At 67.5% G+C, this 55,240-nt stretch carries 58 protein-coding genes and 1 pseudogene (2 of these 59 running past the window's edge); 13 read left to right on the forward strand and 46 right to left on the reverse strand.

Annotation, left to right across the window (positions count from 1 at the left end):
• Window positions 1-1,356, forward strand: partial view of a TonB-dependent receptor gene (locus WFQ05_RS12995; protein ID WP_337054160.1) — the 3' portion only. The gene continues 951 nt to the left of window position 1, outside the view; only the last 1,356 of its 2,307 coding nucleotides appear in the window; its start codon lies off the left edge, out of view; it ends in the stop codon at window positions 1,354-1,356.
• 97 nt (window positions 1,357-1,453) lie between these two features.
• Entirely contained in the window at window positions 1,454-2,488 is a 1,035-nt protein-coding gene (gene tdh, locus WFQ05_RS13000; RefSeq protein ID WP_165394567.1) for an L-threonine 3-dehydrogenase, read from the forward strand.
• 148 nt (window positions 2,489-2,636) lie between these two features.
• Here tdh and WFQ05_RS13005 read toward each other — a convergent pair whose 3' ends face one another.
• From WFQ05_RS13005 to WFQ05_RS13020, 4 genes and pseudogenes are all read right to left on the reverse strand, one after another.
• Window positions 2,637-3,680 (reverse strand): sulfate/molybdate ABC transporter ATP-binding protein, encoded by a 1,044-nt coding sequence (locus WFQ05_RS13005; RefSeq protein ID WP_337054161.1) that lies wholly within the window; start codon window positions 3,678-3,680, stop codon window positions 2,637-2,639.
• Between the two features lie 20 nt (window positions 3,681-3,700).
• A pseudogene (gene cysW / locus WFQ05_RS13010) lies at window positions 3,701-4,576 on the reverse strand (sulfate ABC transporter permease subunit CysW); the annotation flags it as partial.
• 41 nt (window positions 4,577-4,617) lie between these two features.
• Complete coding sequence (gene cysT / locus WFQ05_RS13015; RefSeq protein WP_337054162.1) at window positions 4,618-5,478, reverse strand: sulfate ABC transporter permease subunit CysT; 861 nt, start codon at window positions 5,476-5,478, stop codon at window positions 4,618-4,620.
• Window positions 5,475-6,515, reverse strand: a complete 1,041-nt coding sequence (locus WFQ05_RS13020; protein WP_337054163.1) for a sulfate ABC transporter substrate-binding protein — start codon at window positions 6,513-6,515, stop codon at window positions 5,475-5,477. Before WFQ05_RS13020 ends, cysT begins: the two co-directional genes overlap by 4 nt.
• A gap of 198 nt (window positions 6,516-6,713) precedes the next feature.
• On the opposite strand from WFQ05_RS13020, the gene kbl reads away from it, so the two are divergent.
• On the forward strand, window positions 6,714-7,922 hold the full coding sequence (gene kbl, locus WFQ05_RS13025) for a glycine C-acetyltransferase (RefSeq protein ID WP_337054164.1): 1,209 nt from the start codon (window positions 6,714-6,716) through the stop codon (window positions 7,920-7,922).
• 142 nt (window positions 7,923-8,064) lie between these two features.
• Here kbl and WFQ05_RS13030 read toward each other — a convergent pair whose 3' ends face one another.
• From WFQ05_RS13030 to WFQ05_RS13040, 3 genes are all read right to left on the reverse strand, one after another.
• The gene (locus WFQ05_RS13030) at window positions 8,065-8,853 is read right to left on the reverse strand and encodes a pseudouridine synthase (protein WP_337054165.1); all 789 of its coding nucleotides are present in this window, start codon (window positions 8,851-8,853) and stop codon (window positions 8,065-8,067) included.
• 48 nt (window positions 8,854-8,901) lie between these two features.
• Complete coding sequence (locus tag WFQ05_RS13035; RefSeq protein ID WP_337054166.1) at window positions 8,902-9,435, reverse strand: hypothetical protein; 534 nt, start codon at window positions 9,433-9,435, stop codon at window positions 8,902-8,904.
• Between the two features lie 751 nt (window positions 9,436-10,186).
• Window positions 10,187-11,275: an OmpA family protein gene (locus WFQ05_RS13040; RefSeq protein WP_130523433.1), complete on the reverse strand. Its 1,089-nt coding sequence runs from the start codon at window positions 11,273-11,275 to the stop codon at window positions 10,187-10,189.
• A 372-nt stretch (window positions 11,276-11,647) separates the two neighbouring features.
• On the opposite strand from WFQ05_RS13040, the gene WFQ05_RS13045 reads away from it, so the two are divergent.
• Window positions 11,648-13,705 (forward strand): NADPH-dependent 2,4-dienoyl-CoA reductase, encoded by a 2,058-nt coding sequence (locus tag WFQ05_RS13045; protein ID WP_337054167.1) that lies wholly within the window; start codon window positions 11,648-11,650, stop codon window positions 13,703-13,705.
• 326 nt (window positions 13,706-14,031) lie between these two features.
• Entirely contained in the window at window positions 14,032-14,490 is a 459-nt protein-coding gene (locus WFQ05_RS13050; protein ID WP_130516048.1) for a cell wall hydrolase, read from the forward strand.
• A 105-nt stretch (window positions 14,491-14,595) separates the two neighbouring features.
• Here WFQ05_RS13050 and prpC read toward each other — a convergent pair whose 3' ends face one another.
• The 3 genes from prpC to prpB are packed head-to-tail and all read right to left on the reverse strand — an operon-like array spanning window position 14,596 to window position 17,314.
• The gene (gene prpC / locus WFQ05_RS13055; protein WP_337054168.1) at window positions 14,596-15,750 is read right to left on the reverse strand and encodes a 2-methylcitrate synthase; all 1,155 of its coding nucleotides are present in this window, start codon (window positions 15,748-15,750) and stop codon (window positions 14,596-14,598) included.
• Window positions 15,751-15,787: 37 nt separating this feature from the next.
• Window positions 15,788-16,393 carry a DUF1003 domain-containing protein gene (locus WFQ05_RS13060; RefSeq protein WP_130523431.1) on the reverse strand — a complete coding sequence of 202 codons (606 nt, stop codon included), beginning with the start codon at window positions 16,391-16,393 and terminating at the stop codon, window positions 15,788-15,790.
• A 33-nt stretch (window positions 16,394-16,426) separates the two neighbouring features.
• A complete protein-coding gene (gene prpB / locus WFQ05_RS13065; protein WP_337054169.1) occupies window positions 16,427-17,314 on the reverse strand; it encodes a methylisocitrate lyase in 888 nt (295 codons plus the stop codon).
• A gap of 118 nt (window positions 17,315-17,432) precedes the next feature.
• On the opposite strand from prpB, the gene WFQ05_RS13070 reads away from it, so the two are divergent.
• Window positions 17,433-18,662, forward strand: coding sequence for a citrate synthase family protein (locus WFQ05_RS13070; RefSeq protein WP_337054170.1), 1,230 nt, complete (start codon window positions 17,433-17,435; stop codon window positions 18,660-18,662).
• A 42-nt stretch (window positions 18,663-18,704) separates the two neighbouring features.
• Here the strand turns inward: WFQ05_RS13070 and prpE are convergent, their stop codons facing one another.
• The 3 genes from prpE to WFQ05_RS13085 all read right to left on the reverse strand — a co-directional run bounded on the left by prpE (window position 18,705) and on the right by WFQ05_RS13085 (window position 23,207).
• Window positions 18,705-20,609, reverse strand: coding sequence for a propionate--CoA ligase (prpE, locus tag WFQ05_RS13075; RefSeq protein WP_337054171.1), 1,905 nt, complete (start codon window positions 20,607-20,609; stop codon window positions 18,705-18,707).
• Between the two features lie 131 nt (window positions 20,610-20,740).
• The gene (locus tag WFQ05_RS13080; RefSeq protein WP_337054172.1) at window positions 20,741-21,532 is read right to left on the reverse strand and encodes a hypothetical protein; all 792 of its coding nucleotides are present in this window, start codon (window positions 21,530-21,532) and stop codon (window positions 20,741-20,743) included.
• A gap of 49 nt (window positions 21,533-21,581) precedes the next feature.
• Window positions 21,582-23,207, reverse strand: coding sequence for an acyl-CoA synthetase (locus WFQ05_RS13085; protein WP_337054173.1), 1,626 nt, complete (start codon window positions 23,205-23,207; stop codon window positions 21,582-21,584).
• A 365-nt stretch (window positions 23,208-23,572) separates the two neighbouring features.
• On the opposite strand from WFQ05_RS13085, the gene WFQ05_RS13090 reads away from it, so the two are divergent.
• The 3 genes from WFQ05_RS13090 (at window position 23,573) to WFQ05_RS13100 (ending at window position 28,215) form a co-directional block, all read left to right on the forward strand.
• On the forward strand, window positions 23,573-26,401 hold the full coding sequence (locus tag WFQ05_RS13090; protein ID WP_337054174.1) for a TonB-dependent receptor: 2,829 nt from the start codon (window positions 23,573-23,575) through the stop codon (window positions 26,399-26,401).
• Window positions 26,402-26,505: 104 nt separating this feature from the next.
• Window positions 26,506-26,910: a cytochrome c gene (locus WFQ05_RS13095; RefSeq protein ID WP_165422671.1), complete on the forward strand. Its 405-nt coding sequence runs from the start codon at window positions 26,506-26,508 to the stop codon at window positions 26,908-26,910.
• A 69-nt stretch (window positions 26,911-26,979) separates the two neighbouring features.
• Complete coding sequence (locus WFQ05_RS13100; RefSeq protein ID WP_337054175.1) at window positions 26,980-28,215, forward strand: FAD-dependent oxidoreductase; 1,236 nt, start codon at window positions 26,980-26,982, stop codon at window positions 28,213-28,215.
• Between the two features lie 185 nt (window positions 28,216-28,400).
• Here WFQ05_RS13100 and WFQ05_RS13105 read toward each other — a convergent pair whose 3' ends face one another.
• The 3 genes from WFQ05_RS13105 to WFQ05_RS13115 all read right to left on the reverse strand — a co-directional run bounded on the left by WFQ05_RS13105 (window position 28,401) and on the right by WFQ05_RS13115 (window position 31,081).
• On the reverse strand, window positions 28,401-29,150 hold the full coding sequence (locus tag WFQ05_RS13105; protein WP_337054176.1) for a hypothetical protein: 750 nt from the start codon (window positions 29,148-29,150) through the stop codon (window positions 28,401-28,403).
• A 183-nt stretch (window positions 29,151-29,333) separates the two neighbouring features.
• Window positions 29,334-30,320 carry a malate dehydrogenase gene (locus WFQ05_RS13110; RefSeq protein ID WP_337054177.1) on the reverse strand — a complete coding sequence of 329 codons (987 nt, stop codon included), beginning with the start codon at window positions 30,318-30,320 and terminating at the stop codon, window positions 29,334-29,336.
• A 266-nt stretch (window positions 30,321-30,586) separates the two neighbouring features.
• Complete coding sequence (locus WFQ05_RS13115; protein ID WP_131658408.1) at window positions 30,587-31,081, reverse strand: peptidylprolyl isomerase; 495 nt, start codon at window positions 31,079-31,081, stop codon at window positions 30,587-30,589.
• 101 nt (window positions 31,082-31,182) lie between these two features.
• Between WFQ05_RS13115 and typA the strand changes: the two genes are divergently transcribed.
• The 3 genes from typA (at window position 31,183) to WFQ05_RS13130 (ending at window position 35,230) form a co-directional block, all read left to right on the forward strand.
• Window positions 31,183-33,012, forward strand: coding sequence for a translational GTPase TypA (typA, locus tag WFQ05_RS13120; protein ID WP_130516021.1), 1,830 nt, complete (start codon window positions 31,183-31,185; stop codon window positions 33,010-33,012).
• 78 nt (window positions 33,013-33,090) lie between these two features.
• Window positions 33,091-33,567, forward strand: coding sequence for a DUF2127 domain-containing protein (locus tag WFQ05_RS13125; protein WP_130516019.1), 477 nt, complete (start codon window positions 33,091-33,093; stop codon window positions 33,565-33,567).
• A gap of 64 nt (window positions 33,568-33,631) precedes the next feature.
• Window positions 33,632-35,230: an amidase gene (locus WFQ05_RS13130; protein WP_337054178.1), complete on the forward strand. Its 1,599-nt coding sequence runs from the start codon at window positions 33,632-33,634 to the stop codon at window positions 35,228-35,230.
• A 19-nt stretch (window positions 35,231-35,249) separates the two neighbouring features.
• Here the strand turns inward: WFQ05_RS13130 and WFQ05_RS13135 are convergent, their stop codons facing one another.
• Together WFQ05_RS13135 and WFQ05_RS13140 are read right to left on the reverse strand one after the other, a co-directional pair.
• Window positions 35,250-36,413: a mechanosensitive ion channel family protein gene (locus tag WFQ05_RS13135; protein WP_130523419.1), complete on the reverse strand. Its 1,164-nt coding sequence runs from the start codon at window positions 36,411-36,413 to the stop codon at window positions 35,250-35,252.
• A gap of 258 nt (window positions 36,414-36,671) precedes the next feature.
• Window positions 36,672-38,063, reverse strand: a complete 1,392-nt coding sequence (locus tag WFQ05_RS13140; protein WP_130533648.1) for a 3-deoxy-7-phosphoheptulonate synthase class II — start codon at window positions 38,061-38,063, stop codon at window positions 36,672-36,674.
• Window positions 38,064-38,261: 198 nt separating this feature from the next.
• On the opposite strand from WFQ05_RS13140, the gene WFQ05_RS13145 reads away from it, so the two are divergent.
• Entirely contained in the window at window positions 38,262-40,385 is a 2,124-nt protein-coding gene (locus WFQ05_RS13145; protein ID WP_337054179.1) for a TonB-dependent receptor, read from the forward strand.
• A 67-nt stretch (window positions 40,386-40,452) separates the two neighbouring features.
• Here the strand turns inward: WFQ05_RS13145 and WFQ05_RS13150 are convergent, their stop codons facing one another.
• From WFQ05_RS13150 to rpsJ, 28 genes are all read right to left on the reverse strand, one after another.
• Window positions 40,453-40,986, reverse strand: coding sequence for a disulfide bond formation protein B (locus WFQ05_RS13150; protein WP_337054181.1), 534 nt, complete (start codon window positions 40,984-40,986; stop codon window positions 40,453-40,455).
• 145 nt (window positions 40,987-41,131) lie between these two features.
• Entirely contained in the window at window positions 41,132-41,503 is a 372-nt protein-coding gene (gene rplQ / locus WFQ05_RS13155; protein ID WP_130516007.1) for a 50S ribosomal protein L17, read from the reverse strand.
• 271 nt (window positions 41,504-41,774) lie between these two features.
• Window positions 41,775-42,773: a DNA-directed RNA polymerase subunit alpha gene (rpoA, locus tag WFQ05_RS13160; protein WP_130516005.1), complete on the reverse strand. Its 999-nt coding sequence runs from the start codon at window positions 42,771-42,773 to the stop codon at window positions 41,775-41,777.
• A 49-nt stretch (window positions 42,774-42,822) separates the two neighbouring features.
• A complete protein-coding gene (rpsD, locus tag WFQ05_RS13165; RefSeq protein ID WP_014161359.1) occupies window positions 42,823-43,452 on the reverse strand; it encodes a 30S ribosomal protein S4 in 630 nt (209 codons plus the stop codon).
• A gap of 15 nt (window positions 43,453-43,467) precedes the next feature.
• Window positions 43,468-43,863, reverse strand: coding sequence for a 30S ribosomal protein S11 (gene rpsK / locus WFQ05_RS13170; protein WP_130516003.1), 396 nt, complete (start codon window positions 43,861-43,863; stop codon window positions 43,468-43,470).
• 12 nt (window positions 43,864-43,875) lie between these two features.
• The gene (gene rpsM, locus WFQ05_RS13175) at window positions 43,876-44,232 is read right to left on the reverse strand and encodes a 30S ribosomal protein S13 (RefSeq protein ID WP_130516001.1); all 357 of its coding nucleotides are present in this window, start codon (window positions 44,230-44,232) and stop codon (window positions 43,876-43,878) included.
• 354 nt (window positions 44,233-44,586) lie between these two features.
• Window positions 44,587-45,930 (reverse strand): preprotein translocase subunit SecY, encoded by a 1,344-nt coding sequence (gene secY / locus WFQ05_RS13180; protein WP_130516000.1) that lies wholly within the window; start codon window positions 45,928-45,930, stop codon window positions 44,587-44,589.
• A gap of 7 nt (window positions 45,931-45,937) precedes the next feature.
• On the reverse strand, window positions 45,938-46,381 hold the full coding sequence (rplO, locus tag WFQ05_RS13185) for a 50S ribosomal protein L15 (RefSeq protein ID WP_165394587.1): 444 nt from the start codon (window positions 46,379-46,381) through the stop codon (window positions 45,938-45,940).
• On the reverse strand, window positions 46,381-46,572 hold the full coding sequence (gene rpmD / locus WFQ05_RS13190) for a 50S ribosomal protein L30 (RefSeq protein WP_014161364.1): 192 nt from the start codon (window positions 46,570-46,572) through the stop codon (window positions 46,381-46,383). The genes rplO and rpmD overlap by 1 nt, the downstream gene beginning before the upstream one ends.
• Window positions 46,565-47,101, reverse strand: a complete 537-nt coding sequence (gene rpsE / locus WFQ05_RS13195; protein ID WP_130515996.1) for a 30S ribosomal protein S5 — start codon at window positions 47,099-47,101, stop codon at window positions 46,565-46,567. The genes rpmD and rpsE overlap by 8 nt, the downstream gene beginning before the upstream one ends.
• A gap of 155 nt (window positions 47,102-47,256) precedes the next feature.
• On the reverse strand, window positions 47,257-47,613 hold the full coding sequence (rplR, locus tag WFQ05_RS13200; RefSeq protein WP_130515994.1) for a 50S ribosomal protein L18: 357 nt from the start codon (window positions 47,611-47,613) through the stop codon (window positions 47,257-47,259).
• 80 nt (window positions 47,614-47,693) lie between these two features.
• Window positions 47,694-48,221 (reverse strand): 50S ribosomal protein L6, encoded by a 528-nt coding sequence (gene rplF, locus WFQ05_RS13205; RefSeq protein WP_130515992.1) that lies wholly within the window; start codon window positions 48,219-48,221, stop codon window positions 47,694-47,696.
• A gap of 16 nt (window positions 48,222-48,237) precedes the next feature.
• A complete protein-coding gene (rpsH, locus tag WFQ05_RS13210; RefSeq protein ID WP_130533646.1) occupies window positions 48,238-48,636 on the reverse strand; it encodes a 30S ribosomal protein S8 in 399 nt (132 codons plus the stop codon).
• Between the two features lie 186 nt (window positions 48,637-48,822).
• Complete coding sequence (gene rpsN / locus WFQ05_RS13215; protein WP_130515988.1) at window positions 48,823-49,128, reverse strand: 30S ribosomal protein S14; 306 nt, start codon at window positions 49,126-49,128, stop codon at window positions 48,823-48,825.
• A 15-nt stretch (window positions 49,129-49,143) separates the two neighbouring features.
• Window positions 49,144-49,686: a 50S ribosomal protein L5 gene (rplE, locus tag WFQ05_RS13220; protein ID WP_130515986.1), complete on the reverse strand. Its 543-nt coding sequence runs from the start codon at window positions 49,684-49,686 to the stop codon at window positions 49,144-49,146.
• Between the two features lie 11 nt (window positions 49,687-49,697).
• Window positions 49,698-50,015: a 50S ribosomal protein L24 gene (gene rplX / locus WFQ05_RS13225; protein ID WP_130515984.1), complete on the reverse strand. Its 318-nt coding sequence runs from the start codon at window positions 50,013-50,015 to the stop codon at window positions 49,698-49,700.
• A 15-nt stretch (window positions 50,016-50,030) separates the two neighbouring features.
• Window positions 50,031-50,399 carry a 50S ribosomal protein L14 gene (gene rplN / locus WFQ05_RS13230; RefSeq protein ID WP_014161372.1) on the reverse strand — a complete coding sequence of 123 codons (369 nt, stop codon included), beginning with the start codon at window positions 50,397-50,399 and terminating at the stop codon, window positions 50,031-50,033.
• Between the two features lie 15 nt (window positions 50,400-50,414).
• Window positions 50,415-50,681, reverse strand: a complete 267-nt coding sequence (gene rpsQ / locus WFQ05_RS13235; protein ID WP_130515982.1) for a 30S ribosomal protein S17 — start codon at window positions 50,679-50,681, stop codon at window positions 50,415-50,417.
• Between the two features lie 11 nt (window positions 50,682-50,692).
• A complete protein-coding gene (gene rpmC / locus WFQ05_RS13240; protein WP_093135061.1) occupies window positions 50,693-50,878 on the reverse strand; it encodes a 50S ribosomal protein L29 in 186 nt (61 codons plus the stop codon).
• Entirely contained in the window at window positions 50,878-51,291 is a 414-nt protein-coding gene (gene rplP, locus WFQ05_RS13245; RefSeq protein WP_130515980.1) for a 50S ribosomal protein L16, read from the reverse strand. The genes rpmC and rplP overlap by 1 nt, the downstream gene beginning before the upstream one ends.
• Before the next feature lie 5 nt (window positions 51,292-51,296).
• Window positions 51,297-52,016: a 30S ribosomal protein S3 gene (rpsC, locus tag WFQ05_RS13250; RefSeq protein WP_130515977.1), complete on the reverse strand. Its 720-nt coding sequence runs from the start codon at window positions 52,014-52,016 to the stop codon at window positions 51,297-51,299.
• Window positions 52,017-52,020: 4 nt separating this feature from the next.
• Window positions 52,021-52,362, reverse strand: a complete 342-nt coding sequence (gene rplV, locus WFQ05_RS13255) for a 50S ribosomal protein L22 (RefSeq protein ID WP_130515975.1) — start codon at window positions 52,360-52,362, stop codon at window positions 52,021-52,023.
• 12 nt (window positions 52,363-52,374) lie between these two features.
• The gene (gene rpsS, locus WFQ05_RS13260; protein ID WP_130515973.1) at window positions 52,375-52,650 is read right to left on the reverse strand and encodes a 30S ribosomal protein S19; all 276 of its coding nucleotides are present in this window, start codon (window positions 52,648-52,650) and stop codon (window positions 52,375-52,377) included.
• 6 nt (window positions 52,651-52,656) lie between these two features.
• Window positions 52,657-53,484, reverse strand: a complete 828-nt coding sequence (rplB, locus tag WFQ05_RS13265) for a 50S ribosomal protein L2 (RefSeq protein WP_130515971.1) — start codon at window positions 53,482-53,484, stop codon at window positions 52,657-52,659.
• Between the two features lie 11 nt (window positions 53,485-53,495).
• Complete coding sequence (gene rplW, locus WFQ05_RS13270) at window positions 53,496-53,795, reverse strand: 50S ribosomal protein L23 (RefSeq protein WP_130515969.1); 300 nt, start codon at window positions 53,793-53,795, stop codon at window positions 53,496-53,498.
• On the reverse strand, window positions 53,792-54,397 hold the full coding sequence (rplD, locus tag WFQ05_RS13275) for a 50S ribosomal protein L4 (protein WP_130523414.1): 606 nt from the start codon (window positions 54,395-54,397) through the stop codon (window positions 53,792-53,794). The genes rplW and rplD overlap by 4 nt, the downstream gene beginning before the upstream one ends.
• 11 nt (window positions 54,398-54,408) lie before the next feature.
• Window positions 54,409-55,062: a 50S ribosomal protein L3 gene (rplC, locus tag WFQ05_RS13280; RefSeq protein WP_130523413.1), complete on the reverse strand. Its 654-nt coding sequence runs from the start codon at window positions 55,060-55,062 to the stop codon at window positions 54,409-54,411.
• 11 nt (window positions 55,063-55,073) lie between these two features.
• A protein-coding gene (gene rpsJ / locus WFQ05_RS13285) for a 30S ribosomal protein S10 (protein WP_014161383.1) crosses the window boundary here: on the reverse strand, window positions 55,074-55,240 show its 3' portion. It continues 145 nt past the right edge of the window; the window shows 167 of its 312 coding nt (coding positions 146-312); its start codon lies off the right edge, out of view; its stop codon occupies window positions 55,074-55,076.

Here is a 55,240-nt window from a genome sequence, read left to right on the forward strand (position 1 = left end):
TGGCTGGACGCCACCTACTACTGGGGCGCCGGTCTGCGCGACGACACCCTGGCCGCGCTGGCCGGCAGCTTCGTCTTCAGTCCCGCCGTCTCGCTGGACGTGACCGGCTACTACCACGGCGACCGCGGCGAGGGGCAATGGGTCACGCCCTACGTGCCGACCTCGGCCAGCGTGCCGCTGTCCATGCGCACCACCGACTACGGCCTGGACCGCTTCGGCGGCACCGCCGCGCTGAAGTTCAACATCGGCATCAACGAGATCGAGCTGGGCGGATGGGCCGAGAACGCGCAGAACACCCAGGAGCGTAATTACTTCCAGCTGGGTGGGCCGTTCACTTCCATGTTCAACTTCTACGAGGCCGGCGACCCGTTCTACCGCCAGTTCCTGCAGAAGTATCAGATCCGCACGCGCATGGCCTATGCGCAGGACACCCTGCACCTGCTCGACGACCGGCTGAGCCTCAACTTCGGCGCAAAAGCGGTGAGCACGCAGATCCAGGCGCGCTCGCTGGTGCCCAGCAGCAGCTATGCGCAGGGCACGATCAAGGCCGACGACCACTTCCTGCCTCAGGTCGGCATCAGCTACAAGCTCGACGAGGCGCAGGACGTCTACGCCTCCTACAGCAAGAACATCGCCGCCTTCGGCTACAGCCCGTTCGCCACCAACCAGGCCACGTTCAACCAGCTCAAGAACACCCTGGACCCGGAGCAGTCGCAGACCGTGCAGGCCGGCTGGCGTACCCATGGCGAGCGCTACGAGGCCTCGGTCGGCGCCTACTACACGCGCTTCTCCAACCGCCTGCTGACCATCTCCCCGTGCAGCGCCATCCAGACCTGCTCGGCGATCCTGAGCAACGTCGGCGAGGTGGACAGCAGCGGCGTCGACCTGGCCCTGGTGTGGAAGCCGATCGACGGACTGAGCTGGCTCAACACCCTGTCCTGGAACCGCTCCAAGTACCAGGACGACTACCTCAACAACGGCGTGGTGGCGACCAAGGGCAAGCAGGTCGTCGGCCTGCCGGAATGGATGTTCTCCTCCAGCCTGTCCTGGCGGCAGGACGGCTGGCACGCCTCGATCGACGGCAAGTACACCGACAAGCGCTACCTCACCTACCTCAACGACTCCAGCGTGCCCAGCTACTGGCTGTTCAACGCCGGCGGCGGCTACGACTTCGGCCGGGTCGGCGCGCTCTCCCGCCTGGACGTCTCGGTCAACGTGACCAACCTGACCGACAAGCGCTACTTCGCCACCACCGGCACCAACGGCTATGTCGCCTCCGATCCGGACGGCTACAACCAGACCCTGATGGCCGGCGCCCCGCGCCAGGTGTTCTTCACGGTCGACGCGCGCTTCTGATCGCGCAAGCGGGGACGGCGGCCCGGCGTGGATGAAAGGTCCACGCCGGGCCGCGGCTTATAATTGGTCTCCTCTTTGTCTTTGGTTGCAACGCACCATGGCGGACACGATGAAAGCGCTGGTCAAGCGCGAGGCGGGCAAGGGCATCTGGATGGAACAGGTCGCCAAGCCCGTGCCCGGCCCCAACGAGGTGCTGGTCAAGCTGGAGAAGACCGCCATCTGCGGCACCGACCTGCACATCTACCTGTGGGACGAGTGGAGCCAGCGCACCATCAAGCCGGGCCTGACCATCGGCCATGAGTTCGTCGGCCGTATTGCGCAGTTGGGCTCGGCGGTGACCGGCTACCAGGTCGGCCAGCGCGTCTCGGCCGAGGGCCACATCGTCTGCGGGCACTGCCGCAACTGCCGCGGCGGACGTCCGCACCTGTGCCCTAACACGGTCGGCATCGGCGTCAACGTCAACGGCGCCTTCGCCGAGTACATGGTGATGCCGGCCTCCAACCTGTGGCCGATCCCCGACCAGATCCCCTCCGAGCTGGCCGCGTTCTTCGACCCCTACGGCAACGCGGCGCATTGCGCGCTGGAGTTCGACGTGATCGGCGAGGACGTGCTGATCACCGGCGCCGGCCCGATCGGCATCATCGCCGCCGGCATCTGCAAGCACATCGGCGCGCGTAACGTGGTGGTCACCGACGTCAACGACTTCCGCCTCAAGCTGGCCGCCGACATGGGCGCCACGCGCGTGGTCAACGTCGCCAACACCTCGCTCAAGGACGTGATGGCCGACCTGCACATGGAAGGCTTCGACGTCGGCCTGGAGATGAGCGGCAACCCGCGCGCCTTCAACGACATGCTCGACTGCATGTACCACGGCGGCAAGATCGCCATGCTCGGCATCATGCCGCGCGGCGCCGGCGCGGACTGGGACAAGATCATCTTCAAGGGCCTGACCGTGCAGGGCATCTACGGCCGCAAGATGTACGAGACCTGGTACAAGATGACCCAGCTGGTGCTGAGCGGCTTCCCGCTGGGCAAGGTGCTGACCCACCAGCTGCCGATCGACGACTTCCAGAAGGGCTTCGACCTGATGGAGGAAGGCAAGGCCGGCAAGGTCGTGCTGAGCTGGAACTGAGGTCCTCCTCGGGTCATCACGCGAAAGGCGCCGCAAGGCGCCTTTTTCGTTCCATGTCCGTCCGGCGAGAACGCCGTGAGTTGGTGATCCGCTGGCCAGGCAGCAACTGTCACTCGACCGCAAGCTGCCGGCGCATCGGCAAGCCCGGCTAGCGCTCGGCGAAGGCGCCCCAGCGCGCCGGGACCAGGCCGACCCGCGCGCCCACCTGCACGCTTTCGGTCGCGGCCGGCAGCTCCAGCTCCAACGGCGTGCCATCGTCGAGACGGGCATGGATGCGCTGGCGCGGACCGCTGCGCTGCACGCTCTCCACCTGCGCCTGCCAGCCGCCCTGCCCCGGCGCGACCGGCTGCAGATCCTGGGGACGCACGAACAGCGCCACCGCGCCGTCGGCCAGCGCATCGCCTTGCGGCGCAGCCAGCTCCAGACCGCCGACGCGCAGCACCTCGCCGGCCTTGTGGCCCGAGAGGCGGTTGGCCTCGCCGACGAAGCCGTAGACGAAGGCCGACGCGGGCTGGTCGTAGACCTGCGCCGGCGTGCCGATCTGTTCGATGCGGCCCTTGTTGAGGATGGCCACGCGGTCGGCCAGCTCCAGCGCCTCTTCCTGGTCGTGGGTGACGAACACGGTGGTCACCCCGGTCGCCTCGTGTACCTGGCGCAGCCAGCGGCGCAGGTCGCGGCGCACCTTGGCATCGAGCGCGCCGAAGGGCTCGTCCAGCAGCAGCATCTTCGGCTCGATCGCCAGCGCACGCGCCAGGGCCACGCGCTGGCGCTGACCGCCGGAGAGCTGGGTGGGATAGCGCGCGCCCAAGCCCTCGAGCTGCACCAGCGAGAGCAGCTCGCGCACGCGCGCGGCGATCCGGGCCTTCGGCCAGCGCGCGCGGCCACGGCGGACCTTGAGGCCGAAGGCGATGTTCTCCTCCACCCGCATGTGCTTGAACAGCGCGTAGTGCTGGAACACCACGCCCACCTGGCGCTGCTGCACCGGCAGCACCGAGGCGTCCTGGCCATCGAACAGCACGCGCCCGCCGTCGGCATGCTCCAGCCCGGCGATCACCCGCAGCAGCGTGGTCTTGCCCGACCCGGACGGGCCCAGCAGCGCCAGCAGCTCGCCCGGACGGATGTCCAGATCGATCGCGTCCAGCGCGGCGAAGGCGCCGAAGCGCTTGGAGAGGTGTTCGACCGTGATGCCCATGGATTGTTGCGGACCTTGAATCAGTGTCGGTGTCTGGCCGCCAGCGCCTCGCCGTGGCGCCATTCCAGCCAGGACTTGAGCGCCAGGGTGACCAGCGCGCTCAGCGCCAGCAGGGAGGCGGCGGCGAAGGCCGCGCTGTAGGCGTACTCGTTGTAGAGGATTTCCACGTGCAGCGGCAAGGTGTTGGTGCGCCCGCGAATATGCCCGGACACCACCGAAACCGCGCCGAACTCGCCCATCGACCTGGCCGCGCACAGCAGCACGCCGTACAGCAGCGCCCAGCGGATGTTGGGCAGGGTCACGCGCCAGAAGGTCTGCCAGCCGCTGGCGCCCAGGCTGAGCGCGGCCAGCTCCTCGTCGCTGCCCTGCTGCTCCATCAGCGGCATCAGCTCGCGGGCGATGAAGGGGAAGGTGACGAAGGTCGTGGCCAGTACGATGCCCGGCAGCGCGAACACGATCTGCGGCAGCTGGATCAGCGTGTCCCCCAACACCGGCAGATGCACGCGCCAGCCCTCGTCGATCAGCGGCCAAGCCCAACCCTGGCGGCCGAAGATCAGCATGAAGACCAGGCCGGCCACCACCGGCGAGACGGCGAACGGCAGGTCGATCAGGCTGACCAGGATACGCTTGCCGGGGAAGCGGTGCTTGCTCACCGCCCAGGCCGCGGCGATGCCGAAGATCAGGTTCAGCGGCACCACGATCGCGGTCACCACCAGGGTCAGCCGGATCGCCGCCAGCGCGTCGCGGTCGGTGATCGCCTTGAGAAAGGTCGGCAGGCCGCTGCGCAGCGCCTCGGTGAACACCAGCACCAGCGGCAACAGCAGGAAGGACAGCAGGAACAGCAGCGCCAGCCCTACCAGCGTCCACTTCATCCACGCCGGCTCGGTGGTCGGCGCGCGCAGCGCGCGCCGTGGCACGGGCACGGACACGGCGGCCATCAGGCCGGCACCTTCAGGCCGCGCCGCGCCAGCCGCGCCTGCAGCGTGTTGATCACCAGCAGCAGGAAGAAGGACAGCAGCAGCATCGCCGCGGCGATCGCGGTGGCACCGGCGTAATCGAACTCCTCCAGCTTGATGGTGATCAGCAGCGGCGCGATCTCCGACACGCCCGGCAGATTGCCGGCGATGAAGATCACCGAGCCGTATTCGCCCACCCCACGCGCGAACGCCAGCGCGAAGCCGGACAGCACCGCCGGCCACACCGTGGGCAGCACCACCTGCGCGACCGTGCGCAAGCGCCCGGCGCCGAGGCTGGCGGCGGCCTCCTCCAGTTCGGATTCGACCTCGGCCAGGACCGGCTCGACCACGCGCACCACGAACGGCAGGCCGATGAACACCAGCGCCACCGTGATGCCCAGGGGGGTGTAGGCGACCTTGAGTCCGCCGGCCTCCAGCCAGCGGCCGAGCCAGCCGGTCGGGCCATAGAGCTGGGTCAGTGCGATGCCGGCCACCGCCGTGGGCAGCGCGAACGGCAGATCCACCACCGCATCGAACAGACGCTTGCCCGGAAAGTCGTAGCGCACGAACACCCAGGCCACCAGCGTGCCGGCCACCGCGTTGAACGCCGCCGCCGCCAGCGCGGTGGAAAAGCTCACGCGCAGCGCGGCCAGCACGCGCGGGTCGGTCCAGACGGCCCACAGTCCGTGCCAGCCCAGGCCGGCCGACTTGATGAACACCCCCGCCAGCGGCAGCAGCACGATCAGCCCGAGCCACAGCAAGGTGGTGCCCAGGCTGAGGCCGAAGCCGGGAATCACCCGCCTTCGGCGCGCGCGCCCTGCTGCAGGAATCGCAACGCTCAAGGCCGCTTCTTTCCCGCCAGCATCTTGTCGAACTCACCGCCGTCGGCGAAGTGCTTGGCCTGCGCCTTGGCCCAGCCACCGAACACCTGATCCACCGTCACCAGCTGCACCTTGGGGAAGCGCGCGATGTCGGCCGCGTCGGCGAACTCGGGATGGCGCGGGCGGTAGAAGTTGTGCGCGATGATCTTCTGCGCCTCCGGCGTGTACAGGAACTCCAGGAAGCCCTGCGCCTCGGCGCGCGTGCCGTGCTTGTCCACGTTCTTGTCCACCAGCGCCACCGGCGGCTCGGCCAGGATCGACAGCTTGGGCACGACGATGTCGAACTTGTCCTTGCCCAGCTCTTCCTGCGACAGGAAGGCCTCGTTCTCCCAGGCCAGCAGCACATCGCCGATGCCGCGCTGGACGAAGGTGGTGGTCGCCCCGCGCGCGCCGGTGTCCAGCACCGGCACGTTGTTGTACAGCGCGGTCACCATGCGCCGGGTCTTGGCCTCGTCGCCCTTGAAGATGTGCAGGCCATAGGCCCAGGCGGCCAGATAGTTCCAGCGCGCGCCGCCGGAGGTCTTGGGATTGGGCGTGATCACCTGCACGCCGGGCTTGAGCAGGTCGGGCCAGTCCTTGATCTGCTTCGGATTGCCCTTGCGCACCAGGAAGACGATGGTCGAGGTATAGGGCGCGCTGTTGTCCGGCAGGCGCTTCTGCCAGTCGGTCGGCAGCAGCTTGGCCTGGCTGGCGATCGAGTCGATGTCGTAGGCCAGCGCCAGGGTGACCACGTCGGCCTCCAGGCCATCGATCACCGCACGCGCCTGCTTGCCCGAGCCGCCGTGCGAGCTCTCCACGCTGACCGATTCGCCATGCTTGGCCTTCCAGTCCTGGCTGAAGGCGTCGGACAGGGCGCGGTAGAGCTCGCGCGTAGGGTCGTAGGACACGTTGAGCAGCTGCTTCTGCTGGGCCATGGCCGCCGCGGCCACGGTCAGCAGGCACGAGGCCATGACCAGCGCGAACAGGCGAGTCAGGCGACGGGTGCGGGTGAGGGTCATGGCGGATTTCCTTGCGTAATGGACAGCGAGCGGGGCTGCATTCAGGAATGCTTATGCTGCCCAGGCATGAATGTGCCACGAAATAATGAAAGCGCGCGTGCTTATCGCCAACGGGAATCAGGCTGAACCCGCGAACCGGCCTCGGCGGGGCGGGCGCGTAAAATGCGCCCTTCCGTTCCCGTTCCCAGGCCCGCCGCGATGACCGATGCCCTCCCCGCCCTGACCCACCGCTACGCCGAGGAGCTGGACGGCATCCGCGAGGCCGGGCTGTTCAAGTCCGAGCGCATCATCACCGGCCCGCAGTCGGCGCAGATCACCCTGGCCGACGGGCGCCAGGTGTTGAACTTCTGCGCCAACAACTACCTGGGCCTGGCCGACCACCCGGACATCATCGCCGCGGCCAAGCAGGCGCTGGACACGCACGGCTTCGGCATGGCCTCGGTGCGCTTCATCTGCGGCACCCAGGACCTGCACAAGCAGCTCGAGCAGACCATCGCGCGCTTCTTCGGCAAGCAGGACACCATCCTGTACGCGGCCTGCTTCGACGCCAACGGCGGCCTGTTCGAACCGCTGCTGGGCGAGGACGACGCGATCATCTCCGACGCGCTCAACCACGCCTCGATCATCGACGGCGTGCGCCTGTGCAAGGCCAAGCGCTTCCGCTACGCCAACTGCGACATGGCCGACCTGGAGGCGCAGCTGCAGGCGGCCGACGCCGCCGGCTGCCGGACCAAGCTGATCACCACCGATGGCGTGTTCTCGATGGACGGCTTCATCGCCCCGCTCGACGAGATCACCGCTCTGGCCGCCAAGTACGGCGCGCTGGTCCATATCGACGAATGCCACGCCACCGGCTTCCTGGGCCAGACCGGGCGCGGCTCGGCCGAGGTCAAGGGCGTGCTGGACAGGATCGACATCATCACCGGCACGCTGGGCAAGGCGATGGGCGGCGCGCTGGGCGGCTTCACCACCGCCAGCGCCGAGGTGGTCGAACTGCTGCGCCAGCGCTCGCGTCCCTACCTGTTCTCCAATTCGCTGCCGCCGCACGTGGTGGCCGCCGGGATCAAGGCCTTCGACATGCTCGACGCCGCCGGCGACCTGCGCACGCAGCTGCGCGACAACACGGCCTATTTCCGCGAACGGATGACCGCCGCCGGCTTCGACCTGAAGCCCGGCGTGCACCCGATCAGCCCGGTGATGCTCTACGACGCGCCGCTGGCGCAGCGCTTCGCCGAGCGCCTGCTGGAAGAAGGCATCTACGCGATCGGCTTCTTCTTCCCGGTGGTGCCCAAGGGCCAGGCCCGCATCCGCACCCAGATCAGCGCGGCGCACACCCGCGCGCACCTGGACCAGGCCATCGACGCCTTCATCCGCATCGGCCACGAGCTGGGCGTGCTGAAGAGCTGATTCGTTTACCGCTGGCCGGGGCCAGAACGGCCTTGGCCTGGGCCATTGGTTGAAGGTTCCATCGGCGCAGAGGTAAAGCGCCGTGCGCGGATGGCGGCCACAAGCGCCGCCCGCGCTGGAATCCAGCTAAGCCCGGATCAGGTCAGGGAGCGACCTTCTTTCCGGGCGGGGCCACGTCGGAAGGCGGCGCCAGCGCGCTCACCTCCTGCGGTGTCAGTTCACGCCACGCGCCCTTGGCCAATGCGCCCAGCGGCAGCTCGCCGATCGCCACACGCACAAGGCGCAGCGTGGACAGGCCGAACGCCTCGAGCAGCCGCCGGATCTGGCGGTTGCGCCCCTCGTCCAGCGTGATCTCCAGCCAGGCATTGCGCCCGCCGCTGCGCAGCAGCTGCGCGCGGGCGGCACGCAGGTGTTCGCCCTCGACCGACACGCCCTGCTCCAGTCGCGCCAGCAGCGCGGCATCGGGAATCGCATCGATCTGCACGTGATAGGTCTTGCTCGGCCCCGTCGACGGGTCGGTGATCGCCGCCGCCCAGGCCGGATCGTTGCTCAGCAGCAGCAGGCCTTCGCTGGCCTTGTCCAGCCGCCCCACCGGCGCCAGCCACGGCAGACCCGCGCCGTCCAGGCAGCGATAGACCGTGTCGCGCCCCTGTTCGTCGCGCGCCGTGGTGACCAGTCCGCGCGGCTTGTTGAGCATCAGATAGCGGCGTTCGACGCCCGCTTCCGCGTCCGCCTGGCCATCGACCTCGATCCGCGAACGGCCGGCGACAGTCGGGAACTCCGGATCGCGCACCACGCGCCCGTCCACCCGCACGCGCCCCGCCGCGATCCAGCGCGCCGCTTCGGTGCGCGAGCACAGGCCCAGCTTGGACAGCGCGCGCGCCAACCCGTGCCGCGGCGCATCGTCGCGAACCGGCTTGTGCGTCGCCATCGGAATGCGCCCCTGTATGCCGTCGCCGCGTGGGCCGACGGCGCGGACTTACTGCTTGTCGGCGGTCGGCACTGCCGCGGCGGGCGCGGCGGCCGGCGTCGCGACCACTTCGCCCGGCGGCACGGCGACCGCGGCGGCCGCAGCGGCCGGCTTGGCCTTGACCACGCGCACGCCGCGCGACTTCATCCAGGCATCGAACTCGTCGGCCGTCATGCGCTTGCCGTTCTGGTTCATGTCGAAGCGCCAGGGCGTGTTGTCGTACTGGGTCTTGGGCTGGTAGGCGGCCGGATCGTTGGCCTTCACCGCCGGCGTGGCCATGGCCAGCTCGCGGCAGCCGTCGACCTTCATCCGCAGCAGCACGCGATCGACCGACTGCGCGTCGTTGTAGGACTGCGCCAGCACGCCACTGGGCGCGCCCAGGCTGGTGGTGTTGGCGAACAGCTCCACGGCCACCGGCGAGAGCACGGTCGTGCGCTGCGGCAGCGGTTGCGGCACCACGCCGTTACAGTCCTGCGCCGCTTCGGCGTGTGCGAACGGAGCAACGGCGAGCAGGGAAACGACCGCAACGAGGGATGCGCGCATAGGGAGTTCGCAAGGAGAAAAAGAGGGTTGCGGGAGTTTAGGCAGGCGGCGCGCAGACAATCAACCGTTACACGATGTTTTCCATGCAAATCACTGAAAGAAAAGACTGAATACGGTGCACGGAGCTCCGCGCGAGACAGAGGATTCTTCGCCGGAGCTCAGAACCGCCAATCCGTCGGTGAAGCGCGTGCGGGCCAGTGAGCTCATCTCGTCCGGTAGCCCCGCCACGGCCAGGCGCGGCTCCACGGCTGGACGACTCCTCCATGGCCAATGTCTGGCTGGGAAAGGCCTGATCGCGCCGCATGCTTCGGTGGGAGCAACTGTCTCCTCAAATCTCGCAGCAACCTGCCTGTAGAGCGGAGCTTGCTCCGCTGGGGCCTTCCCCACGAACCGGACGAAACGCAGCGGAGCAAGCTCCGCTCTACAGGTGGGAGCCGCCATGGCGGCGATGGGGTTTTACCGGGAAGGCCTCATCGCCGCCATGGCGGCTCCCACCGAGATCGGGTCGAGGCCCGGAGAACTTTGCGCCATCGGCCACCCTGTGCCCTCATGCCACACAGCCCGGACCGCGGCGCTTCCGAAGCTGCGACCTCGACGACTGCGAGACCCCGACATCGAAAGCCGCAACGCTCCATCGCGTCGAGGCCTCGATTTCGGCAGAAGCACAAAGAAAAAGCCCGGCGCAAGGCCGGGCTTTTCTTAATGCTGGAGGCGGCTGCGGTATCCCGCAGCCAACCCCTGAGCGGCCAGATTAGTTCTGGACGTTCAGCTCCGTACGACGGTTCTTCTCGCTCTTGCAGGCCGGGAACGTGTTCGGGGTCTGCTCCAGCGGACGGCTCTCGCCGTAGCCGATCGGTCCAACCAGACGCGACGAGGACACACCATTGTTGGTGAGGAAGTCGTACACGGTCTTCGCACGACGCTCGGACAGCTTCTGGTTGTAGGTCTCGGTACCGCACAGGTCGGTGTGACCGGCGACTTCGACGCGCAGGTCGGGGTAGCGCTTGAGGATCTCGACGGCCTCGTTCAGGATCGCCACCGCGTCAGGACGCAGGGTCGCCTTGTTGAAGTCGAAGTTCACGCCCTTCAGGTCGATGGTGACCGGAGCGGGGCAGCCGTCCGGACCGATGGTCTGGCCAGCCTGCGAACCGGGGCACTTGTCGTCGCAGTTGTTGACGCCGTCACCGTCGTCATCCAGGTCGGCGCAGGTCTGAGCCGGCGGCGGCGGCGGCGGCGGGGCGACCGGAACGGCCTTGGTGCCCAGCGGGATCACGACGCCGACCGAAGCCAGCACGTCACCGAACCACGACTCGTCCGGAGCGCGGTGGCTCTGGTCGTTGAAGTCGCCACGGTAGGCCACTTCGGCGCGCACGGCGACGCGGCTGTCGAAGGTGGTCTGCAGACCGACGCCGACCTTGGCGGCGAAGTTGCCGTCCTTGTTCTTGGCCGGGGAATCCGGGTTCGGGAAGTTGTCGTACTCTTCCTCCGAGCGCTGGTAGCCCAGGCCCATCAGGACGTACGGGTTCCAGCCGCGGCCTTCCTGGATGAAGTGGCGACGCAGGTCGAACGAGATGCCGTACTGCGACCAGTTCAGGTTGTCTTCCGGGTCCAGGCTCGGGTTCTGATAGTTCAGCTCACCGTCCAGCGACCAGTTCGGGCTGATGAACTTGCCCAGGCCCAGGGTGGCGAACGGAGCGTCGTCGGTCTTGCGGTCGCTGTCCTGCAGGTTGTAGCCGACCGAACCGGTCAGGTACCAGCGGTCATCAAACTCCTGAGCCGAAGCGGCCTGCGCCACGCTCAGTCCGGCCAGCATCGCGGCGCAGAGAAGTTTCTTGTTCATTTGCGACTCCTTGAGAGTTCAGGGTTTTGAAAACCGACTGCGTGGGCGTGGGGTCATCCCGAGCCTTACGGCATTCAGTCCAATGTTTGAACGGCGAGGGTGCCGTCAACACCGGCGCAGATTATGCAGGGGCTCGTGAAGATCGTGTTAACAGCAGCCTAACAAGTCGACTCGCGCCCCTGCCTGGCGCGGGCCACGTTATACGGGCGCCAAAGCGCACGTGGTGTGAAAACCATGCGCCAATTGTGTGTCCGAATCGTTCATTGCCTTCGGTTCAGGTGAAGCCAACGTTGCCGTTGCGTCAGCGCCTCTTGTCCGGCGCAGCGCCTTGCGGCAAGGTGCGCGCACTCTTCCATACGCAAGCGTATTGACATGCCCAGCCAGACGCCGAGCCAGGCCAACCTGAACGAAGCCGCCCCCCCTTACCCGCATCTGCTGGCGCCGCTGGACCTGGGCTTCACGCGGCTGCGCAACCGGGTGCTGATGGGCTCGATGCACACCGGCCTGGAAGACCGCGCCGCCGACTTCCGCAAGCTGGCGGCCTACGTGGCCGAGCGCGCGCAGGGCGAAGTCGGGCTGATCGTGACCGGCGGCTTCGCGCCCAACCTGGTCGGTTGGCTCAAGCCGTTCGGCGGCAAGCTGTCCTGGCCGTGGGAGGCACGCCCGCATCGCCAGGTCACCCAGGCCGCGCATGCGCACGGGGCGAAGATCTGCCTGCAGCTGCTGCATGCCGGGCGCTATGCCTATCACCCGCTGTCGGTCGCGCCCTCGCGCCTCAAGGCGCCGATCAATCCCTTCGCGCCCCGGGCGCTGAGCGTGCGCGGCGTCGAGCGCCAGATCGATGCCTACGCCCATGCCGCACGCCTGGCCCGTCAGGCCGGCTACGACGGCGTGGAAGTGATGGGATCGGAGGGTTATCTGATCAACCAGTTCACCGCCGCGCGCACCAACCAGCGCGACGACGCCTGGGGCGGCGATGCCGCGCGCCGGATGCGCTTCGCGGTGGAGATCGTGCGACGCGTGCGCGAGGCCTGCGGGCCGGACTTCATCATCATCTACCGCCTGTCGCTGGTGGACCTGGTCGAAGGCGGCAACGCCTGGCCGGACATCGTCGCGCAGGCCCGCGCGGTGCAGGCCGCCGGCGCGACCCTGATCAATTCCGGCATCGGCTGGCACGAGGCGCGCGTGCCGACCATCGTCACCTCGGTGCCGCGCGCGGCCTTCGCCGATGTCACTGCCAAGCTCAGGGGCGAGGTGTCGGTGCCGGTGATCGCCACCAACCGCATCAACATGCCGCAGGTGGCCGAGGACCTCCTGGCGGCCGGCAAGGCCGACATGGTGTCGCTGGCGCGACCGCTGCTGGCTGACCCGCACTGGGTGCGCAAGGCGCGCACCGGCGATGCGGCGCGGATCAACACCTGCATCGCCTGCAACCAGGCCTGCCTGGACCACGTCTTCCAGAACAAGCGCGCCAGCTGTCTGGTCAACCCGCGCGCCTGCGCCGAGACCGAGCTGGTCTATCGCAAGACCGAGCGCCCGCGTCGCATCGCCGTGGTCGGTGCGGGTCCGGCGGGCCTGGCCTGCGCCACGGTCGCGGCCGAACGCGGACACCGGGTGAGCCTGTTCGAAGGCGGCAGCGAGATCGGCGGCCAGTTCAACTATGCCAAGCGCATCCCCGGCAAGGAGGAATTCCACGAGACGCTGCGCTACTTCCGCCAGCGCCTCGACGACACGGGCGTGGAGCTGCACCTGGACACGCTCGCCGATGTGGACACGCTCAAGGGTTTTGATGCGGTGGTGCTGGCCACGGGCATCACGCCGCGCACGGTGCAGATGCCGGGCGCGGATCATCCCAAGGTGGTCAGCTATGTGGATGTGCTCTCCGGGCGCGTGCAGGTCGGCGCGCGTGCGGCGTTGATCGGCGCCGGCGGCATCGGCTTCGACGTGGCCGAGTATCTGGTCGAACACGGTGCGTCGCCGAGCACCGATCCCAAGCGCTGGATGGCGCAGTGGGGCGTGGATGCAAGCTTCGAAGCGCCGGGCAGTCTGGTCGCGCCGAAGCCCGAACCGCCGGCGCGCGAGGTGTGGCTGCTGCAGCGCACGCCGGGTCGGCCCGGTGCGCGCCTGGGCAAGACGTCGGGCTGGGTGCATCGCGCCACGCTGAAGGCCAAGCAGGTGCGCATGCTCGGTGGCGTGGAGTATCTGGGTGTGGATGATGAAGGCCTGCATCTCCGCGTGGATGGATCCGAGCAGACGCTACCGGTCGACCATGTGGTGATCTGCGCAGGCCAGGAACCGCGACGCGAGTTGTTCGATCTGCTGCAGGCGCAAGGCATCACGCCGCATCTGATCGGCGGTGCGGATGTGGCGGCCGAACTCGATGCCAAGCGTGCGATCGATCAGGCCAGTCGTCTCGCCGCAACGCTTTGAAGAACACGCATCACGCGCGCTGTGAACGTGCTGCATCGCGGCATCAACATCGCACTGTCATGAGACGCTGACTGCCGTAGTCAGCGTCGTGATGCAAGCGTCGATATTCAGTTGACGTTTTGAATTCGGCTCGTACCTTGCGCCGACTTTCCGACCCGCCGCCCAGTTCAGGCGGGTCTTGCCTGGCCACCCTTTCATTCAAGGCCAGCACCCGGGTAGCCCGTGAGATGGCTGCCTCCCCATGACGCCCAACCGCTGTGCCGGCCGTCTTCCCCAGTTTCGTGGGACGACCCCTTCGCATGCGGCCAAACGGAGCAAGGAGTTCGATGAAACTGGCCTGGATCTTATGGCTGTCGTCACATGTGATGCCACAGCCGGCCGCCGATTCGCTATGTCTGTCCACCACCGTCTATCTCGAGGCGCGGGACCAGAGCATGCGTGGACAAGAAGCCGTTGCGGAAGTCGCGCTGCGACGCCGCGACAGCGGGCTGTGGGGCAACTCGCTGTGCGAGGTGGTCACCGCACGGCATCAGTTCGCCCCTGGCATCGTGCCCAGCTCCACGCGTCTGCAGAACGGCGGCGCATGGGCGCGCTCTGTGTCGGTGGCGCTGGATTCGGAGCGCAACTGGGCGCTGCCGCGCGGCGCGCGGCGCGAGATCGTCCCCGGTGCCAGTCACTTCGCCGCGCACGAACTGGTCGCACCCAGCTGGGCCAACGCCTACACCGTGGCCACGATCGGCGATCACACCTTCTATCGCGTGCAGTCGCTCAAGCCACGCTCGTGAACACGCCGGCTTGCTGACGCAAGCGACTTCATCGCGACGCGCAACGAAGGAGGGCCGGCATTGCCGGCCCTCCTTCTTTCTTTCAGCGCAGTACCGTACGCCGCATCAGCTGCGCTTGTCGATCGGCACGAAGGCGAGATCTTCCGGACCGGTGTAGTTGGCGCTGGGACGGATGATCTTGCCGTCGATGCGCTGCTCGATCACATGCGCGCTCCAGCCCGCCGTGCGCGCGATGACGAACAGCGGCGTGAACATCGCCGTCGGCACGCCCATCATGTGATAGCTGACCGCGCTGAACCAGTCCAGGTTGGGGAACATCTTCTTGATGTCCCACATCACCGTCTCCAGGCGCTCGGCGATGTCGTACATCTTGGTGCTGCCCTGCGCCTTGGACAGGTCGTGGGCGACCTGCTTGATCACCTTGTTGCGCGGATCGCTGACCGTGTACACAGGGTGGCCGAAGCCGATCACCACTTCCTTACGCTCAACACGCGCCTTGATGTCGGCCTCGGCCTCGTCGGGCGTGTCGTAGCGCTTCTGCACTTCGAAGGCCACTTCGTTGGCGCCGCCGTGCTTGGGCCCGCGCAGCGCGCCGATGCCGCCGCAGATGGCGCTGTACATGTCGCTGCCGGTGCCGGCGATGACGCGGCAGGTGAAGGTGGAGGCGTTGAACTCGTGCTCGGCGTAGAGCACCAGCGAGGTATGCATCGCCTCGACCCATTCCTTGCGCGGCTCCACGCCGTGCAGCAGATGCAGGAAGTGGCCGCCAATCGAATCGTCGTCGGTCTCCACGTCGATGGCGCGGCCGTTGTGGCTCCAGTGATACCAGTACAGCAGCATCGAACCGAGGCAGGCCATCAGCTTGTCGGCGATGTCGCGGGCGCCGGGATGGTTGTGATCGTCCTTCTCGGGCAGCACGCAGCCCAGCGCCGACACGCCGCTGCGCATCACATCCATCGGATGGGCCGAAGCGGGCAGCTCCTCCAGCACGGCCTTGACCGCGGCGGGCAGGCCGCGCAGCGACTTGAGCTTGGCCTTGTAGCCGCGCAGCTCGTCGCGCGTGGGCAGCTTGCCGTGTACCAGCAGGTAGGCGACTTCCTCGAACTCGCTCTTGGCCAGGTCCAGGATGTCGTAGCCGCGGTAGTGCAGATCGTTGCCGGTGCGGCCGACGGTGCACAGCGCGGTGTTGCCCGCCGGCGTGCCGGACAGCGCGACGGATTTCTTCGGCTTGAAGCCGGTGGCGGTGGGTTGCTCGGACACGGTGTTTCCTCCCGGGGGTTTGCTTCGATGTGACGTGTTAAGGCGCAGCGGTCGGCGGCGCGTCGCGCTGGACCAGCAGCTGTTGCAGCATTTCGATCTGGCGGTTCTGCAGTTCGACCAGCGTGGCCCAGTCCTGCTCGCGCAGCTGGTTGAGCTTCTCGTGGACCTGCAGGATCTCCAGCTCGGACTTGACGTTGACCTGGTAGTCGTTCTCCGCGCGCAGGCGGTCGGCGGCGGCCTGGCGGTTCTGGCTCATCATGATGATCGGCGCCTGGATCGCCGCCAGGCAGGACAGGCACAGGTTGAGCAGGATGTAGGGATAGGGATCGAAGGCCTTGGCCAGCACGAAGCTGTTGATCGCCATCCACACCGCCAGGAACACGCCGAAGGCGATGATGAAGCTCCAGCTGCCACCGACCTCGGCGACCCGGTCGGCCACGCGCTCGCCCAGCGTGCGGTTCTGGCTGAACTCGCGCGCCACGTTGCGTGCGACCTGGCGCTTGGCGATGAAGCGCTCGACGATCGCGCGCTCCTCGCCCTGCAGCTTCTCCAGTTCGGTCTGCAGCAGGTGGCGCGCGGTCTCGCGCCGGTCGATGCGGGTACGGCGCTGGCGTTCTGCGGCGGGCGGACGCGAAAAGTTCATGGCATGCGCAAGATCAGGTCGAAGGGAGCCCGATCATGCCCGCTTGCCGGCGAACAGTGCGTCCAGCTTGTGCTCGAAGGCGTGGTAGCCGATGCGTTCGTACAGCTCTTCGCGGGTCTGCATGGTGTCCAGGACGGCCTGCTGCGAGCCGTCCTGGCGGATCGCCTGGTAGACGCGCTCGGCGGCCTTGTTGGCGGCACGGAAGGCCGACAGCGGGAACAGCTGGATCGCCACGCCCACGCTGGCCAGTTCGTCGCGGGTGAACAGCGGCGTGGCGCCGAACTCGGTGATGTTGGCCAGCACCGGCACCTTGACCGCCTCGACAAAGCTCCGGTAGGTCTCCAGGTCGTAGGCTGCTTCGGCGAAGATGCCGTCGGCGCCGGCCTCCACGCAGGCGATGGCGCGGGCGATCGCCGCGTCCACGCCCTCGGCCTGGATCGCGTCGGTGCGGGCGATCAGGAAGAAGTCCGGATCGGCCTTGGCATCGGCCGCGGCCTTGACCCGGTCCACCATCTCGCCCTGGCTGACGATCTCCTTGCCCGGGCGATGACCGCAGCGCTTGGCGCCGACCTGGTCCTCGATGTGGCAGGCGGCCGCGCCGGCCTTGATCAGCGACTTGATGCTGCGCTCGATGTTGAACGCGCTGGCGCCGAAGCCGGTGTCGATGTCCACCAGCAGCGGCAGCTCGCACACATCGGTGATGCGGCGGGTGTCGATGAGCACGTCTTCAAGCGTGTTGATGCCCAGGTCCGGCAGGCCCAGCGAGCCGGCCGCCACGCCGCCGCCGGACAGATAGAGCGCCTTGTAGCCGGCGCGCTGGGCCAGCAGGGCGTGGTTGGCGTTGATCGCGCCGATCACCTGCAACGGCGACTCGGCGGCCAGGGCGGCGCGGAAGCGGGCGCCGGGGCTGGAAGTGGACATGGCGGAACTCCTGGATCGGGACGGGCGTGCGGCGCGGCAGTGGCGCACTCGCGGGGCGAGGCGCAATCTGGCACCCTGCGATGCATTGATCAATCTTGATCGCACAAATCAACCTGTCATGGACCACGACCTGATTCCGGCCGCCACGGCCTGCGAGCTCCTCGGCATCACCAGCGCCACGCTCTATGCCTACGTCAGCCGCGGCCTGCTGGAATCTCGCCCCGGTCCGGACCATCGCAGCCGCATGTACCGGCGCCAGGACGTGGAGCGTCTGGCGCAGAACAAGCGCGCCGGCCGCGGCGCGGCGCGCGGCGCCGCGCAGAGCCTGGATCGCGGCCTGCCCGTCCTGGAGACCGGCATTTCATTGATCCAGGCCGATGGTCCCTATTACCGCGGCCGCTCGGCGGTGGTCGCGGTCCGCGACGGCGCCACGCTGGAGCAGACCGCGCGGCTGCTGTGGGACAGCGCCGGCCACGATCCCTTCGCCGCCTCGCCATCGGCCTGGCCGCCGACGGTGGCGCGACTGGCACTGGACCAGGGCCTGCCGCCGCTGGAGCGCACCCTGGCCTGCATCCCGCTGTTGGCGCTGGAGGTGCGGCATTCGTTCAACCTGGCCCCGGCGGTGCGCTTCGACGTGGCCGCACAGCTGCTGCGGCAGAACGCGGCGCTGCTGATCGGCCAGCAGCCCGCGTCCACTCCCGTGCATCTTCAACTGGCCCAGGCCTGGGTGCCGGGCGATGCGGACTTCGCCGAACTGGTGCGTGCCGCGCTGGTGCTGTGCGCGGACCACGAACTCAATGTCTCGGCCTTCGCCGCGCGCGTGGTGGCTTCCACCGGCGCGCACCTGCATGCCACGGTCTGCAGTGGACTGGCGGCGCTGTCCGGCCCCCGTCACGGCGGCGCCACCGCGCGCGCCTATGCGCTGCTGCAGGCCGGCGCCGACGAGGTAGCCGCCCGCTGGGCGCGCGGCGACGACCTGCCGGGCTTCGGCCATGCGATGTATCCGCATGGCGACCCGCGCGCGGCCGAACTGCTGTCGATGCTGCGCACCCACCGCGCCGACTGTCCGCGTCTGGCGCAGCTGGAGGCGCTGATCGCGCGCGCCGAAGAGGCCAGCGGCCTGCGCCCCAATATCGATCTGATGCTGGCGGCCCTGTGCTTTCTCTACGACCTGCCCGCCTCGCCCGCGCTGGTGGTCTTCGCCAGCGGCCGCCTCGCCGGCTGGCTGGCGCATGCGCTGGAGCAGCAGACGCTGGGCAAGCTGATCCGTCCGCGGGCGCGGTACGTTGGCCTGCCGCCGGAGGAGCGAGCAGCGAGTGAGCAGCAGCGAAGAACGAAAGAGGAGTAGAAGCGGAAGCGTCGCTGCCGCTTTCCACTCATTCCTTTCTACTCAGCTCCCCGCGTCCGGTCCGCGCGACAGCGCGCGGCGCACTTCCTCCAGCGCATTGGGATCGTCCAGCGTGGACAGGTCGCCCGGATCGGCGCCCTGCGCCAGGGCCTGGATCGAGCGCCGCAGCAGCTTGCCCGAGCGCGTCTTGGGCAGCGCGTTGACGATATAGACCCGCGCCGGCCGCGCCACCGCGCCCAGATCGGTCTCCACGATCCTGCGCATGCCGTCGGCCGCGCTGTTGCGTGCGGCCACCTCGTCGGTGGCCTGGCGCAGCGTGGCGAACACGATCGGCACCTGCCCCTTGACCTCGTCGGCCACGCCCACCACCGCCGCCTCGGCCACCGCGCCGAAGCCGGACACCGACTCCTCGATCTCGCGCGTGCCCAGCCGGTGCCCGGCCACGTTGATCACATCGTCGGTGCGGCCGAGGATGAAGGTATAACCGTCCTCGTCGCGGATCGCCCAGTCCAGCGAGCTGTACAGCAGCTCCTTGAAATGGCTGAAGTAGCTGTCGAGGAAGCGCTGGTCGTCGTTCCAGATCGTGCTCATGCAGCCCGGCGGCAGCGGCGGCTGCATCACCAGCACGCCCTTCTGGTTGGGCGCGACTTCCTCGCCGGTGGCCTCGTCGATGACCTTCATCCGGTAGCCGAGATTCGGGAAGCCCGGCGAGCCGAAGCGCACCGGCTTCATGTCCACGCCCGGCAGCACGCACAGCGCCGGCCAGCCGGTCTCGGTTTGCCAGTAGTTGTCGATCACCGGCTTGCGCAGCGCGTCGGTGATCCAGTGCGCGGTGGGCTCGTCCAGCGGCTCGCCGGCGAGGAACAGGTACTTCAGCTCGGACAGGTCGTGGCGCCGGATGAAGTCGACGTCGTGCTTCTTCAGCACGCGGATCGCGGTCGGCGAAGAGAACATCGTGCGCACGCCGTACTGCTCGCACAGCGCCCACCAGATGCCCGGATCGGGATGGGTGGGCAGGCCTTCGTACAGTAGCGAGGTGCAGCCGCCGATCAGCGGCCCGTACACGTTGTACGAATGCCCCACCGCCCAGCCCACGTCCGAGGTGGAGAACATCACCTGCCCCGGCGCGCAGTCGAAGATGGTGCGCATCGACTGCGCCATCGCCACCGCGTAGCCGCCGACGTCGCGCTGCACGCCCTTGGGCTTGCCCGTGGTGCCGGAGGTGTAGAGCAGATAGCTGGGCTCGTTGGATTCCAGCCATTCCACCGGCACCTGCGTCTGCCCGACCTGCGCGCGCAGGGTGGCGTAGTCCTCGTCGCGCCCCGGCACCTTCGGCTCGGCCGGATCCAGATCGCGCGAGACGATCAGCACCTTGGGCGGTGCGAACCTGGCCTCGGCGCAGGCCGCATCGATCATCGGCTTGTACGGAATCACCTTGCCGCCGCGGATGCCCGCGTCGGCGGCGATCAGCAGCTTGGGCTTGGCGTCATCGATGCGCAGCGCCAGGTTGTGCGCGGCGAAGCCGCCGAACACCACCGAGTGGATCGCCCCGATGCGCGCGCAGGCCAGCATGGCGAACACCGCCTCGGCCATGTTGGGCATGTACACCACCACCCGATCGCCGCGGCCGACGCCCAACTGCTTGAGCACCGCCGCGAAGGCGTTGACCTCCTCGTGCAGCTGCCGATAGGTGATCTCGCGGGTGACGTTGGTCTCGGTGGACACGGCCACCAGCGCCAGCTGGTCGGGTCGCGTCTCCAGGTGGCGGTCGACGGCGTTGTAGCAGAGGTTGGTCTGCCCGCCGACGAACCACTTGCGGAACGGCGGATTGGAATAATCCAGGATCTGCTGCGGCGGGACATGCCAGTGGATGGCCTTGGCTTCCTGCGCCCAGAACGCCTCCGGTTCCTCGACCGAACGGCGGTACACCTCTTCATACGATGACATCCAAGCCCCCTCCCGAGCGCCGATGCCAGCGAGCATAGAGGGCGCCCGCGCGCCAGACCGTTGGACCATGGTCGATGCTTGGACCATGGTCGAAGCCGCGCCGGCCCCACGTCAGCTGTCGAGCTCTTGGCTTATCTCCCGGCAGCTTCGAGCTCGCCGACGGTGACGTGCCCCTTCCAGCCGTCGAAATACTTGTCCGAATAGACCCGGATCGCGCGCACGACTGCGTCTTCGGAGGCCAATGTACATGCCTCCGGCGTCCCGCTTCCTTGTGCCTCCAGGCCCTCGATCCGGGTAATTCCCACGCCGTTGACGCCGCTGAAGCACCAACCCGTGCCGTAGACCGGATTGCTGGTGATTTCCTTGAGGTTGCGGTTCAAGCGCCGGTCCGCCCGAAGCGCGGCGAACGCATCCCCGTAGCGTGGCTGCAGCTGCTGCTGGAGCAAAATCGCGCGCTCCTTCTCCGCCGGGGAGACCTTGGACAGCGCTGACTGGTACAGCGCCACGGCATCCGGTTCCTTGCGCTCGGCGGCGAGCGCCAGCCAGGCCAGCCCCAGCGGTCGATCCTGCGCCACGTGGTCACCATTGAAGTACGCCGTTCCCAACGCCCGCTGCGCAAACTTGTTGCCCCACCCCGCGGACAGCCTGAACATCTCTTCGGCCTGTTGGTATTTGCCTTCAAGCCAATAACGCTTAGCCAAGCAGAAATTGAACTCGCCCGGCAGCACGCGGAACATCAGCTCGCCACAGGAGGGATTGACGCGTCCATCGGTCGAGGCCACCCGGGCCGCCTCCTCGGACATGGTCTCCTCGTCCTGCGTGGACGCCTTCTGCTGTGCCTGCGCGGCCAGCGGCATCCACGATAGGGACAAGGCCGCCATCAGGTTCAGGGCTGCCCTCGCACACCGCGCTCCGACGTCCATTGCGCACTCCTTCGCTGTGGTGGATCGATCATGCCAGAACGAGGCGCCGCTAGAGCTCCCGGGCCCGGTCGCGCAGCACGAACTTCTGCACCTTGCCGGTGGCCGTGCGCGGCAGTTCGCCGAAGACGAAGGCGCGCGGCACCTTGAACCCGGCCAGGTGCGAGCGGCAATGCTGTTGCAGGGTATTCGCATCCAGCGGGTCGGCGCCCGACTTGAGCTCGACGAAGGCGCACGGGGTCTCGCCCCACTGCTGGTCCGGCCGCGCGACCACGGCCGCGGCCATCACCGACGGGTGCCGGCACAGCGCGTCCTCGACCTCGATGGAGGAGATGTTCTCGCCGCCGGAGATGATCACGTCCTTGGAGCGGTCGCGGATCTTGGCATAGCCATCGGGATACACCACGGCCAGGTCGCCGGTATGGAACCAGCCGCCTTGGAACGCCCGCGCCGTGGCGTCGGGATTCTTCAGATAGCCCTTCATGGTGAGGTTGCCGCGGTACATGATCTCGCCCACGGTCATGCCGTCCCATGGCACCGGCGCCAGCGTGTCCGGGTCGAGCACCTGCATGTCCTCCTGCAGCAGGCAGGCCACGCCCTGGCGGCTGTTGCGCTCGGCGCGCTGCGCGATGTCCAACGCGTCCCATTCCGGGCGCGGAATGCACAGCGAGGCCGGCCCGTAGACCTCGGTCAGGCCGTAGACGTGGGTGATGTGGAAGCCCATGCGCTCCATGCCTTCGATCACCGCCGCCGGCGGCGCGGCACCGGCGATCTGCGCCCGCACGCCGCTGATGCCCTGCTTCCACGCCTCCGGCGCGGCCACCAGCGCGCTGTGGATGATCGGCGCGCCGCAGTAATGGGTGACGCCGTGCTCGCGCATCAGCGCGAACACGCGCTGGGCATCGAACCGGCGCAGGCACACCTGTAACCCCGCCACCGCCGCCATCGTCCAAGGAAAGCACCAGCCGTTGCAGTGGAACATCGGCAGCGTCCACAGATAGACCGGATGCTGCGGCATGCCCCAGTCGATGATGTTCGCCACGGCATTCAAGTACGCGCCGCGGTGGTGGTAGACCACGCCCTTGGGATCGCCGGTGGTGCCGGAGGTGTAGTTGAGCGAGATCGCCTCCCACTCATCCCGCGGCAGCTGCATCTCGAACCCGGCATCGCCGCCGGCGAGGAACGCCTCGTACTCGATCTCGCCGAGGAAGGCGCCCTCGGTCACCTGCGCATCGTCCACATCGATCACCCGCGGCCGGTGCGTGCACAGTTCCAGCGCCTGGGCGATCACCGGCGCGAACTCGCGATCGGTGAACAGCACCCTGGCCTGCGCATGGTCGAACATGAAGGCCAGCGTCGCCGCGTCCAGGCGCGTATTGAGCGTATTGAGCACCGCACCGAGCATGGCCGGGCCGTAATGCAGCTCGAACATCGCCGGCGTGTTGGGCAGCATCGCCGCCACCGTATCGCCCTTGCCCACGCCCCAGCGCTGCAGCGCGCTGGCCAGGCGCCGGCAGCGCGCGTACTCATCGGCCCAGGTCAGCCGGCGCTCGCCATGGACCAGGGCCACGCGCTGCGGATGCACCAGCGCGGCCTTGCGCAGGAAGGTCAGCGGCGAGAGCGCGGTGAAGTTGGCCGGGTTGCGCTCCAGCCCGGCGGCATAGGCCTGCTGCGACATGACACGTCCCTGATGGCGGAGGCGCCAGCGTAGCGACGCGCCCCAGGCTGCGCGGCTCGACCTTCGTCGAAGCCGGCGCTCCACAGCGCCGATTCCCGCCACATCGATTCTGACAAGAACGTCAGGATCCTTGCCACCCGCGTGATGCGGCGCACCTACCCACCCAGCAAGACCCCACTCGCGGCGATCGTCACCCGCTGTTAACGCTTACACATACTGCAGAACGTGTCCGACGCATGTCAGGCACCGCAATAGGGGATCACAGACCGTCATCCGTCCGCGCGGCCAGCAGGCCGCGTGTCGATCCCTGCATGGCCGTAGTCGTTGTCGTGCCCTCCCCTCCCCTCGCCTGGATAGAGCCCAACATGACCACCCGCCGTCTCCGCTCCCACCGCAGCCCGCGCCCGCTCCGTCGCGCCCCCCTGACCCGCCTGATCCTCGTGGCGCTGGCGGTCGCCGCCACGGCGCCCGCCCAGGCGCAGGAAACCTCCGAATCCAACGCCGCCAAGACGCTGGACAACGTCATCGTGACCGGCACCCGCCGCGTGGGCATGTCGGTGGACGACAGCCCGGCCCCGGTCCAGGTCGTCACCGCCGAGGCGCTGGAGCAGTCCGGCGCCCCGGACCTGATGAACCAGCTGGCCTTCCAGGTCCCCAGCTTCAATGCCAGCCAGCAGGGCACCGACATGACCAGCGCCACGCTGGTGGCCAACATGCGCGCGCTCTCGCCCAACCACACGCTGATCCTGATCAACGGCAAGCGGCGGCACTTCACCTCCAACGTCGCGGTCACCGGCGGCTATGCGGGCGCGGCCTCGACCGACCTGAGCTTCATCCCGACCAGCGCGATCGCCAGCGCCGAGGTGCTCACCGACGGCGCCGCGGCGCTGTACGGCTCGGACGCCATCGCCGGCGTGATCAACCTGATCACCAGGAAGAACGCCAGCGGCGGCAGCGTCTCGGCCGGCACCTCCGGCTATGACGATGGCGGCGGCTTCACCACCAACTATCAGGGCGACTTCGGCATCGGCGACGACACCACCTATTTCAACCTGGCCCTGGAAAGCGAACGCCGCCAGACCATTAACCGGCCCGGCGCGCCCTACGGCGCGGCCGCCTGCGTGGCCGACCGCCTGGCCAATCCGACCCGCGGCTGCCCGGCCACCGGTACCGCGACCACGCCCAGCGGCTACCCCAGCTCGACCGGCAACGCGGCGCTGGGACGCGAGAACGAATACAACATGATCTACAACCCCTGGTTCCCCAACAACAGCCACCAGGGCGATTCGCCGGCGATCCAGCGCGATGTGGGCTTCCTGAGCGCCGGGATGTTCCTGGACGACGGCACCGAGCTCTACGGCACCGGCAGCTTCGGCAAGAAGAAGACCCAGAGCTGGCAGAGCTACCGCCGCCCCTCGCAGGACGGCGGCGTGGACCGCAACGGCGACGGCGACCGCACCGATCCCATCGGCGGCACCGGCCCGCGCAGCGGCAGACCGCTGACCGAGGCGGACATCAACAAGTATCCCTACGGCTTCTCGCCCTCGATCGATACCGACGAGAAGGACTGGGAGGTGGGCGTGGGCATCACCGGCGAGCTAGCCGGCTGGCGCTACGACCTGTCCACCAACTACGGCAAGAACCAGATGGAGATCGACGTCACCAAGTCGATGAACTTCACCTTGTGGAACCGCACCGGCGCCTCGCCCGAGAGCTTCTACGTCGGCCGCTTCAGCGCGACGCAATGGGATACCGCGCTGGACCTGAGCCGCGACTTCGACTGGGGCCTGGCCGCGCCGACCACCATCGCGGCCGGTCTTGAGTACCGCGAGGACACCTACGGCATCGACCCGGGCGATGCGGCCTCGTACACCGGCGCGGGCTCGGCCTCCTTCCCCGGCTACAACCCGGCCGCGACCGGCAGCTGGGAGCGCAACAACAAGGCCGCCTTCGTCAACGTGATCCTCAACCCGACCGAGCACTGGATCGTCGACGCGGCCGCGCGCTACGAGCGCTACAGCGACTTCGGCAGCAAGGCGGTCGGCAAGCTGACCACGCGCTACGACTTCAACGAGCGCTTCGCCGTGCGCGGCACCTACAGCACCGGCTTCCGCGCCCCGACCATGGGCGAGAGCTACTACACCGCCATCCAGGTCGGTCCGACCGCGGCCACCGCGACGCTGCAGGCGGCCAACGTCGGCAGCGGACTGAAGCCGGAAACCAGCCGCAACTTCAGCGTGGGCCTGGTGTTCAAGCCGCTGGACAACCTGACCACCACCGTGGATGCCTACCAGATCCGCATCGACGACCGCATCCGCCTGGGCAGCACGCTGCTGTACTCGACCAGCCAGTCGGTGGACACCTTGTGCGGACGCACCGCCGGCTGCGTGCCCAACCCCAACCTGCCCGACCCGGCCGACACCAACCGCGACGGTCGCCCCGACGATGCCTACAACCAGACGCTCGGCGCCGCGCTGGTCGCGGGTGGCTTCATCTCCAACGGCAGCGATCCCACCGCGCCGGGCGGCAGCATGGACGCCACCGCGCGCGCCAACATCGGCCTGAACTTCTTCACCAACGCCATGGACACCAAGACCACCGGCGTGGACTGGGTGACGACCTACAACACCGCCTTCGACTGGGCGGCCATCGACTGGACCCTGGCGGCCAACTACAACAAGACCGAAGTCACCCGCGTCGGCAACGCGCCCGCCGACCTCGGCGGACGCGCGCTGCTGACCGATGCCGACGTCGCCACCATCCAGTACAACAGCCCGAAATACCGGGTCAACCTGGGTGCGAACATCCGCTTCGGCGAGCGCTTGGCCCTGAACATCCGCGAGAACGTCTACGGCCCGCAGTACACGCTGGGCACCACCAGCGCCTACGCGTCCTTCCCGCAGATCATGAACACGCTGGACCTGACCACCATCAACGGGGTGACCTACTACAAGGCCAAGATCGGCACGCTCTACACCACCAACATCGAACTGGCCTACACCCTCGATGAGCGCCTGCGTTTCAGCATCGGCGCCGACAACCTGTTCAACGCCTACCCGGACAAGACGCCCGCGGCGATCCGCCAGTACAACATCGAGCGTTATGCCACCACCGGCGCGCGCGACTACCTGCTCGGCAGTCCGCTGGGCTTCTTCGGCACGCGCTGGTTCGCCAAGGTGTCCTACACATGGTGAGCGACCGGGCCGGCGTCCGCGCATCGGCCACGGCGCCCCCGCCTTCGGGCGGGGGCGTCGGCGCGCAGACGCCTTCTTCCAGTTCCAGGTCCGCTCGCCATCGCATGCCTGGCGTGTTGGCCTTCCTGCTGCTCGCTTCGCCGGCCGTGGGCGCAAGCGGGCAGGCGGCGGACGCGGTGCCTTTCACCGCGCAGCAGAGCGCACAGGGCGCACGCGTCTACGCCCAGCACTGCGCCGCCTGCCATGGCCAGCAGCTGGAAGGCTTCTCCGGGCCGGTGCTGGCCGGTCCGGCGTTCTACGGCCGCGACATGGGCGTGCCGCTGCATGCGACCTTCCAGTACATGGCCCGGGAAATGCCGGTCGGCCGCCCCGGCTCGCTGCGTCGCGAGGACTACGCCGCGCTGATGGCCCTGATCCTGGAGAAGAACGGCTACCCCGCCGGTGACGTCGCGCTGGACTACGACACCGCCCTGCATGCCGACGCCCCGCTCTACTTCCATCGCCCCTGAGCGTGCATGTGGCGGGCGGGGCCAGTCTCCCGCCGCGCCGCATGGATGCCCCATCCGAGGACTGCTTCGATGCAACGACGAGACTTCATGATTGGCGCGGGGGCCGTGACGCTGGCCACGCTCGGCGCGGCCGCACCGCTGGCTGCTGCGGGAACGGCGACCGCACAGGCCGCGCCGCCCGGATGGGCCTTGGCCGACCCGCTCGGCGCGCGCACGCCGCCGCCAGCGTTCGTCCCCACCTCCGGCACCATCGCGCCGGTGCGTGCGCGCACCGACCGCATCGCGCGCATCACCGTCTGCACGCGCCCGTTCCGGGCGCAAGGCCCGCGCATCGAGCGCGAGAAGATCGCCGGCAGGGAGGTCATCCACAACTACGGGCACGGCGGCAGCGGCTGGTCGCTGTCCTGGGGCTCGGGCCTGGCGGCCGCGGCCGAGGTACGCAGCACCGGCGTGCGCCAGGCCGCCGTCGTGGGCTGTGGCGTGATCGGCCTGACCACCGCCGTCGTCCTGCAGCGCCAGGGCATCAAGACACGCATCTACACCCGCGAACGCGCCCCGGACGTGCGCTCGTTCAACGCCACCGGCCTGTGGACGCCGGACTCGCGCGTGGGCACCGTCGAGCAGGCCGACGGCGCCTTGTGGGAGGAGCTGTGCCGCAACTCCTTCCGCATGTTCCAGGCGATCATGGGCCTGCCCGGCAACCCGGTCGAGTGGATCGAGTCCTACGCCCTTTCGGACATTCCCTTCGACCAGGCCCGCAGCGAGCATCTGGCCCAGGCGGCCGGCAATGCGGTCCACTTCGCCAGCTTCGCCGACCGCGTGCGCGATCTGACACCGGCATCCGAGGATGTCCCGGCGGGCAGCCACCCGTTTCCGGCGCGCTACGTGCGGCGCGCCTCGACGATGATGTTCAACATCCCGGCCTACATGAACTGGCTGGAGCACGAATTCCTGCTCAACGGCGGCGCCATCGATTTCATCGACCTGCGCACGCCGAAGGACTTCGGCCTGATCCGCGAGAAGACCATCGTCAATGCCACCGGCTACGGCGCGCGTGCGCTGATGGGCGACGAGACGCTGGTTCCCGTGCGCGGCCAGATCGCGCATCTGGTGCCGCAGCCGGAGGTCGATTACGCGCTGCGCTTCGAAGGCGTGAGCCTGGTCCCCCGCCGCGACGGCCTGCTGGTGCAGGCCATCGGCGATGAGATGGACGGCTACAACAACCCCTCGGTCGTGCCCAACCGCAAGGAGTCGGAGGCCGCCGTGCTCAAGCTGGCCGCGCTGTGCGAGCGCTTCACCCTGTAACGCGGCGACCGCAGCGCCAGAAAGCACAAACGCCGGCTTTCAGGGCCGGCGTTGTGTTCTACGTCCCGCAGCGCCGGGGCGCGCAGGAAACGTGGACGCATCAGATCAACCGCGTGCCGAATCGTCCGCTGCGCGGCTCGACTCTGGCCTGGACGGCGTCCGGTCGGATCCTGGCGTCTCGCCGCCTATCTGCCCGGACCGATGTCCTCGACTTCGCCTGTCCTGACCCGCCCGCTCCAGTCCTGGAAATAGGTGTCATAGCGGGCCTGCAGCCCGTTGAGGACACGCTGTTCGGACAAGAGCGAGCACGGATAGACGGACTCCGGGTTTCGCGGGTTGGCGAACCCCATGCTGTTGACGCCTCTGATGCACTTGCCCGAACCGTAAACCGGATTGCTGGCCAGCTCACGCATCTTGCGACGGAACAGCTTGTCGGCGCGGACGGCGGCGACGTCATCGGCATACTTGGCGCGCATCTGCTTGTACAGCGCATCCGCCCTGGCCTTCTGCGCCGGCGTCACCTTCTCCAGCGCGGAGTTGAACAGCCCCACGTTCTCCGGCTGCATGCGTTCGGTCGAGAGCCCCAGCCAGGCCAGACCCAGCGCGCGGTCCTGGGTCGCGCCCTCGCCATTGAAATAGGCCACGCCCAGCACCTTCTGCGCCGTCTTGTCGCCCCACGCCGCCGCCTCGAGCATGCGCGACAGGGCTTGGGGCATGTCGCCCTTTCGCATCGCGGCCGCCCCCATGCAGAAGTTGTAATCGCCGGGAAGCAGCTGTTCCAGCAGGCGGCTGCAAGGCGAGACGTCGACCGCGGGACCCCGGCGCGGACGCTCTTTCGCGGCGCCAGGCGGGGAATGCACGGCAATGAAGGCCACGAACGATGCCAACAGCCCGCGGCGCAGGACTTGGCGGAGGGAATGGGCGATGCGTTCCATGCAACGTTCCTCGCTGAGGCTGTCGCCCTCGATACTACGCCTGCATCACGGCGAATGCGGATCGCCGTGAATCGAAGGTATGGCGCGGAGTTTCCGGCCCACGGAACGGCCGGCGGCGCCCGCAAAGCAAAACGCCGGACCTCACGGCCCGGCGTCTGCGTCGCAGCGACCTCCAGCGGAGGATCAACCCAGCAGGTGGGCCACGCCGTTGCGCTCTTCTTCCAGCTCGGCCAGGGTCTTGTCGATGTACTTCTGGCTGAAGTCGTCGATCGGCAGGTCCTTGACCAGGGTGTACTCACCGTTCTGGGTGGTCACCGGGAAGCCGAAGATCACGCCCTCCGGGATGCCGTAGGAACCGTCGGACGGCACGCCCATGGTCACCCACTTGCCGTTGCTGCCCAACGCCCAGTCGCGCACGTGATCGATGGCGGCGTTGGCGGCCGAGGCGGCCGAGGACGAACCGCGCGCCTCGATGATCGCCGCGCCGCGCTTGCCCACGGTCGGGATGAAGGTGTTGGCGTTCCATTCCTGGTCGTTGATCGCCTCGCCGATCGAGGCGCCGTCGGCGGTGGCGAAGCGGTAGTCCGGATACATGGTTGGGCTGTGGTTGCCCCACACCACCAGCTTCTCCATGCCGGCCACCGGCTTGCCGAGCTTGAGCGAGAGCTGGCTCAGGGCGCGGTTGTGGTCCAGACGCAGCATCGCGGTGAAGTTCTTCGCCGGCAGGTCCGGGGCGGACTTCATGGCGATGTAGGCATTGGTGTTGGCCGGGTTGCCGACCACCAGCACCTTCACGTTGCGCGAGGCGACCTTGTTCAGCGCGGCGCCCTGGGCGGTGAAGATCTTGGCGTTCTCCAGCAGCAGGTCCTTGCGCTCCATGCCCGGGCCGCGCGGACGGGCGCCGACCAGCAGGGCGTAGTCGGCGTCCTTGAAGGCCACTTCCGGGTCATCGGTGCCGACCATGCCGGCCAGCAACGGGAAGGCGCAGTCCTCCAGCTCCATCATCACGCCCTTCAGCGCGGCCTGGGCCTTCTCCATCGGCAGCTCGAGCAGCTGCAGGATGACCGGCTGGTCCTTGCCCAGCATCTCGCCGGAGGCGATGCGGAACAGCAGGGCGTAGCCGATCTGGCCGGCGGCACCGGTGACGGCGACTCGGACGGGTTGTTTCATGGTGTGGATTCCTCGTGCATCGGATGGCGGGTGCGATGCCCGCCTGATGGGATAGGCGCTAGGCGCGCCAGGCGGATGGAGGGGTCACGCAGGCCGACGTCACGATCTCGCAGGCATCCAGCGGATGGCAGCGCGAAATCGGCATGGACGGCGGCTCCTGGTGGCGCCGCCTCGATTGTGCGGCGCGGAATTTTAGCACGCGCGCCCGGCGCGGCCGCGTTCGACCAATGGTCTACTTGCGGACGTGCCGGGGGCGGGGGCCGTGTTCAGGCAGCCAGGTGCCTGTTCCACTCGGCCACGCGGTCGGCCTTGGCGGCCAGGACGGCGTCGGCGTCGCCCTCGATCACCACCGAGTCGATGGTGTCGCCCTGCTTGACCGCATCGACGGCCTCCAGGCCCGAGACGACCTTGCCGAACACGGTGTGCTTGCCGTCCAGCCACGGGGTGGCCACATGGGTGATGAAGAACTGGCTGCCGTTGGTGTTGGGGCCGGCATTGGCCATGGACAGCACGCCGCGCTCGTGGCGCACGCCGTTGTTGGTCTCGTCCTCGAAACGGTAGCCCGGGCCGCCGCGGCCGGAGCCTTCCGGGCAGCCGCCCTGGATCATGAAGTCCGGGATCACGCGGTGGAAGTTCAGCCCGTCGTAGAAGCCGCGCTTGGCCAGGTTGACGAAATTGGCCACGGTCAGCGGCGCCTTGTCCGGGTACAGCTCGACCTGGATCGGGCCGCGGGAGGTGTTGAAGGTGGCGGTGAGGGACATCGTGGAACTCCTTTGGAGCAGGCAGCCCGGTCGTGGGCGGTAACCGGCTATAATACGCGCTTCCCTCCACACCTCTGCGCGCACCGCCGCGCCCGTGCCGCATGTCCATTGAAAACCTTCGCAACATCGCCATCGTCGCCCACGTTGACCATGGCAAGACCACCCTCGTCGACTGTCTGCTGAAGCAGTCCGGCACCTTTTCCGAGCGTGCCGTCATCGCCGAGCGCGTGATGGACAGCAACGACCAGGAAAAGGAGCGCGGCATCACCATCCTGGCCAAGAACACGGCCATCAAGTGGAATGGCAACCGCATCAACATCGTCGACACCCCGGGCCACGCCGACTTCGGCGGCGAGGTCGAGCGCGTGCTGTCGATGGTGGACACCGTGCTGATCCTGGTCGACGCGATGGACGGCCCGATGCCGCAGACCCGCTTCGTGACCCAGAAGGCCTTCGCGATGGGCTTCAAGCCGATCGTGGTGGTCAACAAGATCGACCGTCCCGGCGCGCGTCCGGAATGGGTCGTGGAGCAGGTGTGGGACCTGTTCGACCGCCTGGGCGCCACGCCCGAGCAGATGGACTTCCCGATCGTCTACGCCTCGGCGCTGAACGGCTACGCCTCGCTGGACGAGAACGCCCGCGACGGCGACATGACCCCGCTGTACGAGGCGATCATGCAGCACGCGCCCAAGCCGGAGGTCGACCCGGAAGGCCCGTTCCAGATGCGCATCAGCCAGCTGGACTACAACAACTTCGTCGGCGTGATCGGCATCGGCCGCATCCAGCGCGGCACGCTGCGCAAGAACATGCCGGTGGCCGTGATCGACCGCGAGGGCAAGAAGCGTCAGGGCAAGGTGCTGCAGGTGCTGGGCTTCCTCGGCCTTGAGCGCATCGAGCAGGAGACCGCCGAGGCCGGCGACATCGTGGCCATCTCCGGCATCCAGGAGCTGACCATCTCCGACACCGTCACCGCCCTGGAGGCGCCCGAGGCGCTGCCGGCGCTGACCGTGGACGAGCCGACCATCTCGATGACCTTCCAGGTCAACAACTCGCCCTTCGCCGGCAACAAGGACCTGTCCGGCGGCAAGTTCCTGACCAGCCGCCAGCTCAAGGACCGCCTGGAGCGCGAGACCGTGCACAACGTGGCGCTGAAGGTCGAGCAGCTGGAGGACGCGGACAAGTTCCTGGTCTCCGGCCGCGGCGAGCTGCACCTGTCGGTGCTGATCGAGAACATGCGCCGCGAAGGCTACGAGCTGGCCGTCTCGCGCCCGGAGGTCATCATCAAGGAGATCGACGGCCAGCAGATGGAGCCGATCGAGCAGCTGGTGGTGGACGTGGAAGAGATCCACCAGGGCGGCGTGATGGAGAAGCTGGGCGTGCGCAAGGGCCAGCTGAAAAACATGGAGCCCGACGGCAAGGGCCGCGTGCGCCTGGACTATGAAATCCCGGCGCGCGGCCTGATCGGCTTCCAGAACGAGTTCAAGACCCTGACCCAGGGTTCGGGCCTGCTGTTCCACGTGTTCGACCACTACGGCCCGAAGGAACAGGGCGCCATCGCCAAGCGTCCCAACGGCGTGATGATCGCCAATGCCCCGGGCGCCACGCCGGCCTATTCGCTGGGCCCGCTGCAGGAGCGCGGCAAGCTGTTCGCCGCCGAGGGCGACAACGTCTACGAGGGCCAGCTGATCGGCATCCACTCCAAGGACAACGATCTGACGGTCAACGCGATCAAGACCAAGCCGCTGACCAACATGCGCGCCTCGGGCAAGGACGACGCCATCCAGCTGACCCCGGCGATCAAGTTCACCCTGGAGCAGGCCCTGGACTTCATCGACGACGACGAGCTGGTGGAGATCACCCCCAAGGAGATCCGCCTGCGCAAGAAGCACCTGACCGAAAGCGAGCGCAAGAAGGCCTCGCGCGCGGCGTAAGGCGGTCTGTGCAAGCTGGCGCGGGTGGCGGCCCACGAGTCGCCGCCCGCGCACCAACCGGCGTATCCTTCCGGCCCGATGCCTCATACCCAACGTCCCTACGATCCGGATCCGCACGCGCATCCGGGCCTGCATGCGCTGGCGTTGTTCGAACTGGCCAAGGGCCTGCTGGCCCTGATCGCCGCGGCCAGCCTGGAAGTCCTCGGGCCCGACCCGATCCGGCGCGCGGTGTACTGGCTGATCGAGCGCTTCCATCTGGACCCGGCGCACGGCGCCCTGCCCTCGCTGCTCAAGCAGATCGACCCCAAGGCGGTACACCTGGCCGTGGCCGTGGTGGCCATCTATGCGCTGTGGCGGCTGGTGGAATCCTGGGGCCTGTGGCGGGCCAAGGCCTGGGCCTCGTGGCTGGGCTGCGTGGGCACGGCGGTCTACCTGCCCTTCGACATGTATGCGCTGGTCCGGCACCCGGGCTGGCATACGGCCGTGGTGGTGCTGATCAACGTGATCGTGGTGGCCGTGCTGGCCCGCGACCTGATCCGCCGCCGGCGCCACTGAGCCGCTTGCGGCCCCCGCGCCGCTGCGTTTAGCCTGCGACGATCCGCATGAGGGGATCGAACCGATGCACGCCTTCAGGCTTGCACTGACGCTGTCGTGCCTGGCCGCGCTGGCCGGCTGCACCGCCCCGGCGTCCGCGCCGCCCAAGACCGCCGCGCCCGCCCAGTTCCGCTATGCCGAGCTGACCATCGCCCAGCTGCAGGAGCAGATGCAGCGCGGCGCGCTGGACAGCCGCACCCTGACCCGCGCCTACCTGGACCGCATCGCCCAGGTCGATCGCGCCGGGCCGCACCTCAATGCCGTGATCCAGCTCAATCCCGAGGCGATGACCGAGGCGGCGCTGCGCGACCGCGAGCGCGCCGGCGGCACCGTGCGCGGGCCGCTGCAGGGCATCCCGATCCTGCTCAAGGACAACATCGACGCCACGCCGATGGCCACCACCGCCGGCTCGCTGGCGCTGCGCGATTTCCATCCCAAGGCCGACGCCTTCCTGGTCAAGCGCCTGCGCGAGGCCGGCGCGGTGATCCTGGGCAAGACCAACCTCTCGGAGTGGGCCAACTTCCGCTCCAGCGACTCGATCTCCGGCTGGAGCGCGGTCGGCGGCCAGACCCATAACCCCTATGTGCTGGACCGCAACCCCTGCGGGTCCAGCGCCGGCAGCGGCGTGGCCGCCTCGGCCAACCTGGCCGCGGCCACGGTCGGCACCGAGACCGACGGCAGCATCATCTGCCCGGCGGCGGTCAACGGCGCGGTGGGGCTGAAGCCCACCGTCGGCCTGGTCAGCCGCGACGGCATCGTGCCGATCTCCTGGAGCCAGGACACCGCCGGGCCGATCACCCGCACGGTGGCCGATGCGGCCATCTTGCTGGCGGCGATGGCCGGTCGCGACAGCGCCGATGCCAGCACCGGCTACGCCACGCTCAATGCCCCGCTGGACTACGTCTCGCGCCTGCGGCCCGGCGCGCTCAAGGGCGCACGCATCGGCGTGGTCCGCAGCAGCTTCAAGTTCGGCCCCGACGTGGCCAAGGCGATGGAAGGCGCGGTCGCGACCCTGCGCGCGGCGGGCGCGACCGTGATCGACGCCGAGATCCCCACCGCCGGCCAGTGGGACCAGGACGAACTGCTGGTGCTCAAGACCGAGTTCAAGAACGGGCTGGCGCGCTACCTCACCAGCAAGGGCGCGCCGGTGGACTCGCTGCAGCAGCTGATCGGCTTCAACCAGCAGCATGCGCGCGAGGAGTTGGCGCTGTTCGGGCAGGACCTGTTCGAACAGTCCGCGGCGATGGGCGGTCTGAACGACCCGGCCTACATCCAGGCCCGTTCGCGCATCAAGCGGCTGGCCGGCCCGGAGGGCATCGATGCGGCGCTCAAGGCGCAGCACCTGGACGCCCTGGTCGCCGCGGCAACGGGCCCGGCCTGGCGCACCGACCCGGCGTTCAAGGATCCCTTCCCCGGCGCCGGCTATGGCGCGGCGGCGGTGGCCGGCTATCCCAGCCTGACCATCCCGATGGGCGACAGCCGCGGGCTGCCGCTGGGCCTGCTGTTCATGGGGACCGCCTGGAGCGAGGCCAAGCTGATCGGGCTGGGCTACGACTACGAGCAGCACACCCGAGCGCGCGTGCCGCCGGCCTATCGCGCCACGCTGGAACCGCGCACGCCCTGAGCGCCGCGCACCCGGCGGATCAGTGCGACGGCGGGGGCACCGGCCCCGGCGCTTCGGGCGACACCGGCGGCGGGCCGTCCTCGGCGCCGGGCGAAGAGGTCTGGCGCGCGCTGGGCAACACCTGCGGCGTGTCGGGCGGGGTCTGTTCTCGGGTGAGCATGTTGCGCTGACGCGGCAGCGCGTCGGGATACTCGCGCGCCAGGTAGTCCAGCACGCGCTCGCGCACCACGCAGCGCAGGTCGAAGGCATCGCCGGAACTGCGCGCGCTGACCAGCAGGCGCACCTGCATGGCGGTCTCGGAGGTCTCGGTGACCTGGGCGATGCAGACCCGGCCGTCCCAGCGCGGATCCTCGCGGCAGACGCGTTCGGTTTCGGCGCGCACCGCGGCCATCGGCGTGCGGTAGTCCAGCCACAGGAACACGGTGCCGAGCATGTCGGCGCTGCGCCGCGTCCAGTTCTGGAACGGGTTCTCGATGAACCAGGTCAGCGGCACCACCATGCGGCGCTGATCCCAGATGTGCACGACCACGAAGGAACTGGTGATCTCCTCGATGCGGCCCCATTCGCCCTCGACGATGACCACGTCGTCCAGGCGGATCGGCTGGGTCAGCGCGATCTGCAGGCCGGCGATCAGGTTGCCGAACACCGGCTTGGCCGCGATGCCCGCCACCAGCCCGAGGATGCCGGCCGAGGCCAGCAGCGTGCGGCCGAGCTGACGCACCTCGTCGAACTGCAGCAGCACCACCGAGGCGCCGACCAGGATCACCGCGCCGGAGGCCACCCGCCCCAGCACCCGCGCCTGGGTATGGATGGTGCGCGCGTGCAGGTTGTCGGCCACGTCGATGCGGTTGTCGCGCAGGATCGCCGCCACGATGCCGGCCACCACGCGCACCAGCAGCCAGGTCACGCAGGCGACGATGCCGATGTGCAGCAGCTGCTTGACCAGCTGCAGCTGCGCATCCTTGAGCGGTGTGGCCTCGAGCCCGGCGCGCAGAAAGATCAGCGGCAGCACGAAGGCCAGCGGCAGGCTGAGGATGCGGGTGATGCGCGCGCGCCGGAAATCCTTGCCGCGCGAGCGCCGCTCCAGCCAGGCGAACAATCCCCAGGCGAGCACGCCCAGCGCCAGGGAAATTCCCAGCGGGATCACGTAGTCGCGCGCGGTCATCCAGTGCAGGTCAGCCATCCCCACCGGAGACTGCCAAAGCGCGCGTCGAGGGTATGTGGGCACGCGTGGCGAACGACTGGGCGCATCACGCCTTGGAAGGGCCAGTGGGAGCCGCCATGGCGGCTCCCACCTGTAGAGCGGAGCTTGCTCCGCTGCTCTTCGTTCGGTTCGTGGGGAAGGCCTCAGCGGAGTCCCCAAAAGGGGATTGCCACAAGCTCCGCTCTACAGGCAGACCGCTGCGAGATTCGAGGAGACAGTTGCTCCCACCGAAGATCGCTAAGCCGCTGTCGCCTGCAGCTGCCGCTGCTTGCGCACGATCGACATGGCGATCTCCAGCGACTGCTCGTAGTTCAGGCGCGGATCGACAGTCGAGCGGTAGGCACGCTCCAGGTCCACATCGGTCAGCTCGCGCGCGCCGCCGGTGCATTCGGTGACGTCCTCGCCGGTCAGCTCCAGGTGCACGCCGCCCAGGCGCGTGCCGACCGCGGCGTGGATGTCGAAGGCCTGCTCGACCTCGCCGCGCACGTTGTCGAAGCGGCGCGTCTTGAAGCCGTTGCTGGTCGACTCGGTATTGCCGTGCATCGCATCGCACACCCACAGCACGCGCCGGCCGTCGCGCTTGACCGCCTCCAGCAGCGGCGGCAGCTTCTCGGCGATCTGCGCCGCGCCCATGCGATGGATGAAGGTCAGCCGGCCCGGCTCGTCGTCCGGGTTGAGGATGTCCATCAGCGCCAGCAGCTGATCGGGCTTCACCGACGGGCCGACCTTCACCGCGATCGGATTGCGCACGCCGCGCAGGTATTCCACGTGCGCGCCATCGACCGCCGCGGTGCGCATGCCGATCCAGGGATAGTGCGTGGACAGGTTGAACCAGCCGTGCTGGCGCGGGACCTCGCGGGTCAGCGCCTGCTCGTAGGGCAGCAGCAGCGCTTCGTGCGAGGTGTAGAAATCGATGCGATTGAGGTTGTGCACCTCGGCGCCGGCCAGGGTTTCCATGAAGCGCACCGCGCCGCCGATGTCGGCCACCATCTGCTGGTATTCGTTGGCCAGCGGCGAGTAGCCGACCCAGCTGAGGTTCCAGTACTCGGGATGGTGCAGGTCGGCGAAGCCGCCGTCGATCAGCGCCCGCACGAAGTTCATCGTCATGGCCGAGCGCGAATGCGCGCGGATCATGCGCTGCGGATCGGGAATGCGCGCCTGCGCGGTGAACTCGGGCCCGTTGACCAGGTCGCCGCGATAGCTCGGCAGGGTGATCTCGCCGCGGGTTTCCATGTCGGTCGAACGCGGCTTGGCGTACTGCCCGGCGAAGCGCCCGACGCGCACCACCGGCAGCTGCAACCCGTGCACCAGCACCAGGCTCATCTGCAGCAGCACCTTCAGCCGGTTGGAGATCAGCCCGGACTCGCAGTCGGAGAAGCTCTCGGCGCAGTCGCCGCCCTGCAGCACGAAGCGCTTGCCTTCCTGTGCCTCGGCCAGCTGCTTCTTCAGCGCGAAGATCTCCCACGAGGTCACCAGCGGCGGCAACCGGCCGAGCTCCTCGACCGCCCGGTCCAGCGCCTCAGCGTCGGGATAGGTCGGCAGCTGCATCGCCGGGCGCGCGCGCCAGCTGTCGGGGCGCCAGTCGCCGGAGGCGGCAGGAAAGGGAATGGCGGGGGCTGCGGCGGACATGCGGGGCTCCTGGAGAAGCCGCCATGATCGCAGAGCGCGGGGCCTCGCACGCACTTCCTGTCAATTCCGACAGTTTTCTGAGGTCTCTAAACCCCAGGAAACGTACGACACGCGCCCATGACTTTCGGCCTAGGCATGACAGTCCTGACAGGAGGACCGTTACTTCATAACATTTTCCCAACGGCCCACGCCCCCTCCATGAAGACCCCGACCCTGCTCGCCTCCGCCATCGCCTTGGCCCTGGCGACCACACCCCTGCTCGCCCTGGCCGATGACGCCCCCACCGACACCACCGTCGACCTGGACGTGGTCAAGGTTCACGCCAAGCTGGACGAGGCACGCAATGCGCTCTCCCCGGACATCGGCAGCAGCCAGTTCACCATTACCGCGGCCGACATCGACCGGCTGCCGCTGGGCGCCTCCACGCCGATGAACCAGGTGCTGCTGCAGGCGCCGGGCGTCGTCCAGGACTCCTACGGCGGCGTCCACGTGCGCGGCGACCACGCCAATCTGCAGTACCGCATCAACGGCGTGATCCTGCCCGAGTCGATCTCCGGCTTCGGCCAGAGTCTGGACCCGCGCACCGTGTCCAGCATCCGGCTGCTCGACGGCGCGCTGCCGGCCCAGTTCGGCGACCGGACCGCCGCGGTGGTCGACATCACCACCAAGAGCGGCCAGGCGCTCGGCAACGGCGGCAGCGTCGGGGTGACCGCGGGCTCGTTTGGCACCTTCAATCCCTCGCTGGCCTGGTGGGGCAGCCAGGGCCGCTGGAGCTGGTTCGTGACCGGCGACTATGACCAGAACAAGATCGGCCTGGAGAACCCGACCAACAGCCGCACGCCCGATCACGACAAGACCCACCAGGGCAAGGCCTTCGCCGACCTGACCTATCTGGTCAACGAGGACACGCGCCTGAGCGTGATGGCCGGCTACGCCAACAACCGCTTCCAGGTGCCCAACAACCCGGGCCAGACCCCGGCCTTCGACGACCAGGGCCAGACCGACTTCGATTCCAGCGCGCTGGACGAGCGCCAGCGCGAGAACACCCGCTTCGCGACCGTCGCCCTGCAGGGCCTGGTCGGCGACAGCGCCTATCAGGTCTCGCTGGGCCAGCGCTACAGCAGCGTGGCCTTCGATCCGGACGTCACCGGCGATCTGATCTTCGACGGCGTCGCCTCGCAGGTCGATCGCGGCAACCGCGCCAACGTGCTGCAGGCCGATATCTCCACCCCGCTGGGCGCCTCGCACACCTTACGCTACGGCCTGTACGGCGACTTCGAGCACGCCACCGCCAGCAACAACAGCTGGGTCTTCCCGGCCGACGCCGACGGCAACCAGACCAGCAACATCCCCGAGCTGATCGGCGACAGCAGCCGCTTCCACGCCAGCACCACCGCGCTCTACCTGCAGGACGAGTGGAAGCTCGGCGAGGACTGGACGGTCAACTACGGCCTGCGCGGCGATCGCTACAAGGCCTTCGGGCGGACCGAGAGCCAGCTCAGCCCGCGCGTGGGCGCGATCTGGCGCGCCACCGACAGCACCACCCTGCACGCCGGCTACGCACGCTACTTCACCCCGCCGGCCAGCGAACTGATCTCCTCCGGGGACATCGCCCTGTTCGATGGCACCACCAACCAGCAGCTGGCCGCCGGCGCGCAGATCCCGCTCAGCGAGCGCAGCGACTACTACGACCTGGGCATCTCCCAGCAGGTCGGCGACCACCTGACCCTGGGTCTGGACGCCTACGACCGCCTGGCCGACCGCCTGCAGGACGAAGGCCAGTTCGGCGCCGCCTACATCTATTCGACCTTCAACTACCGCTACGGCCACGTCCATGGCCTGGAGTTCTCGGCCGACTACAGCAACGGCCCGGTAAGCGCCTACTTCAACGCGGCCTACAGCCGGGCGATGGGCAAGCAGGTCATGACCGGCGCGTACAACTTCGACCCCGACGCCCTGGCCTACGTGGCGGAGAACTGGATCCACCTGGACCACGACCAGAAGCTCACCTCGTCGGGCGGCATCAACTACAGCTTCGCCGGCAACAACCGGGTGGGCGCCAACTATCTCTATGGCAGCGGCCTGCGCACCGATACAGCCACGGTGCCCAACGGCGCGGCGCTGCCGTCCTACTTCCAGCTCAACCTGAGCGCGGGGCACGACTTCGAGGCCGACACCTCGCATCCGCTGCATGTTCAGGTCGCCGCGGTGAACGCGCTGGATCGCAGCTACCAGCTGCGCGACGGCGGCGGCATCGGCGTGTTCGCGCCGCAGTGGGCGCCGCGTCGCGGCGTGTTCCTCAGCGTGCAGCAGGACTTCTGACGCGACCTGCGCCGCGTCCAGGCTGCGGACCGGTCGACGCGCGCGACCGGTCCGGCGCCGGGTTCGCTCAGGACGGACGCAGCTCGCGCAGCAGCGTGCGCTTGCGCCGGCGGGAGGCGGCGATCAGCAGCCACAGCGTCAGCACCACGAACCACAGCAGGCTCCACTCGGGCATCGACAGGCCCAGCAGACGCCAGGTGACCTCGGCGCACTCGCCCGAGCCGGTCAGCACCTGGCGCAGCACGTCGCCCAGCGGGAAGGCCTCCATCATGTAGGCCAGGTCGGGGCCGCAGGCCGGCACCTTGTCGGCGGGCAGATGCTGCAGCCACACGTGGCGCCCGGCGATGCCGATGCCGATCAGCGCCGGCACCAGCCCCAGCAGGCCGTAGACGATGCGCCCGCCGCGGCTACGCGGCCCATGCAGGCCGCCGATCAGGAACACCAGGCCCAGCAGCGCGAACGCGCCGCGCTGGAAGCTGCACAGCGGACACGGGATCTGGTGCTGGTAGTACTGGGTGTACAGCGCAGCGCCCAGCAATCCGACGCACACGAGGAAACCGGCCAGGAATTGCGCGCGGAAGGACCAACGGAAAGGATTCATGGGCAGCGGCAACGGGGAAGTCCCCGCATTATCGCCACCCCGCGCGCCCAGGGCCAAATCCGCCCCTCCACGCGACCTGCGCCCCAAACGCAAAACCCCGGCCAGGAGCCGGGGTCTGCAGGTGACGCGTGCGGGACGGGGTCGATTACTCGGCCGCTTCCGGACGATCGACCAGTTCCACGTAGGCCATCGGCGCGTTGTCGCCAGCGCGGAAGCCGCACTTGAGGATGCGCAGGTAGCCGCCCGGACGCGACTGGTAGCGCGGGCCCAGGGTGGTGAACAGGGTGCCGACCGCTTCCTTGTCGCGCAGACGCGCGAAGGCCAGACGGCGGTTGGCCACGCCATCGACCTTGGCCAGGGTGATCAGCGGCTCGGCGACGCGACGCAGTTCCTTGGCCTTGGGCAGGGTGGTCTTGATCAGGCCGTGCTTGATCAGCGAGGCGGCCATGTTGGAGAACATCGCGGCGCGATGCGAGCTGGTGCGGCTGAACTTGCGGCCGGCTTTCTGGTGACGCATGAGGTGGATTCCTGATGAATGGTGCGGCTGTTGAGGTTCGCTGTCGCCTTCGTGGCGTTGTTGCCTGGACTGCGGTTGGTCCTGATCCGGTCATCCTGTCCGGACATCGCGCGGGCCTTTGCGGCCCGTCGTCGAGGTGTTGCGGGTGAAGCAGTATCGCTGGACTTACTTCGGTGGAGCATCGAGCCGAGACGGATCGCCCGTCCCGGCCCGGCACAGCGCGCCGGGCGTTCGCCCAAGCGCGCGGCAGTGCCGCGCAAGCGGCTTGGGCTTACCCCATCATCCCGTGCTGGGAAACACCGGCCGGCGGCCAGTTCTCCAGCTTCATGCCGAGCGACAGGCCGCGCTGGGCCAGGACTTCCTTGATCTCGGTCAGCGACTTCTTGCCGAGGTTCGGGGTCTTGAGCAGCTCGACTTCGGTCTTCTGGATCAGATCGCCGATGTAGTAGATGCTCTCGGCCTTGAGGCAGTTGGCCGAACGCACGGTCAGCTCCAGGTCGTCGATCGGGCGCAGCAGCACCGGATCCACGCCGCCGGTCTGCTGCTTCGGCGCGCCGCGGTCGCGGTGCGTGAAGTCGCCGAACACCGACAGCTGGTCGCTCAGGATGTCGGCGGCGGTGCGCACGGCTTCCTCGGCGTCGATCGTGCCGTTGGTCTCGATGTCCAGGACCAGCTTGTCCAGGTCGGTGCGCTGTTCGACGCGAGCGGACTCGACGGCGTAGGCGACGCGACGGACCGGCGAGAACGAGGCGTCCAGCACCAGGCGGCCGATGGCGCGGTTCTCTTCGTCCGGACGACGACGGGCGGCGGCCGGCTGATAGCCGAAGCCGCGCTCGATCTTCAGGCGCAGGTTGACCGCGATGTCCTTGGTCAGGTGCGCGATCACGTGGTCGGGATTGAGGATCTCGACGTTGTGGTCGGTCTTGATGTCGCCGGCGGTGACCACGCCCGGGCCCTGCTTGGTCAGGCTCAGGGTGGCGTTGTCGCCGGTGTGGATGCGGATGGCCACATCCTTGAGGTTCAGCAGGACTTCCAGCACGTCTTCCTGCAGACCCTCGATGGTGCTGTACTCGTGCAGCACGCCGTCGATCTCGACCTCGGTGATGGCGAAGCCGGGGATGGACGACAGCAGCACGCGGCGCAGCGCATTGCCCAGCGTATGGCCGTAGCCACGCTCCAGCGGTTCAATGACCACCTTGGCGCGGTTGTCGGTCAGGCGCTCGATCTGCGGGCCGCGGGGGCGCAGCACTTGCTGAGTGATACCCGTCATGTTGCTTTGTCTCCTGCAAACCCCCGCCAGGGCGGGGGTGCGTGTGTGATTACTTCGAGTACAGCTCGACGATCAGCGCTTCGTTGATGTCGGCGGGCAGGTCCGAACGGACCGGCACGGCCTTGAACACGCCGGCGAACTTCTTCGAATCCACCTCGACCCAGGACGGGCTCAGGTCCAGCTGCTCGGCCACGGTCAGGGATTCCTGCACGCGCAGCTGCTTCTGGGCCTTCTCCGACAGCTCGATCGCGTCGCCGGCCTTGACCTGGTAGGAAGGCAGGTTGACCGACTTGCCGTTGACCAGCACGCCGCGGTGCGAGACCAGCTGGCGGGCGGCCGGACGGGTGACCGCGAAACCCATGCGGTAGATCACGTTGTCCAGACGGGTTTCCAGCAGCTGCAGCAGGTTCTCGCCGGTGTTGCCCTTCTTGGTCGAGGCCTTCTTGTAGTAGTTGCGGAACTGGCGCTCCAGCAGGCCGTAGATACGCTTGACCTTCTGCTTCTCGCGCAGCTGGGTGGCGTAGTCGGACAGCTTGCCCTTGCGGGCGGTGGCACCGTGCTGGCCGGGCTTCTGCTCCAGCTTGCACTTGGAGTCCAGCGCGCGCGCCGGGCTCTTGAGGGACAGGTCTGCGCCTTCGCGACGAGCGAGTTTGCAGGTAGGACCGATATAACGAGCCATTTCTAATCGCTCCCTTTAGACGCGACGCTTCTTCGGCGGACGGCACCCGTTGTGCGGGATAGGCGTCACGTCGATGATGTTGGTGATCTTGTAGCCGACGTTGTTGAGCGAACGTACGGCCGACTCACGGCCCGGACCCGGACCCTTGATGCGGACTTCCAGCGACTTCAGGCCGTAGTCCAACGCGGCACGGCCGGCCTTCTCGGCGGCGACCTGCGCGGCGAACGGGGTGGACTTGCGCGAACCGCGGAAGCCCGCACCGCCCGACGTGGCCCACGAGAGCGCATTGCCCTGGCGGTCGGTGATGGTGACGATGGTGTTGTTGAACGAAGCGTGGACGTGGGCGACGCCGTCGGTGACGACGCGCTTGATCTTCTTCTTCGGTGCCTTGGCGGCGGACGGCTTTGCCATGATGTTCGCCCCTTACTTCTTGATGGCTTTACGCGGACCCTTGCGGGTACGGGCGTTGGTACGGGTGCGCTGGCCACGCAGCGGCAGGCCGCGACGATGGCGCAGGCCGCGGTAGCAGCCCAGGTCCATCAGGCGCTTGATCGCCATGCCGACTTCGCGACGCAGGTCGCCCTCGACGATGTACTTGCCGACTTCGGCGCGCAGGCGCTCGACTTCCGGCTCGGACAGGTCGCGGATCTTGGTGGTCACCGTCACGCCTGCGGCTTCGCAGACCTTCTTGGACCGGGTACGGCCAATGCCGTAAATGCTCTGCAGCCCCACCCAGACGTGCTTCTGGGCAGGCAGGTTGACACCTGCAATACGCGCCATGACGCGATTCTCCAAACTGTTTGATGGCCGGCTGCACGCCCTCCGTGGTCACGGATTGACGGCATATGGCGTAGGGAACTGGAAATTGTACCAAGGTCTCGGGTTGCTTGGAAGTCCATGGAACCTGGGGAGGTTCCACGGACCCGGCATGGGGAGTGTGCCCATGCTCCGGCGCCGGAAGCCGCTTACCGGACAGACCCGCAAGGGTCCGCCGGTGCCCGCGCTACTCTGGCGCAGGGACGAGCCGCTTCACACTCGCGCGCGAGACCGCCGCACGAGCCGCCCATTTTGAAAGTCCGGCCGATGGCCAGGCTTGTTGGCGGATGGGACCGCCGAAATTGCGACCGAAAGAGGTCAGCCGCGCGACAGGCCGCGGTTACCGCCCTTCAGGTTGGCCTTCTTCAACAGGCTCTCGTACTGGTGGGACATCAGGTGCGCCTGGATCTGCGCGATGAAGTCCATCACCACCACCACCACGATCAGCAGCGAAGTGCCGCCGAAGTAGAACGAGGTGCCCAGCTGGGTACGCATCACTTCCGGCAGCAGACACACCGCCACCAGATAGAGCGAACCGGCGGCCGTCAGGCGGGTCAGCACGCCGTCGACGTAGTCGGCGGTGGCCTTGCCGGGACGGATGCCCGGGATCAGCGCGCCGGACTTCTTCAGATTCTCGGCGGTTTCCTGCGAGTTGAAGACCAGCGCGGTGTAGAAGAACGCGAAGCCGATGATCATCGCCGCGAACACGATCATGTGCAGCGGCTCGCCCGGCGACAGCGCCTGGGAGATGCGCTGCAGGGTCACCGCCATCGGCGACTGGCCGGACCACATCGCCAGCGTGGCCGGGAAGGCCAGGATGGACGAGGCGAAGATCGGCGGGATCACGCCGGCCATGTTGAGCTTGAGTGGCAGGAACGAGGTCTGGTTCATGTACGCGTTGCGACCGCCCTGGCGGCGCGCGTAGTTGACCGTGATCCGGCGTTGCCCGCGCTCGACGAACACCACGAACCAGGTGAACGCGAACACCACCACCGCCACGATGATCAGCGCGATGGGGCTCATCGTGCCGTCGTTGACGGCGCCGAAGGTGTGGATCACCGCGGCCGGAAGGCCGGCGACGATGCCCGAGAAGATGATCAGCGACACACCGTTGCCGATGCCGCGCTCGGTGACCTGCTCGCCGACCCACATCAGGAAGATGGTGCCCGCGGTGAGCGCCACGATCGCGGTGACCACGAAGCCCAGGCCCGGGGCATACACCACCGGCGCACCGCCCGGCGCGGTCTGATGCTGCAGCGCCAGCGCGATGCTGCCGCCCTGCACCACCGCCAGCAGCACCGCGCCGATGCGCGAGTACTGGGTGATCTTGCGACGGCCGGACTCGCCTTCCTTCTGCAGCGCCTTGAGCGCCGGGAAGATGTGCGCACCCAGCTGGATGACGATGGACGCCGAGATGTACGGCATCACGTTCAGCGCGAAGATGCTGAAACGGTGCAGGGCGCCGCCCGAGAACATGTTGAACATGTCCACGATGCCGCCGCCCTGCGCCTGCATCAGCGCGAGCATCGCGTCCGGGTTGACGCCCGGAACCGGAACGAAGCAACCGATCCGGTAGACGACCAGGGCCCCCAGCACGAACAGCAGACGCTGCCGCAGCTCGGTGAATTTGCCCAGACCACCCGCGATGCCCTGCTGCGCCATGCCGTGCTTACTCCTGGATGCTGCCGCCGGCAGCTTCGATGGCGGCCTTCGCGCCCGCCGTGGCCTGCACGCCCTTGAGCGTGAACGCCTTGGTCAACTCGCCCTTCTTCACGATCTTGGCGCGCTTGGCGGTGCTGGGCACCAGCTTGGCAGCGCGCAGGGCCGCGAAGTCGATCTCGCCGGCTTCCAGACGATCCAGCTGATAGGACAGCACCTCGGCGGTGTCCTTCTTCAGCTTGGAGCGGAAGCCGACCTTCGGCAGACGCTTGATCAGCGGCATCTGGCCGCCTTCGAACTTTGCCTTGATCTTGCCCTTACCGGCGCGGGCGAACGAACCCTTGTGGCCGCGGCCGGCGGTCTTGCCCAGGCCCGAACCGATGCCGCGACCGACGCGCTTGCGTTCGGTGCGAGCGCCTTCTGCAGGCGACAGAGTGTTGAGACGCATGTTGATTACTCCTCGACGCGGACGAGGTAGTGAACCTTGGCGATCAGGCCGCGTACCTGCGGGCTGTCCTTGAGTTCACGCACATCGTTGAGCTTGTTCAGGCCCAGCGCCTTCACCGACAGGCGGTGACGCGACTGGGAACCACGCAGGCCGCGCACCAGGCGCACCTTGACGGTCTTGTTGGACTCATTAGCCATGGGTGAGTTCCTCCACCGACTTGCCGCGCTTGGCCGCGATGCGGGCCGGCGACTGCATGTCTTCCAGGCCGCGCAGCGTGGCGCGCACCAGGTTGATCGGGTTACGCGAACCGACCGCCTTGGCCAGCACGTTCTTCACGCCCACCGCTTCCAGCACGGCGCGCATGGCGCCACCGGCGATGACACCGGTACCTTCCGAGGCCGGCTGCATGAACACGCGGGCCGCGCCGTGGCCGGCCTTGACCGGGTGCCACAGGGTGCCGTTGTTCAGATCGACGTTGAGCATGCCCTTGCGCGCGTACTCCATCGACTTCTGGATCGCCACCGGGACTTCGCGGGCCTTGCCGTAGCCGAAACCGATGCGGCCGTTGCCGTCGCCCACCACCGTCAGCGCGGTGAAGGTGAACTGGCGACCACCCTTGACCGTCTTGCTGACGCGGTTGACCGCGATCAGCTTCTCGATCATGCCATCGTCGACTTTCTCTTCGCGGTTGCGATCGCGCCCGCGCGAGCGTTGTTCTTCTGCCATGTTGTTGATTCCTGTTGAGAGGGTCTGTACGGCTTGGCCGCTTATGGTTGTGGTCTACCGCGGTGGAGCGTGACGCGGCTGCAGAAGAGCCGCGGCGCCCGGCGCAATCCGCGCCGGCAGAGGTTGCGTGGGGATGGACCCCGCGCGGTTCAAGCTTAGAACTGCAGGCCGCCTTCGCGCGCGGCATCGGCCAGCGCCTTGACGCGGCCGTGGTAGCGGTAGCCCGAGCGGTCGAAAGCGACCTTCTCGACGCCGGCGGCCTTGGCGCGCTCGGCGATCAGCTTGCCGACCTTGGCGGCGGCGTCGCTGTTCTTGCCGTTCTTCAGGCCTTCCTTGACGTCGGCCTGCAGGGTGTTGGCCGAAGCCAGCACCTTGGAGCCGTCGGCAGTGAAGATCTGCGCGTAGAGGTGCTGGCCGGTGCGCAGGACGCTCAGGCGCGGCACACCCAGGTTGCGGATGTGGGCGCGGGTCGACTTGGCGCGGCGCAGGCGGGCGGTGTTCTTGATGCTCATGTTCAGTGACCTCGTGGAAGCGGATCGGCGTTGAGCCAGTGGGGAGACAGCGGCGGTGTGCCCTCGCCTCCCGACTGCCGTTAAGCCTTCTTGGCTTCCTTGCGGATGATGGTTTCGTCGGAGTACTTCACGCCCTTGCCCTTGTAGGGCTCCGGCGGACGGAATCCGCGGATCTTGGCGGCGACTTCACCGACGCGCTGCTTGTCGGCGCCCTGCACCAGGATCTCGGTCTGGGTCGGGGCGGCCAGCGTGATGCCTTCCGGAGCCTTGAACAGGATCGGGTGGGAGAAACCCAGCGACAGGTTCAGGTCCTTGCCGGACATCGCGGCGCGGTAACCCACGCCGACCAGCTCGAGCTTGCGCTCGAAGCCATCGGACACGCCCTTGACCATGTTGGCCAGGATCGCGCGGATGGTGCCGGTGATGGCGTCGTGGTCCAGCGAGGACGGCGACAGGCTCACGGTGCCGTTCTCGACGGCGATGTTCACGCCCTCGGGCTGGGCGATCGTCAGGGTGCCCTTGGGGCCCTTGACGGTCACGGTGCCGTTGGCGTTGTTCAGTTCGGTGCCCTTGGGCAGGGCAATCGGCTTCTTGGCGACGCGGGACATGTAAGAACTCCTTCCCTTAGGCCACGAAGCACAGGACTTCACCACCCACGCCGGCCGCTCGGGCCTGCGCGTCGGTCATGATGCCCTTCGACGTGGAGATGATGGCAATGCCCAGGCCGTTGAGGACCTTGGGGAGTTCGTCCTTGCCGCGGTACTGGCGCAGGCCCGAGCGCGACACACGCTTGAGCGTGTCGATGACCGGCTTGCCTTCGAAGTACTTCAGGACGACCTCGAGCTCGGCCTTGTTGTTCTCGGTCTTGGTGACGCGAGAATCGGCGATGTAGCCCTCGGACTTCAGGACGCCGGCGATGGCGACCTTGATGTTGGACGACGGCATCTTCACCGTCTGCTTGCCGACGGCGGCCGCATTCTTGATGCGGACCAGCATGTCGGCGATGGGATCAGTCATGCTCATGTGCGATTCCTATGAGTAGCACCGATATCCGCTTTCGCGAAAATCTCGTGTTGTGGGTGGCGCGGGCCTTGAGGCCTGCGCCCTTGCGCGGAAGATCTCTAGCACCAAAGCCTGGCGCCCATCGGGCCGCCAGGCTCTAGGTGGTGAAAATCCGGGGAGCGGATTCTACACCACTCCCTAGCCGTGTTACCAGCTGGCCTTGCGCAGGCCGGGCACGTCGCCACGCATGGTGGCTTCGCGCAGCTTGTTGCGGGCCAGGCCGAACTTGCTGTACACGGCGCGCGGACGGCCGGACAGCTCGCAACGGGTGCGGAAGCGGCTGGGCGAGGAGTCGCGCGGCAGCTTCTGCAGCTTGGTCGAGGCCTCGATCTTCTCGTCGTAGGACGCGTCCTGGCTGGAGATGATCTTTTTCAGTGCTTCGCGCTTGGCCGCGTACTTCTTGGCCAGCTTCGCCCGCTTCAGGTCGCGGTTGACCATGGAGGTCTTTGCCATGTCGTGGTCCTCGACTTAGTTGCGGAACGGGAACTTGAACGCTTCGAGCAGCGCCTTGGCTTCGGCGTCGGTCTTGGCGGTGGTGGTGATGGCGATATCCATGCCGCGGACCGCGTCGACCTGGTCGAAGTCGATTTCCGGGAAGATGATCTGTTCCTTCACGCCCATGTTGTAGTTGCCGCGGCCGTCGAACGACCGGCCGGACACGCCACGGAAGTCGCGCACGCGCGGCAGCGAGATGCTGATCAGGCGGTCCAGGAATTCGTACATGTGGGCGCGACGCAGGGTCACCTTGCAGCCGATCGGCCAGCCGTCACGGATCTTGAAGGACGCGACCGAGACGCGCGACTTCGTCGTGACCGGCTTCTGGCCGGAGATCTTGGCCAGGTCGGCGACGGCGTTCTCCAGGATCTTCTTGTTGGTCGCAGCCTCACCCACACCCATGTTGATGGTGATCTTGGTGAGCCTGGGGACCTCCATCGGGTTGGAGTAGCCGAACTTCTTGGTCAAGGCCGGGACGACCTCTTCCTTGTAGATTTTTTCGAGACGAGTGGTCATGACCTCATTCCTCAGGCGTCGAGCGCCTCACCGCTGGAGCGGAACACACGCAGTTTGCGTCCATCCTCCAGCACCTTGAAGCCAACGCGCTCGCCCTTGCCGGAAGCGGCATTGAACAAGGCGACGTTGGAGATATGGATCGAGGCTTCGCGCTCGACGACGCCGCCGGCGACACCCGCCTGCGGGTTCGGCTTGGTGTGGCGCTTGACGATGTTCACGTTGGACACGACCACACGGTCGCCATCCACGCGCAGCACATCGCCCTGCTTGCCCTTGTCCTTGCCGGTGATGACGACCACTTGGTCGCCCTTCTTGATACGGTTAGCCATTGTGATTTCCTCCGCTCACAGCACTTCGGGTGCGAGCGAGACGATCTTCATGAACTTCTCGGAGCGCAGTTCGCGGGTCACCGGTCCGAAGATACGGGTGCCGATCGGCTCCTGCTTGTTGTTCAGCAGGACGGCGGCGTTGCCGTCGAAGCGAATCAGCGAACCGTCGGCGCGACGCACACCCTTGCGGGTACGCACGACCACGGCGTCATAGACCTCGCCCTTCTTGACCTTGCCACGCGGGATCGCGTCCTTGACGGTCACCTTGATGATGTCGCCGATGCCGGCGTAACGGCGCTTGGAGCCGCCCAGCACCTTGATGCACATCAGCTCCTTGGCACCGGAGTTGTCGGCCGCATCGAGATAGCTCTGCATCTGGATCATGATTCAGGACTCCTCTTATTCGGCCGCGCGGGCGACGATCTCGACCACGCGCCAGTTCTTGGTCTTGGACAGCGGCGCGATCTCCACCACGCGGACCAGGTCGCCTTCGTTGCAGGCGTTGTCGGCGTCGTGGGCGTGCAGCTTGGTCGAGCGCTTGATGTACTTGCCGTACAGCGCGTGCTTGACCTGACGCTCGACCAGAATGGTGACCGTCTTGTCCATCTTGTTGCTGACGACACGACCTTCGATCGTGCGCTGCGTTTTCTGTTCGTTATCACTCATGTCGGCGGTCCTTACTTCTTGCTGCCGAGCAGGGTCTTGACGCGAGCGATCTCGCGGCGGACCCGGCGGGTTTCGTGGGTCTTCGGCAGCTGGCCGGTCGCCTTCTGCATGCGCAGGGAGAACTGCTCCTTGCGCAGCTCGCCCAGATGGGCGTTCAGCTCGTCGGCAGACTTCTCGCGGAGTTCCTTGATAGCCATTAGCGCACCGTCCGGGTCACGAAAGTGGTGGTGACCGAGAGCTTGGCGGCGGCCAGGCGGAACGCCTCGCGTGCCGTTGCCTCGTCCACGCCCTCGATTTCATAGATCATGCGGCCCGGCTGGATCTGGGCCACCCAGTACTCCACATTGCCCTTACCGGAGCCCATGCGGACCTCGATCGGCTTCTTGGTGATGGGCTTGTCGGGGAACACGCGGATCCACATCTTGCCGCCGCGCTTGACGTAGCGGCTGATGGAACGGCGCGCGGCCTCGATCTGGCGCGCGGTCAGCTGACCGTGCGCGGTGGCCTTCAGGCCGTACTCGCCGAACGAGACGAGATTTCCGCTCCAGCTCAGGCCTTCGTTACGGCCCTTGTGCATCTTGCGGTATTTGGTTCGCTTGGGTTGCAACATTGCCGTTACCTCGCATCACGATCGCGGGACGGGCGCGACGGACGTTCGCTGCGCTCGGGGCGCGCGTCGTCCTGCTTCTCCTGACCCACCTGGCTGAAGTCGAACACTTCGCCCTTGTAGACCCACACCTTGATGCCGATGATGCCGTAGGTGGTCTTCGCCTCGGCAAAGCCGTAGTCGATGTCGGCGCGCAGGGTGTGCAGCGGCACACGGCCTTCGCGGTACCACTCGGAACGGGCGATCTCGGCGCCGTTCAGACGGCCGGCGACGTTCACCTTGATGCCCAGGGCACCCAGGCGGATCGCGTTACCGACCGCGCGCTTCATCGCACGGCGGAACATGATGCGGCGCTCCAGCTGCTGGGCGATGGACTCGGCGACCAGCTGGGCGTCCAGCTCGGGCTTGCGCACTTCGGTGACGTTGATGTGCGCCGGGACGCCCATCAGATCGCTCACTTCCTTGCGCAGCTTCTCGATGTCCTCACCGCGCTTGCCGATCACCACGCCCGGGCGGGCGGTGTGGATCGTCACGCGGGCGGTCTTGGCCGGACGCTCGATCAGGATCTTGCTGATCCCGGCCTGGGCCAGCTTCTTGCGGAGCATCTCGCGGACCTTGAGGTCAGCGGCTAGGTAGCTGGCGTACTCGCGCTTGTTGGCGTACCACTTGGAATTCCAGTCCTTGGCGATGCCCAGGCGAATACCGGTCGGATGTACTTTATGGCCCATAGTCTTATTTGCCCTTGCCTTCGCCAACCACCACGGTGATATGGCTGGTGCGCTTGAGGATGCGCGTGCCGCGGCCCTTGGCGCGGGCCATGAAACGCTTCAGCGTCGGGCCCTCGTCGACCATGATGGTCTGGACCTTCAGCTCGTCGACGTCGGCGCCCTGGTTGTTCTCGGCGTTGGCGATCGCCGACTCCACCACCTTCTTGATCAGGTGGGCAGCCTTCTTGTCCGAGAACTTCAGCAGGTTGACGGCGCGCTCGGCCGACAGGCCACGCACCTGGTCGGCGACCAGGCGGGCCTTCTGCGGGGAGATGCGCGCGGTGCGCAGGATGGCTTTCGCTTCCACTGTCATCTCTCCTTACTTCTTGCCGCCGGCTTTCTTGTCGCCACCGTGACCCTTGAAGGTCCGGGTGACGGCAAACTCGCCGAGCTTGTGGCCGACCATGTTCTCGTTGACCAGCACCGGAACGTGGTTCTTGCCGTTGTGCACGGCGATGGTGAAACCCACCATCTCCGGCAGGATCATGGAGCGACGCGACCAGGTCTTGATCGGGCGCTTGCTACCGGCCGCAGCCTCCACCTTCTTGACCAGGTGGTGATCGACGAACGGGCCTTTCTTGAGTGAACGTGCCATGGTCGATTAGCCCCTACGATCGCGGACGATGAATTGCTGCGTGCGCTTGTTATGGCGCGTCTTGTAACCCTTGGTCGGCACGCCCCACGGGGTGACCGGATGCGGGTTGCCCTGGCCGGCCTTGGCCTCACCACCACCGTGCGGGTGGTCGACCGGGTTCATGGCCGCACCGCGAACGGTCGGACGCACGCCGCGCCAACGCTTGGCACCGGCCTTGCCCAGCTTCTCGAGGCTGTGCTCGTCGTTGCCGACTTCGCCGATGGTGGCGCAGCACTCGGCCGGAACCTTGCGCATTTCGCCCGAACGCAGGCGCAGCGTGGCGAAGCCCTGCTCGCGCGCGACCAGCTGGACCGAGGCGCCGGCGGCGCGGGCGATCTGGGCGCCCTTGCCGACCTTCAGCTCGATGCAGTGCACCGTGGTGCCGACCGGGATGTTCAGCAGCGGCAGGGTGTTGCCGGTGCGGATCGGGGCGTCGCGGCCCGCGATCACCTGGTCGCCGGCCTTCAGGCCCTTGGGCGCGATGATGTAGCGGCGCTCACCGTCGACGTAGCACAGCAGCGCGATGTGCGCGGTGCGGTTCGGGTCGTACTCGATGCGCTCGACACGGGCCGGGATGCCGACCTTGTCGCGCTTGAAGTCGATGACACGGTAGTGCTGCTTGTGACCACCACCGATATGACGGGTGGTGATGCGACCGTGGTGGTTGCGACCGCCGGACTTGCTCTGCTTCTCCAGGAGCGGAGCGTGCGGAGCACCCTTGTGCAGGTCGGGCGTCACCACGCGCACGGCCGAACGGCGGCCGGCGGAAGTGGGTTTGAATTTCATCAATGGCATGTGGGTCTACCTCAGGCCGTGGCCGACACGTCGATGGCCTGGCCGTCGGCCAGACGCACATACGCCTTGCGCCAGTCGCCGCGACGGCCACCGCGGTTACGGAAGGACTTGTTCTTGCCCTTGACGTTCACCACGTTGACGGCCTCGACCTTGACGTCGAACAGCTGCTCGACCGCGGCCTTGACATCGGCCTTGGTGGCGTCGTTCGAGACTTCGAAGACGTACTGATTGCTTACTTCCTGCAGACGTGCAGTCTTTTCGGACACGCGCGGAGCGCGCAGCACGCTGAAGATTTTCTCGTTGCTGATCATGCCAGCCACTCCTCGATCTTCTTCACCGCATCGGCGGTGATCACGACAGTGTCGGCACCGACCAGCGACGCCGGATCCAGCGCCTGGACGTCGCGCACTTCCACGTAGGGAAGGTTGCGAGCGGACAGATACAGGTGCTCCGAAGCATCCTCGGTGACGATCAGCGGACGCTTGCCGACGTTCAGTTCCTTGAGCTTGGAGACCAGGCCCTTGGTGCTGGAGGCATCGACGTTGAAGGCGTCGACGACGGTCAGGCGGTCCTGGCGAGCCAGCTCGCTCAGGATGGCCTTCATCGCGGCGCGGTACATCTTGCGGTTGACCTTCTGGTCGAAGCTACGCGGCTTGGCCGCGAAGGTCACGCCGCCGCCGACGAAGATCGGGGCCGTCAGGGCGCCATGACGCGCGCCGCCGCCCTTCTGCTTCTTCGACTTCTTGGTGGTGCCGTTGACTTCCGCACGGGTCTTCTGGGCCTTGGTGCCCGCACGACCGGCGTTGCGATAGGCGACGACGACCTGGTGCACCAGGTCCTGACTGAATTCGCGACCGAACACTTCGTCGGAGACCGACAGTTTGTTGGCGCTGCCGTTAATGGCGAGTTCCATGTTGGTTCTCCTTATGCCTTGCTCGCCGGACGCACGATCACGTCACCACCCGGCGCACCCGGCACGGCGCCGCGGACGGCGATCAGGCCGCGCTCGGCGTCCACGCGGACGACTTCCAGGTTCTGCGTGCTCTGCTGCACGGCGCCCATGTGGCCGGACATCTTCTTGCCCGGGAACACACGGCCGGGGGTCTGACGCTGGCCCAGCGAACCCGGCGCGCGATGCGACAGCGAGTTACCGTGGGTGGCGTCGCCCATGCGGAAGTTCCAGCGCTTGATCGTGCCCTGGAAGCCCTTGCCCTTGGTCACGCCCTGGACGTCGACCTTCTGGCCCACTTCAAAGATGTCGGCCTTGATCTCGCCGCCGACGCTGAAGTCGCCGATCTTGTCGGCTTCCACGCGCAGCTCCCACAGGCCGCGACCGGCTTCGACCTTGGCCTTGGCCAGGTGACCGGCGACCGGCTTGGTGATCAGCGCAGCGCGGCGCGAACCCACGGCGACCTGCACGGCGCTGTAGCCGTCGGTCTCGGAGGTCTTGATCTGGGTGATGCGGTTCGGGGTGGCTTCGATCAGGGTGACCGGGATGGACTTGCCATCTTCGGTGAACACCCGGGTCATGCCGGCCTTGCGGCCAACGATGCCCAACGAATATTTCTTCGCAGTCATGGTCGGTGCCTTTAGGTCAGCTTGATCTGGACGTCAACGCCAGCCGCCAGCTCGAGCTTCATCAGCGCGTCGACGGTCTTGTCGTTGGGATCGACGATGTCCAGCACGCGCTTGTGCGTACGGGTCTCGTACTGGTCGCGCGCATCCTTGTCGGCGTGCGGCGACACCAGGATGGTGT

The organism is Pseudoxanthomonas sp. USHLN014, from assembly GCF_037153335.1.
GTDB lineage: Bacteria > Pseudomonadota > Gammaproteobacteria > Xanthomonadales > Xanthomonadaceae > Pseudoxanthomonas_A > Pseudoxanthomonas_A winnipegensis.

Coding starts and splice junctions, on each gene's coding strand:
- tdh (WP_165394567.1), top strand. CDS start 1,454: ATGGCGGACACGATGAAAGCGCTGGTCAAGCGCGAGGCGGGCAAGGGC.
- WFQ05_RS13005 (WP_337054161.1), bottom strand. CDS start 3,680: ATGGGCATCACGGTCGAACACCTCTCCAAGCGCTTCGGCGCCTTCGCC.
- WFQ05_RS13020 (WP_337054163.1), bottom strand. CDS start 6,515: ATGACCCTCACCCGCACCCGTCGCCTGACTCGCCTGTTCGCGCTGGTC.
- kbl (WP_337054164.1), top strand. CDS start 6,714: ATGACCGATGCCCTCCCCGCCCTGACCCACCGCTACGCCGAGGAGCTG.
- WFQ05_RS13030 (WP_337054165.1), bottom strand. CDS start 8,853: ATGGCGACGCACAAGCCGGTTCGCGACGATGCGCCGCGGCACGGGTTG.
- WFQ05_RS13035 (WP_337054166.1), bottom strand. CDS start 9,435: ATGCGCGCATCCCTCGTTGCGGTCGTTTCCCTGCTCGCCGTTGCTCCG.
- WFQ05_RS13040 (WP_130523433.1), bottom strand. CDS start 11,275: ATGAACAAGAAACTTCTCTGCGCCGCGATGCTGGCCGGACTGAGCGTG.
- WFQ05_RS13045 (WP_337054167.1), top strand. CDS start 11,648: ATGCCCAGCCAGACGCCGAGCCAGGCCAACCTGAACGAAGCCGCCCCC.
- WFQ05_RS13050 (WP_130516048.1), top strand. CDS start 14,032: ATGAAACTGGCCTGGATCTTATGGCTGTCGTCACATGTGATGCCACAG.
- WFQ05_RS13060 (WP_130523431.1), bottom strand. CDS start 16,393: ATGAACTTTTCGCGTCCGCCCGCCGCAGAACGCCAGCGCCGTACCCGC.
- prpB (WP_337054169.1), bottom strand. CDS start 17,314: ATGTCCACTTCCAGCCCCGGCGCCCGCTTCCGCGCCGCCCTGGCCGCC.
- WFQ05_RS13070 (WP_337054170.1), top strand. CDS start 17,433: ATGGACCACGACCTGATTCCGGCCGCCACGGCCTGCGAGCTCCTCGGC.
- prpE (WP_337054171.1), bottom strand. CDS start 20,609: ATGTCATCGTATGAAGAGGTGTACCGCCGTTCGGTCGAGGAACCGGAG.
- WFQ05_RS13080 (WP_337054172.1), bottom strand. CDS start 21,532: ATGGACGTCGGAGCGCGGTGTGCGAGGGCAGCCCTGAACCTGATGGCG.
- WFQ05_RS13085 (WP_337054173.1), bottom strand. CDS start 23,207: ATGTCGCAGCAGGCCTATGCCGCCGGGCTGGAGCGCAACCCGGCCAAC.
- WFQ05_RS13090 (WP_337054174.1), top strand. CDS start 23,573: ATGACCACCCGCCGTCTCCGCTCCCACCGCAGCCCGCGCCCGCTCCGT.
- WFQ05_RS13095 (WP_165422671.1), top strand. CDS start 26,506: ATGCCTGGCGTGTTGGCCTTCCTGCTGCTCGCTTCGCCGGCCGTGGGC.
- WFQ05_RS13100 (WP_337054175.1), top strand. CDS start 26,980: ATGCAACGACGAGACTTCATGATTGGCGCGGGGGCCGTGACGCTGGCC.
- WFQ05_RS13105 (WP_337054176.1), bottom strand. CDS start 29,150: ATGGAACGCATCGCCCATTCCCTCCGCCAAGTCCTGCGCCGCGGGCTG.
- WFQ05_RS13110 (WP_337054177.1), bottom strand. CDS start 30,320: ATGAAACAACCCGTCCGAGTCGCCGTCACCGGTGCCGCCGGCCAGATC.
- WFQ05_RS13115 (WP_131658408.1), bottom strand. CDS start 31,081: ATGTCCCTCACCGCCACCTTCAACACCTCCCGCGGCCCGATCCAGGTC.
- typA (WP_130516021.1), top strand. CDS start 31,183: ATGTCCATTGAAAACCTTCGCAACATCGCCATCGTCGCCCACGTTGAC.
- WFQ05_RS13125 (WP_130516019.1), top strand. CDS start 33,091: ATGCCTCATACCCAACGTCCCTACGATCCGGATCCGCACGCGCATCCG.
- WFQ05_RS13130 (WP_337054178.1), top strand. CDS start 33,632: ATGCACGCCTTCAGGCTTGCACTGACGCTGTCGTGCCTGGCCGCGCTG.
- WFQ05_RS13135 (WP_130523419.1), bottom strand. CDS start 36,413: ATGGCTGACCTGCACTGGATGACCGCGCGCGACTACGTGATCCCGCTG.
- WFQ05_RS13140 (WP_130533648.1), bottom strand. CDS start 38,063: ATGTCCGCCGCAGCCCCCGCCATTCCCTTTCCTGCCGCCTCCGGCGAC.
- WFQ05_RS13145 (WP_337054179.1), top strand. CDS start 38,262: ATGAAGACCCCGACCCTGCTCGCCTCCGCCATCGCCTTGGCCCTGGCG.
- WFQ05_RS13150 (WP_337054181.1), bottom strand. CDS start 40,986: ATGAATCCTTTCCGTTGGTCCTTCCGCGCGCAATTCCTGGCCGGTTTC.
- rplQ (WP_130516007.1), bottom strand. CDS start 41,503: ATGCGTCACCAGAAAGCCGGCCGCAAGTTCAGCCGCACCAGCTCGCAT.
- rpoA (WP_130516005.1), bottom strand. CDS start 42,773: ATGACGGGTATCACTCAGCAAGTGCTGCGCCCCCGCGGCCCGCAGATC.
- rpsD (WP_014161359.1), bottom strand. CDS start 43,452: ATGGCTCGTTATATCGGTCCTACCTGCAAACTCGCTCGTCGCGAAGGC.
- rpsK (WP_130516003.1), bottom strand. CDS start 43,863: ATGGCAAAGCCGTCCGCCGCCAAGGCACCGAAGAAGAAGATCAAGCGC.
- rpsM (WP_130516001.1), bottom strand. CDS start 44,232: ATGGCGCGTATTGCAGGTGTCAACCTGCCTGCCCAGAAGCACGTCTGG.
- secY (WP_130516000.1), bottom strand. CDS start 45,930: ATGGCGCAGCAGGGCATCGCGGGTGGTCTGGGCAAATTCACCGAGCTG.
- rpmD (WP_014161364.1), bottom strand. CDS start 46,572: ATGGCTAATGAGTCCAACAAGACCGTCAAGGTGCGCCTGGTGCGCGGC.
- rpsE (WP_130515996.1), bottom strand. CDS start 47,101: ATGGCAGAAGAACAACGCTCGCGCGGGCGCGATCGCAACCGCGAAGAG.
- rplR (WP_130515994.1), bottom strand. CDS start 47,613: ATGAGCATCAAGAACACCGCCCGCCTGCGCCGCGCCAAGTCGACCCGC.
- rplF (WP_130515992.1), bottom strand. CDS start 48,221: ATGTCCCGCGTCGCCAAGAAGCCGATTGCCCTGCCCAAGGGCACCGAA.
- rpsH (WP_130533646.1), bottom strand. CDS start 48,636: ATGAGCATGACTGATCCCATCGCCGACATGCTGGTCCGCATCAAGAAT.
- rpsN (WP_130515988.1), bottom strand. CDS start 49,128: ATGGCAAAGACCTCCATGGTCAACCGCGACCTGAAGCGGGCGAAGCTG.
- rplE (WP_130515986.1), bottom strand. CDS start 49,686: ATGACCACTCGTCTCGAAAAAATCTACAAGGAAGAGGTCGTCCCGGCC.
- rplX (WP_130515984.1), bottom strand. CDS start 50,015: ATGGCTAACCGTATCAAGAAGGGCGACCAAGTGGTCGTCATCACCGGC.
- rplN (WP_014161372.1), bottom strand. CDS start 50,399: ATGATCCAGATGCAGAGCTATCTCGATGCGGCCGACAACTCCGGTGCC.
- rpsQ (WP_130515982.1), bottom strand. CDS start 50,681: ATGAGTGATAACGAACAGAAAACGCAGCGCACGATCGAAGGTCGTGTC.
- rpmC (WP_093135061.1), bottom strand. CDS start 50,878: ATGGCTATCAAGGAACTCCGCGAGAAGTCTGCCGACGAGCTGAACGCC.
- rplP (WP_130515980.1), bottom strand. CDS start 51,291: ATGTTGCAACCCAAGCGAACCAAATACCGCAAGATGCACAAGGGCCGT.
- rpsC (WP_130515977.1), bottom strand. CDS start 52,016: ATGGGCCATAAAGTACATCCGACCGGTATTCGCCTGGGCATCGCCAAG.
- rpsS (WP_130515973.1), bottom strand. CDS start 52,650: ATGGCACGTTCACTCAAGAAAGGCCCGTTCGTCGATCACCACCTGGTC.
- rplB (WP_130515971.1), bottom strand. CDS start 53,484: ATGCCATTGATGAAATTCAAACCCACTTCCGCCGGCCGCCGTTCGGCC.
- rplW (WP_130515969.1), bottom strand. CDS start 53,795: ATGATCAGCAACGAGAAAATCTTCAGCGTGCTGCGCGCTCCGCGCGTG.
- rplD (WP_130523414.1), bottom strand. CDS start 54,397: ATGGAACTCGCCATTAACGGCAGCGCCAACAAACTGTCGGTCTCCGAC.
- rplC (WP_130523413.1), bottom strand. CDS start 55,062: ATGACTGCGAAGAAATATTCGTTGGGCATCGTTGGCCGCAAGGCCGGC.